The following is a 57671-nucleotide window of genomic DNA, read 5'->3' as shown; positions in this document are numbered from 1 at the left end:
TGATTCAATTTCCAAACAGCATAACAGTTGTTTTTTTTTACACAATGAGTGATATGATATCTTTATGAAAAATTACATATCATTACTCACTGTAAATATTCCTCACTTAGTACTTGCCGTTATACCACTGACATTCTTCCTAAAGTTAATGAAAAACTAAATAATTAGAACTCACTAACCCTCAATTAGCTTCTTAAAATTCTTTCTTTTTCCGATCAAAAGAGCGAATCGGCTCAATCATAATCGAACTCAGAGCGCTCATTTTATCTGTGGTTTTAAGTAACGGCATTGACTTAATGCAAGTTCATGATGAAACGAACCAGTTGCTAGCGCACGTTATGTCAATTTGACTTATGCTTAGTTGCTTTAAAGCTGTTGTATGAGGACAAAGCGGAGTTGAATGCGTTGTAGAAAAATACAATAGAGTGAAACAGACCTATGGTTGAATTGCTATGCCTTGTTTCAGGAAACTATCAATGATTACTGTAATACGTAGATTAAGCCGTGTTAGATAGTGAGCAACACTATTACCTAACCTACATTGTTATTCCGTAAATGTTTAAAACGATAAAAAACAACATTGGAACAGAATGTAAATCGGCCTTAGAAATTCGCTATATTGTCTTCCAAGTTTCAAAACTAAGACCATAAACCGCATGATCAACAACCCTGCCGTTTAGATTCTCAGCCCGAGTCAAAATACCTTCCAACTGAAAGCCAAGTCGCTCGCACACAGCTCGACTGGGAAGGTTGTCCACTGCCGCTGAAATTTGCACTTTTTGCATCTTGAGTTCTATGAAAGCGAACTCAATCAATTTTGCAACAGACTTGCTCACAATTCCCTTTCCTTGGTAATCATGGGCAAGCCAATAGCCTATTTCCACTGTCTGCAAATCATGGTTTATCTCATTGAATCCAATATTCCCAACCAGCTCATTTTGGTAAAACATGGCACAGACAAGAGACTTGCCATCCGCATAATCATGCAGAGATTTTTTGATGAACTTCAGGAAAAACGCCTCATCCCCAGCATGGGGCGGCCAAGCAAGCCACTGTCCCAAATAATCACGCTGCTTTGAAACAATATCAAAATACAAGGGCGCAAAACTTGGCTCAACCAAAGCCAGTTGTAAGTCGTCTTCAACGTCCAGTATAAACATACATCCCTCTCAAAAAATAACGACCTTTAAAATATTGATCTTATAAAACGAACTTTATTCATGCGCCAAGCAGAGGTAAATGTTTACGATCTTGATAAGTTAAAGCAAGCTCTAAACAATGCTTAATGCTTGCTTCGGGCAATGGCTCAGATAATGACAATACAATCGCTCTATTACCTTGAAACTCCAGCACATCGCCATACAGCTCTCGAAATGTATCCACTAATTTCGTTTGGCAATGAAAAAAGAGATAGAAATGATTCGGTGACTTAGGCTTCCAATCCATCCTAAATGGAGAACCTGTTTTGACACGATAACTTGGCTCCCCCCACTTAAGAGATTCTTCCACTTTCCCCAAAGCCAAATCAGTAACAATTTCAAAGACCAACTCTCTCACCTGATTCAATCGTACACGAACAATGTCAGGATACTCATCAAAACGACCTTTAACGTCCTTGACCATTAGATTTCCTCATGACATAAAATCGTGATACATATAACATCATTTAAGAGAATTCTTCACTAGGGTTAACCACTCCGCAAAAGATTCAACTTGCCAGTTATTATCTACTTTCAAACCACTGACATCATAAGACTTTCTAACACCACCAAACCAATTAAACCATTTGTTATCAGGTTCGAGTGCTAAAGGAACATCAAATTCCTTGATATAGAACTGAGTCCCATGAGGAAAATCAGACTCCTTTGGTAATTGATATTCAGTTTTCATTCTCACACCTAATAAGAACCTTATCTAGCAGCCTTTGAGCAACCTAGACTTGTCCTACAGAAATCTTATCCAATTGTGCCAAAAATGTTATCGCCATTTGGGCGGCAGGAGCACAAATTAATGGAAAGTCATCTTGCACCCAACGTATTTCTTCGATCTCTGAGTGCTTAGCAATAACACCTCTATATTGTGCGTAGAAGCACTGCATTTCAACCTTTTGATCTGAGCTGAAACCATGCGCCGCTGCGACAATGGTTGTAGCAGGTACAATAGAGTTTTCATCTAAAGACACTCCAAGCTCTTCCTGTATTTCTCGAATCAATGCCGCTTTAGCTGACTCTCCTTGGTCAATCTTTCCGCCAGGTATATAAAACTTATCCTTTCCCTTTGTTCTAACACATAGCACTTTGCCATTCTCTACATGTAACCAAGCGACACTTCTAATTAATTCCACTTTGATGATGCCTTATGTGAGGTTGTTGAAAAGAGTAACCCTTTGATGAATCTTATTATTAAGCATTTCAACATTTGAAAGCTCCCTTTCAAAGACATGGTATTCAAAATCCATCTTGATGTAACTTGAGATACACAATACAAGGTCAACTGATAGGTAGTAGCTTTGCCCAATTAAATGACTGTTAGATAAATTCTCGGTTGAAACGCCGAACCTTTGTTCGCATGTTCTTCATGGGTGATAAAGTATTCAATTGAATCATGCGACCTAAAGTCCATTGTTCATACCACGGCACCCCATACAAATCATGATCACTTAAAGATGCAATGAGTAAAAATACCTCACTAACCGTAGATTCAAACTCAACAAGTAAATCCTCATATTTCCAGTCACAATATTTCTGATGAAAGCTTTCGGCAAGCAAACCGAGTTGGTTCCATTTATAACCGGTTTCAGGGAAATCAACAGGCTGATTTTGAGACTTCAAACGATGCCATTTAAGTACAAGTTGCCCCCAACCGATCAAGTACGCCAGCGTATCACTCACACTTATGATACTCCCTTTTACATTTCCCTCTATCCCAAGTTTGCGTACTTCGTTTGCAGGAACTGCACGATAGTCTGACATAAGTTTTGGAAATATTGAGTTTATGGCTAACTCCAACTCATCTTTATTTCTTGGAATAGAAGACAAATTCAACCTCCATTTACATATCCCCTAAATAAACCACGAAGTACGCAGGAAAGTCCCTCGACTTGAGCTCCCTAGCTTAGTAGGCATCACAATTCTTAATAAAGCGCTTCTGAGTATGCTTTATCTAAGCCTTCCTTTGTTTTCTCTACCGAGTCGACAGAACTACCACCAAATACAGAGGCAAACTGTTTGGCTCCGATAGACTCTTTAGAATTATCCCAAAACTCAGGCTGCCAAAGTTTAGACCTTACTAAAGCCTTTCCACAGTGCATAAAACATTCTTTAACTTCAACATGCGTACAAAGCAATGCAGGCTTGTTATCAACTTGCATTTTATTAAGGATGATCGGGTCATTTGTCAGCGTAGCGGTTCCCTTAACACGCAGTGACTCTTTTTGATTTGGCGCGATAAATAATAATCCGATTTCTCCATTTCTAATAATATTTCGAAACCCCATAACCAATCGGTTACCAGGCCGATCAGGTATAAGTAAATTTCCATCGGCATCAATTTCAACAAAACCACAAGGGTCACCTTTTGGAGAAACATCTACATGACCATTAGCATCTATCGTTGAAACAAACAACAATGGTGATTTAGCAATAAACTCTTTCATAAAGTCATCTAGTTTTGAAGATATCTTGGCTTTAACATCCATAGGTGGGCCAATAATAGCTTCCAGATCTTCTTCTGATGAAACGATATAGTTTTTATTCATAGTTTTTCCCAATCATTCTAATCAAATTATATAGATAACCCTGCTTCCCATCAGCTCACCCTTCAAACAGATGACTTAATAGCTAGCTCCTTACATAGAAAGGCTAAGTTTTGATTTCAGCCATACATTTATATCTTGCACGACTTCTTTACGCTCACTTTCCCCATCAATATTATTCAACCCATGATTGAGCTCTTTGTATTTTCGATATTCTATATTGTGTTTCTCTGATTCTTTAAGGGCTAGGATCATTTCATCAACTTTTTGGGGAGATACAGATAGATCTCTGCCGCCTTGAATAATAAGCAAAGGTGTTTTCACTTTTTTAAGGACTTCAAGCTGGTCAATGGTTAACATTTGATACCACCAATCGTAGCCATGCCCACTTACAGCAAGCTCTGTTGGTTCACTATTTAGTATATAATCAGCAAAACCTCTAAACCCCTTAATACTCTCATCAACTTCAGCATCATTATTTACGGGGCCATTTTTAATACTATGTATAACGTCATCAATAAAGTAACGTCCTCCTCCGTTAAAAGAAATCGTCGTATTTATATAGTGACCCCTCGCCGTAACTAGGTTAGCAATAACAGCCCCTTCACTACCACCAAGCACAATAACATTAGAGTAATTATTATTTTTCAGCACAGTATCCATAACGGCATCAACGTCGGCTACACGCTGCTCTGGGCTATCATTTTGAAGATATTTAACAGGGCAATCAGGTCGTTCAGCATTGGAGCTGTAACTCAATTGCTTATCTATACCGTATTTCTCAATGAGAAGAACATCGGCTGTCGGCCAAATATTCATATAATCAGCGAATATTGATTCTATTTTCTGCACACTATTGCAATCAGACCCTTGAAGAATCAGCAGTAATGTATCGCTTGGCGATTGATTTGACTGACTAAGAAGATAATAGATTATATTAGAGCTATCTCCCCTACTTACAGTATGAGTAGTTAAATTTCTGGCATTCAATGTAAACGTAGAGAAGAGTAAAACTAAGGATATAGCGATAAATTTCATTTTTTTTCCAATGTAGTACTAAGTACGATAAATCCGTTTGACGAGTTCACAGCTTAGTCAACCTATGGGGATATTTTGGCAAAACTTATCACCGTAAGGCCAACCCTGCATGGTTATTAGTTAACTTTGCTTGCTAATGGCTAACTTAATGCCAAAACCAATAAACAAGCTACCAGCCAACTTGCTGAGTACATTAGCGATGAGCTTGTTATGTTTTATTTTCAAACTAAGAGATGATGAAGACCAGGCTAAAATATGACACCAAACCATCCCATTAATATTAAAAACCAGACCTAAAAATATAAATGCTAGAGCCTTATTTGGTGTATCATATGAAATAAATTGTGGTACAAACGCAAGAAAAAACAAAGCCACTTTTGGGTTTAGGGCATTAGTTAAAAAACCTTGATAGAATATTTTTAATAAAGAGATCTTTTTTTGATTTATAGGTTTCTCAGCACTATTACTGCCTTTATTAAGTAACATTGAAAAACCAATATAAAAGAGATATACACAACCAATTACCTTTATTATTGTAAAGGCCATTGCAGATGTCGCTAAAATTGCAGACAAACCAAAAGCGGCAGCCAAAATATGGACCATGGTACCTGCACCTATCCCTAAAGCAGCAGATGAACCTGCTCGAAAGCCCTGACTGGCACTTCGCCCTATGATATATAAAGAGTCAGGACCAGGTATTAAATTCAACGCAATTCCTGACACAACAAATAACCAAAAATCATTGACACCAAACATGATTTACCACCATACATATCCAATAAAAAACCAGTACTTCATTAGGGAATATGTAAAGAATTATCGACACTGAAAAATATCAACTTAATCAACAATCTTAATCCCTTGCATTTGTGAAATAGTAATATGTTTACTCAATTCTAAAGAAAATACAGAATACTCTGTATTCGCATCGATAAAATAATAAGTCAGAAAATCAGCAATTCGATATCACTTGTAACTCACACTAAAGTTTAAGCGGCGATAGTCCATTAACTTTAATATTTTAAATGCCATCATAACGATTCATGCGAAAACATATATTTGAAATTCCTACCTCACTTTTTTAGCAAACCTCTGCTTATACTTTTGCTAAATCTATCCATTGACCTTGTGTTAGCTCACCTAAGTATTGTGGATTGAGTTTGAATACAGAGTTCGGCGTACCTGCGGCTGCCCAAATCTCTGTATATTGGTAGAGATCTTTATCTAGAAGAGTTGTCAGTTTCTCATTATGCGCAACAGGAGGAACACCACCAATAGCGTAACCTACTTTATCTCGTACAAACGCAGCATCCGCTTTTTCTAATGCAATCCCTGTTGCCTGTTTGACCTTATCGCTACAAACCATATTCGTGCCTGATGCGACAACCAAAACAGGCTCGCCCGTTTCGCCATGTTTAAATATTAATGATTTAGCGATCTGTGAAACAGAACAACCAACAGCCTCAGCTGCATCTTTTGCAGTTCGAGTTGAACTTGGCATTTGCTGAACAACAAAATCCTGTCCATGCTGAGACAAAACAGCTTGTACTTTTAATGATGAAGCTTTCAATTCCATTGACATATTTCCTCCAAAGTCTAATCAGTAACGACGTATTAAGGGGTGTGAACAATGAGCGATTTTTACTTAAAATATTGTGCCATATACACAAAATTCCTCCTAGAATGAAAAAGGCTAAAACAGTAAAAAACTGCGCCCATAACTAACAGTATCATCCACTTTATCAGTAAACTCAAAAAGCTCAATACACCTCGCGCCGCTGAAAGACTTCCCCCATAATTTTCCTAAATAGATGCTTTTTTATCATGAACAATGATTAGCAACTTGGCTTAATAAACAAAAAACCACTTCTCTATTTCTAAGGAAGTGGTTTGAGTTTACTTGTGTATCTACCAGCTTATTATTTCAGTGAATCTAAATACGCGCGCCAGCCTTTTAGGCGGGTAATGTCTTGCGCACCTTCAACACCATATGGCTCACAGATAAAGCCTGCCACTTGGCTTCCGTCGGCGAGTATTACTTTACCGATTCCAAGAGGCGCAGGAATACCAGCAACAAAACTACCGAAGTGTTGCGCAGGCACAGACCAAACTTCCACTTCGATGGCATCCCCCTTGTCCTTATCAAGAACCAAACCTGGGCGAAGCGGTGGACCACCAGCCAGTGCATACATGCGATACGTAGAAGCCGTGGTTGTTGTGGTTTTCAGGTGAGCGCCACGTTCAGTCAGCTGCCAATTAAGCGGTTGACCCGCTAAGTGAGCGCCACAAACCATCACATCAATAAATTGATTATTCCCCACAGGAGACGTGGTACTTGGGGCTGCCATCACTTCCAAAGCGCCTTTTTTCAGAGGAAGAACCTGTTGGATGCGGTTGGCAATCGACATCAACATACGATCGCTAAAGGTTGGCCCCACAAGTGTGATACCAAACGGCATATCGTTATCTGTCATCACGGTTGGAACCGCAATCGACGCCAAGTCAATTAAGTTCATGAAATTAGTGTAGTAACCTAACTCACTGTTTCGCTTAATTGGCTCTGCCAACATTTCTGCAATAGTAAAATGTCGACCTGCTGTGGGCGTTAATAAACAATCGACGTTGGCCATTTGCTGCATACACGTTTGTTGCAAATCACGAATGCGGTATTGCGCCTGAAACAAAGCCGTTGCTGGCGGTTTGCCACCAGGTGCGATGATTTCTCGTACCACAGGAAAAATCGCTTCTGGATTATCGTCAATCAAGGGTTGAGCAGCAATGTAACGTTCAGACACCCAAGGACCTTCGTACAACAATTTAGCAATTTCATCAAAGGGCGCATAATCAATTTCTTGAAACGAAAAACCCTGATCCTTTAATAACGCCAATGTCTCCAAATACGCTTTTTCATAACTTTCATCACCAAAAAATTGCAACTGGTGAGCTGGAATCACCCCAACCGTTAACTCACCGGTACGCAAGCCATAGTGACGAGCTTGATTATCAAATGGGTTCGCTCGACTGTAGCCATCGCGCGCATCAAAGCCTTCCGCCGCCGCCAAGGCAGTATTGGCATCGTCTGTGTTGTAGGCAAAAATAGTGATGCAATCTAGACTACGGCAGGCTGGCACTAACCCAGTTGCCGATAGCAAACCAATACTCGGTTTCACGCCTACCAAATTATTGAAGCAAGCCGGAACACGTCCAGAACCGGCCGTGTCTGTCCCTAAGCTGAAGCTGGCTAAGCCAAGCGCTACCGCCACCGCCGACCCCGAACTAGAACCACCACTGATGTAGTCGTAATTAAACGAGTTATGACAAGCACCATAAGGCGAACGTGTACCATTTAGACCGGTCGCAAATTGATCTAAATTGGTTTTACCAACGGGAATGGCCCCCGCATCAATTAACTGCTGAACCACCTGAGCCGAGACTTCTGGCTTATAAGCAAAGGCATCACAACCTGCTGTCGTTGGAATACCCGCAAGATCAATATTGTCTTTAATCGCAAATGGAATCCCCCACAGAGGGTGAGTCTCCATGTCTTTGTCTTTCAAGGCGTCTAACCAAACGGCTTGTTCCGCTTCTGTTAATAGGTGAATCCAAATATTATGATCTTTATAATCCGCCGCCCGTTCACGAATGTCCGCCATGACACTTTCTGGTGTGCTAGTCCCTGACAGATAAGCGCTGCGCAGTGCAGCGAACCCCATATCTAAACCGTTTTGTGCTTCTAGTTGCATGCCCATAACTTCTTCCTCAATCCTCTGTGCTAATCTTCAAGAACAACAATTGCCTGCCCTGCATTAACGCGGCTACCGTCTTTTAGTAACAAATCCGATACCACGCCTGCGGCGGGAGCATAGATAGGAATTTCCATCTTCATGGATTCCAAAATGAGCAATAACTGCCCCGCTTGCACTTGGTCGCCTTCTTTCACTTGGGTTTGCCAAACACTGCCAGACACTGGGCTATCCACCACGGTAGCGTCTTCGCTCCAAGTGATGTCGGTTACGACCGCCTCCGCTTCGTCGGTATCGAAATGGAATTGACCATTGGCATGCCAGCGGGCTAGCTCGGCCTCAAAAGCGTGATTGCGCACTTGTTTAAATTCATCAATGCTGGTTTGGTTTTCAGCAATAAAGCTCTGGTAGTCAGCCAAAGAAAAGGTGCTCTCTTCAATGCGAATACTATAGTTATCGTGGGGGAAGTCTTTACGGATTTGATCCAGCTCTTCGTGACTCACTTCATAGAAACGAATCTGATCAAAGAAGCGCAACAACCAGGGCTTGGTAAACGCGCTTGTTTGACGATAGCGATTCCACATTTGCAGTGTTCGACCAACAAACTGATAACCGCCAGGGCCTTCCATGCCGTACACACAAAGATAAGAGCCCCCAATACCGACAGAGTTCTCTGCTGTCCATGTACGAGCAGGGTTGTACTTAGTTGTCACCAAACGGTGCCTAGGGTCGACTGGGGTCGCAACGGGTGCACCAAGGTACACATCCCCCAAGCCCATCACCAAATAACTGGCACTGAACAGTATGTCTTTCACATCATTAATGCTGTCTAAACCATTAATACGACGGATAAACTCTAGGTTACTTGGACACCAAGGGGCATTAGAACGCACTGATTGCGCGTATTTGTCGATGGCTTCTTGGCAAGCCTTATCATCCCAAGACAATGGCAAATATACCGTTCTAGATGGCACGGTCAGTTCATCAAGCTGACTGCTCAAGGCTTGCTCAGCCGATTCCAAATGATCTAATAAATCGGTGTAGCTCAATTGCTGGCTGTCATAGTGAATTTGCAAAGAGCGAATACCCGGCGTCAGTTCGCGCATGCCTTTTAATGGATTTTTCTCTAACCATTGCATTAAGGCATGAGCGCGGAAACGTAAGCGGATATCTAACATTTGCTCGCCATATTCCACCAGCAAGAAATGATCGCCCGCGGCACGATAAACAATTTCATCGCCAAAACGCTCGGCTGGTAAGGTTTTCAAAATCGGCGTCTTCTCTTCACAAGAAAACTCACAAGTTGGAACAGCTTGTTCAAATGCCGTTAGATTAGCCAAGCCTTTATTTTGCGCCGCTTCTAACGCCACGGCGTCTTCCAAGGTCACAGGAATAAAACGGATTTTATCGCCCGCTCTCAATTGCCCTAGCTTCCATAAATCGGCCGTAATGACAGTGGCAGGACACACAAAACCACCAAGAGATGGGCCATCTGGCCCCAAAATAACCGGCATATCCCCAGTGAAATCCACACTACCAAAGGCGTAAGCGTTATCGTGAATATTTGACGGATGCAAACCGGCCTCACCACCATCGTTACGCGCCCATTTGGGTTTAGGCCCAATTAAACGAACACCCGTTCGACTGGAGTTATAATGAATTTCCCACTCTGTACCAAAAAACATATCAATGTCTTCTGGGGTAAAAAAATCAGGAGAACCATGTGGGCCGTAAATCACGCGTAGTTCTACCGTGTGATCCATCTGCGCGAAAAGTACCTTAGGGACTGGCTTAGAAGACAAACCGCTTAATTGAGTCGCGTCTGCCTCAAGCACATGCAAGACATCACCCGTTTGAATCGCTCGACCATTGTGACCACCAAACTGCCCCAAGGTGAAGGTGGATTTCGAGCCCAAATAATCAGGACAATCGAAACCACCCGCCACGGCTAAATACGCTCGTGCGCCCTGCTCTTTGATTCGCCCCAAGGTCAATGTTTCGCCTGCTTGTATGGTGACCACAGTATTTTGCTCGATGGCTTGCCCATCAATTTTCGCATCAATCACGGCGCCACAAACCACAAGACAGGTTTCAAAGCTGAATTTTAAGCTGGGGCCTTGCAGAGTAATTTCCATAGCCGCCGCCGAATCCGGATTATTAAGCAAGCGATTCGCTAAGCGGAAATGGTAATTATCGAATGGGCCAGAAGGCGGTACGCCAACATTCCAATGATGTTGACGACCAGGAAAATCTTGCAGAGTGGTTTGAGTGCCGCCACTTAACACATCAATGCGCTTCGGTTGATAGACAAACGAATTGAGGTAACGAGTGCTCACTTCTCCGCGCAGCAACAGAGGATCAACAACCAAGTGCTTGAGATAATCTAAATTGGTTTCTGTGCCATATAAAACGCAATTTTCCAGTGTTGTTTTGAGTTTAGCAAAGGCCGCATCGCGATCTTCTTGATGGACGATGACTTTGGCGAGCATAGGATCAAAGTAAGGCGAGACGTCAATGCCCGTTTCGATCCAAGAGTCGATACGAACAGCGGCATTTTTTTCCTCTTCTGGCCAAGCCACCTGACTCAATAAGCCAGCACAAGGCTGAAAATCTTTATAAGGATCTTCCGCATACAAACGCACTTGTACCGCATGTCCATGAGCTTTAAGCGAAGCACGTTTCTCTTCTAGTGCAAGGTCTTCGCCAGCAGCCAGACGAATCATCCATTCTACAAGGTCCACGGCGTAGACCATTTCCGTCACGCCGTGCTCAACCTGCAAACGGGTATTGACTTCAAGGAAATAGAATTTATCTGTGTCCATATCATAGATAAATTCGACCGTTCCAGCGTTACGATACTGAACCGATGACAATAATAATTCTGCGGTTCGATGCAGCTGCTTACGTACCTCATCCGTCAGGTTTGGCGCGGGACATTCTTCAACCACTTTTTGGTTACGGCGTTGACTAGAGCAATCACGCTCTCCTAGTGCCAATGCCCCACCTTTACCATCGGCAAAGATCTGTACTTCAATGTGACGGGCGCGAGCAATGAACTTCTCTAAAAAAACACCATCGTCAGCAAAGTTGTTGGCGCCTAAACGGCGCACGGAATCAAAGCTTTCTCGTAAGTCTTTTTCGTTATGACATAAGTGCATACCAATACCGCCACCACCGGCGGTACTTTTTAACATCACAGGATAGCCAACCCCATCGGCGGTTTGGCAGGCTGTCTCTAAATCGGTCAGTAGTTCAGAACCAGGAGAAAGCGGCACATTGGCTTTTTCGGCTAATTCACGCGCTCTGTGCTTGAGGCCAAACTCAATCATTTGTTCAGCCGTAGGTCCAATAAAAGCGATACCTTCTTCTTCACAGCGACGCACAAAAGTCGAGTTTTCACTCAAAAAACCATAGCCGGGGTGGATCGCCTGAGCACCACACTGCTTGGCAATATTGAGGATTTTATCCATATCCAGATAGGTTTCAGTGGCGTTGCCTTCGCCTAAGGAGAAAGCTTCATCTGCACGCTTAACATGCAAGCTTTTGGCATCCGACTCAGCGTATACCGCAACAGAGGCAATATTCATTTTATTGAGCGTTCGAATGATTCGTGTCGCGATGGCGCCACGGTTGGCAATTAATACCTTGTTAAACATGGTTCAACCTTGGCCGGGCCGTCCCGGAGCGAGATAAACAACAGTGGTCGTCCACTGCGTTAAAATGAGACTAATTACTTGTTTAAAAAAACCTTATAAGACGACTCAGTTAGGCGTTCCAAACCAGCATATCGACAGGCGTCGGGTTGTAGCCGTTGCAAGGGTTGTTTAATTGAGGACAATTCGAAATCAATACGATGATGTCCATTTTTGCCACCATCTCAACGTATTTACCAGGCGCTGAAATACCATCTTCAAAGGTCAAGCCACCCGCTTCAGTCACCGGTACATTCATAAAGAAGTTGATGTTGTGACTAATATCGCGCTTGGACAAACCAAACTCTGGGTTTTCGGCAATCGCAAGCATCCAGCTGTCTCGACAAGCATGCATGCAACGTTTTTCTAAGTCGTAACGCACCGTATTACTTTCCGTCGCACAGGCGCCGCCCAAGGTATCGTGGCGACCACAAGTATCAGCGACAATCTCAATCATCACATTGTTCTCGTTAGAACGAAGCTCTGATCCAGCCGTCAAATACACCTTGCCTTGCTCACGAATGGTATCCGTTACGCTGTATCGCTCAGCCGGATCATTGGCATTGTAGAACAAGGTATCTGCGGCTTGGTTGCCTTCAAGGTCGACTAGTCGAAATGTACTGCCCGCTTTCACTACGCCAATAAAGTAATCACCTGCATCAATATGGTAAGTCGTGTTCGCGCTTTCTGGGGTTAATTGGCTCTCTTTAATCATGATTAGGCCTCCGCGCCAAAGTAGTAAAGTGCATTATTAGCAAAGCCTCGCTGATTTTCTGGGCGCGACATTTTGCAAAGGTCGTCGTCTGCTACAGGTTCAGCTTTTTCCAGCAGAATGGAGATCGGTTTTTTCGGGTATTGGCTTGCTGTGCTTAATGGGTGTGGGCAGGTATGCAGCATCACTAAGGTGTCCATTTCAAAACGCAAAGTAATACTAGAGCCTGCCGGACTGTTGCCTTTGACCAATGACATAACACCTTCACTGTCTGTGCTAACTCGACTAAACAAGTTTAAATTCGCAGCAATATCGGCTTTGGTTAGACCGTATTTGGCCATTTCCACCAACATGGCATCGTGACCATTTTGCATCCAATCATTGCGATCATTTTGATAGTCACGTTTCCCCCACTTTGACTCGATGTGTGAAGCATGGCTATTACCATTGACCGTCTCGTGCCAGCCAACGGTGTCTTCAATGATGGAAGCAAATATGCGCCCCATATCGGAATACAAACAATGACCTTTGGTGAGTTTAAAAGTGTGTTGACCTTTTAGCGTATCGGGTGCGTTGTAACGCTCCAAAAGGTTTTCTGGGTTATAAAACACCATGCCGACATTGGCATCGCCTTCAATATCCGTCAGGGTCATTTGCATTCCGCGACGTACGCGCAATGACCAATGACTGGCGGCTGGAATGATGGTTTCATATTTATTCATACTGATTGCTCCTGCGTTTTCTCTCCCTGATTTAGAGGGCGAATACGTTGATCTATTTCTTCAAAAAGTGGCTCAGGCATATGACCAACAGGTAAGTCATAGGTAATAGAGGCGCCATAAGCATTTGGGGAATGCGGGTCGTGACGAAGTTTGTCGAACACCCATAAACGAGTTCCTAGATAGAAACCTTCTTTTAAGTCATGCGTGACCATGAATATGGTCAATTTATGCTTGCGCCATAGGTCCAACACCAAGGAATGCATATCGGCACGAATACCGGGGTCCAGTGCGCCAAAAGGTTCATCCAGCAGCAAAATTCGTGGTTTGCAAATGACCGCTTGGGCAATGGCAAGACGCTGCTTCATACCACCCGATAATTCGTGTGGATAGCGATGCAAAGCATGACCTAGTCCCACTTGTTCTAGCATGTCTGTCGCTTCTTGCTTGGCCGCTTTTTTCTCTTTGCCAAACAAATAGCCAGTGATGGAGGATTTTTGAAAGCCTTTCGCCGCGATCACGTTTTCCAACACCGTCATATGGGGAAAGACGGAGTATTGCTGAAAAACAATGCCACGGTCTGAACCCGGCTCATTAGGGATTGGCTTGCCATCCAGCAACAACTCACCTTCTGTGGCGGTTTCAATGCCTAAAATCATTTTTAAAAAAGTACTTTTGCCACAACCCGAGGCGCCAACCAGCGTAATAAACTCGCCTTCTTCAACATTGACATTAACCCGTTCAAGAATGACATCTTGACCGTAGCGTTTGCCGATGTTTTTGGCTTGGATCATGGTTTCTTTTGATGCTGTCTTGCTCATGATTTTGCCTCCAAACTCCAAGGAAAGAGTCGACGGTTTAATTTACTGAGCAAGAAATCCACCAAGAAGGCTAGGAAAGTAATCCATGCCACATAAGGCAAAATCACATCCATAGACAAATAGCGACGTACCAAGAAAATTCGATAACCTAGGCCATCAGTCGAGGCAATGGCTTCGGCTGCGATTAAAAATAACCAGCCAGAACCCAAAGACAGGCGAACAGCATCAATTAGCTTGGGCATAATTTGCGGCAACACCACACGGATCAAAATCTGAATGGTGCTGGCTCCCAAAGTTTGCGCTTTCACCAATTGCTCACTCGGAATTTCCTGTGTTCGACGTTGGATATCACGGGCAATAAAGGGAGTGATGCCGATGGCTATCAAGGTGATTTTTGACACCTCCCCAAGCCCAACGACGATAAAGAGAATTGGCAGTAGCGCCAAAGGGGGAACCAGTGAAATAACCGTAAGCAGTGGAGAGAATCCTGCCGCAAAAAGTGGTAAAGACCCCGTTAGTACGCCAATGAATAAGCCGATAAAACCAGCGATCAGAACGCCTAACCCCAAACGGGTCAAACTGCTCATGGTGTCCTGCCAGAATAGGAGTTCACCTGTACGTCGACTGGGTTCAAACGCCATGCGGTACATGGACTCCCCCATTTGACTGAACGCAGGCAAGAGTTTGTCGTTTGGGTTGATGGCTAAACGTGCGTCAGAGCTCACCATATAAACCAAAATGAGCAAGGCAAATGGCAACAGACCAAGCAAGATGGTATTGGATCGATTGGGCTTATAATTAATTAATTTTTTCATGCTTTTATCCCATGACGCTCTGAGTACTATCGCTAGTAAACAGAGCGTTTACTTTGGATGGTTACAGTTGGCCGTCAGCAGCCATTTGCATGTAAGTTGGGTCAAAGCGAAGTTTTATGTAATCAGGGTTACCGTAGACACCGGCAGGCGTTTCAATACCAATGGCCCCGGCATCTGGCGCACCATCACCTAATAAACCGTGGTCAAAAGAAAATTCCGCCACGTTTTGCATCGTCGAAATAAGCTCTTCGCTATTGGTTAACGCCAAAGCCGATTCAGGTGTGTAAAACATTTTCGTGCTAGCTAGCTGGGCATCGTAACCTTCTAAATCAGTTTCAGACGCTTCTGCCATGGCGGTGCGAGCATCAATTGCAGCTTGATCATTACCATTCATCAAGTCCATGACTTCATACCAAGCACCCACTAAGGCTTTGCCCAAGTTAGGATTGGCTTTCAAAGTATCGGTATTCACAATCAAGGTATCGATGATTTCGCCTGGAATTTGTGAAGAGTCAAATACCTTGTTTGAGTTAGGCATAGAAGTGATTTCACTTAATAAAGGATTCCAAGTAACCACTGAAGTCACATCTTTTGTCCCATAGATAGAGACCATGTCAGCATCAGATGTATTGATAATATTAACGTCAGCTTCTGAAAGGCCCACCGTGTCCAATGCGCGAGCTAATAAGTAATGGGATACGCTTAGCTCAACCAAATTGACGTTTTGCCCCTTGATATCCGCTAGATTCGTTTTATTTTTCAAAACAACAGCATCATTACCGTTGGAGAAGTCACCTACGATTAACGCGGTACTATCCACACCACCAGCGGCTGGAATCGTTAGCGCATCCATATTAGTCATAGAACAGGCATCAAACTGGCCAGCGGTGTATTGGTTAATGGATTCAACGTAATCGTTGATTTGCACTACATCGATATCAATACCGTATTTATCACCCCATTTCTTCACTATGCCTTCTTGTGCGGCATAGGCCCAAGGCATCCAACCCACATAAATGGACCAACAAACCTTAAATTTATCGGCGGCAAATGTGTTTGCGGACAAAAGGAGCGTAAACAGAAGAACGGTTACTTTTTTTGCGGAGAGTTTCATAGAAGTTACCTTTTCAGTTTGTTTAATTACACATGGAGTACCCTTGGCAATATCGCCATGCGGTCTCCCGGGCTTTTGTCCCGCCGTGTAACCTTGAAACTGTCAAGGTCGAAAGCTCTCGGACCAGACACTTCGATAAAAATCGAAATCGGAACCCTAGCTCTCTATTGGTAATCTAAATTGTGATGTTCGACTTTCCAAGGGTACGAACATCCTGATAAAAGCAGATAACATGCCAACCAATGTAAACAATTGTTTTATAATGAAAACTATAAATCCTTAACACTTGACTCATACAATTTGAATATGAAATGTGAACCAATTAAGACCATATAAATAAAAACGCACCATAGAAAAGCATACATAATACTGTTAGTAACCTTGCATTTTTCTATTACGTTCGTAAGGCAAACCGTTAACATACATTGTTTTCTTATTTATAAGGCAATAGTGTCTCAAGAGGATAGTCTAGATGGTAATATCTTCTATCAAGTTTTCTCAAATACTTTACATAAATCGGATTTTTTATGTATAGAATCAATGATTTTGCATACAAAAACTTACAAAGATAGATACTTTGCTGTATATCTAAGTAATGAATTATGACGTTGGTAAGTAAGAATCGATGAAAGATAATATAACCGTCTCTATTTCCTCAATTCATGGAACCAAACATTTCAGTTTTGGGAAAAGGACTCGCCATACATTTAAGCTCATCAGCTATATCATTTTTTTAGGGGTACTGCTGACAGCCGGTATTATTTATTATCTGGTAACCGATGCGGAATTTTCGAAAAAAAAATTACTCGAATTAGAAACAAAATCATCTACTCTTACAAAAGAAATTGACTCTCTAACGGCATTAAAAACAAGCTTAGAACAAGATTTGGCTGATCGAGAAGAACGCATGCTAGTAGTCTCAGACCGTTTAGACGACTTAGAAAAGCTACTTGGCATGGACGATCAAAACAGCGCCGAACTGCTCACTCGTTTAGACACAGCGACCATTAACTCTTCCGTTAGAGTCGCTATGTTGACGCATATTCCAAGTGGTGCGCCGGTCATTAATGCAAGAATTTCATCAGGCTATGGAAAACGAAAACACCCAGTTCTGGGTATTATTAAGTTTCATCGTGGACAGGATTTCGCTGTTAACACTGGCACTCCAATTTATGCACCCGCTGATGGAACAATCGAAGTGATTCGCCCAGCCAAGAAAGGCTCTGGGAATTTTCTTCGCATTATGCATGCATATGGATTTACGAGCTCTTACTCTCATTTAAGTAAGTTTGCAGTGGAAAAAGGCGATTTTGTTAAAAAAGGAGATTTGATCGCTTATTCGGGTAATAGTGGCTTAACGTCTGGACCACATCTTCACTACGAAGTGAGATTCGTAGGACGTTCATTAGATCCCAAACCATTTATGGATTGGAATGTCGATAACTTTGATACAATTTTCAAACGTGTAAGAGGTATAGCATGGGAATCTTTGGTGGGCAAAATAGAGTTAAGAGTCAGTCAACAACTACAACCCTCGTCGCAGAAGGCTGCGTTATTAACGGGCACATTAAAGTAGAAAATCGATTACAAGTTGACGGTCACGTGGAAGGGCATATTGAAGCAAAAGACCAGCTAAAAATTAGTGAATCAGGCAGCGTCTTAGGTGAAATAACCACCGAACGCCTAATCATTAATGGCTCTTATGAAGGTACTTGTCATGCCACTTATATCGAAATTTTAAGTTGTGGTCGCGTTTGTGGAACCATTTACACAGACAATTTAAGCATCGAATCCGGCGGTAAGTTTATGGGGGTGACTCACCCTTCGGAAAAACAACCCATCAAATTAGATTCTCATGACGAGCTAAATAGTCTTGAAACTTTAGATAGCGACGCCCCCGATAACTTAGATGGTTTAACAACTCTCGAAGAGTTGGATGGCAAAGTGACTTCGATTAATAATGAGCCAAACCAATACAAAGTATAGCTACTGCTTTTAGCTAATAACTAATGGGTCCTTCAAGTATATTGTCTGAAGCTTATTGCAGATGGAATAACGAAAAATAGTGGCTAAAATGAAACCGGTATTTAGAGTATCACCACCTTATTACGGCCGCTTTTCTTCGCTTCATAAAGTGCAATATCCGCTCTCTTAATCATCGTCTCTATGGTGTCTCCTTGCTTAAAGGAAGTTAACCCAAAGCTAGCGGTTCTATGATCAATCGCTTCAAAGTCATGCTGCGAAATTTTAAGCCTAATTTTTTCAACTATTAATGTAACATCTTCAATACTTGATTCAGGAAAGACAATGATAAACTCTTCACCACCGTAACGACCTACATAATCGCTTTTTCTTAAACTGTCTTTTAAAACATTAGAAAACTCTATAAGAACACTGTCGCCACGCTGATGACCATACTTATCATTGACACTTTTAAAGTGATCAATATCTAGTATAGAAAGGCAAAAACCTCTTTTTAAGTAACTTTGTTTATCAATCTCTGAACGAATAATTTCTTCTAATTTTCTTCTATTAAATAGAGCCGTTAGATTATCTGTGAGTGCAAGTCTATTAAGTTCTTTATTTTTTTCTTCAATATCTTTCTGAGCTTGCCTCAATAAAGTGTTTGCTTTAGTGATTTTTCGATTCCAATACAGCATAAGCGTTAGGAAGACAAAGACCCCTAGCACCACCTGCCAAACAATTTTATAGTCAACATCTTGCTCATACTTTATAGGGATCCATCTTGTAAAGATCTTCCTGTGACGCTCATTGGTTATACTATTAACAACTTTTTGTAAAACGCCAAGCAATGTAACATCATCTTTTCTAACAGCAATAGAAAGTTCTAAGTTTTCAGATATTTTACCTGCTATTTTTAACTCACCAAAGTATTTACTTTGAAACTCATAACCAATACTCGCTAAAGTATCAATATAAGCAAAAAGTTCTCCACTTTTTACTTTATCTAAACCATCATAAATATCATCAACTTCGATTAATTTTAAAGAAGGATATTTTTCACGTAATATTTTGACGAAAGCATCACCTCTTATTATTCCAACTTTTTCTCCTTCTAAATCCAAAGCCTGATTAATAAAAGGCACATTAACTCTTGTGGCAACGACCAAAGGGACGTCTAAGTAATGGTCAGTAAAATTTAAGAAAGCCTTCCTTTCAGGAGTTTCCATACTTAAAGCTAGCATGTCGCACTTTTTCTGTTTAATGAATTCTACTGATTCATTCCATGTACGGGTTTTAACCAATTCAAACTTGGCAGAGAGCATTTGTTCAAAGAGATGGTAGTAATCAGAACTCATACCAACATGTTCACCGTCTTCATTTAAACCTTCAAAGGGAAGACCGCTTGGGTTGATACAATATTTAATAGTATGGGTATTAATATAGGCTTTTTCGACATCATTCAGATCAATATGTCCGCCTGGATATTCTTTGATAGAGCCTATCCATTTATCACTAAGCGCTTCCATTTCACGCTTTGATATAGAACTAAGAGACTTCTGCAAAATAGAACTTAGAATACTTTTTTCAGGTTGCACTCCAAACCGTAAATCTTCTCTTTTAGTATTTGGAAGGCTAAGCTCGCTTGCCAGTTTTATGTTGTTATAAAGATTCTTTTTTATTAAATGATTTATGTTAGGTAAATTTTGCATCAAAGCATCAATTTTCCCAAAGACTAGATCTTTTGTTAGCTCGTCATAACTATCATAATAAATTAAATCCATTGTCCCTAGATCTTCAAGTTCCTTAATATAAAACACATCTTTCAGCACACCAACCCTTTTCTTAGCTAAACTCTTTAACCCTTCGTATTCACCAAAGTCGTCTTTAACAAAGATCATAATTGGAATATTGTAATAAGGACTGGTAAATACCGTGAAAGGCTCTCTATATTTCTTATAAGAAATACTACTTATCACATCAAGTTCTTTATTTTTAAATAAATTATAAATACTCGTCCATTTATCAATATGCTTTTCAAACGTCAACCCGGATTTCTTAGCAATTATATTGAGCAAATCATGCTCATAACCAACGACTTCGCCTTCGACGTAATAAGAAAAAGGCGTAAAGTCAGGCATCACCCCAACAGTAACCACAGGATTATTTTTAATAAACCTCTTTTCTTCTTCTGTAAATATCAAAGGCTTTGCTGTAGATGCTACTGAGCATAGCAACAGGAAAGGCAACAACATGAATAACTTCTTCATTTCTATCTCAGTATAAACTTTAAAGTATGGCCTGTATAAACCGGTGAACTTACTTTAAATAAAACCGTTGATTAGTTTTAGTGTATTTTTGTTATTAAGCAGGCGAAAAAGCCTTAAGTAATTCAGTATTCGTTGGGTATGTTTCTAACCAGTCAATCAATTTCTGAGCAGCATCAACAGGTTTAAGGTGTGTAAGTGATCGACGTATGGCACGTACTTTCTCTAGATCTTTTGCATCAATAAGCAATTCTTCTCGGCGAGTACTGCTCTTTGCTATGTCTAAGGCTGGAAAAATTCGATGTCTCGCAGCCTCTCTGGATAGCACAATTTCCATGTTGCCCGTGCCTTTGAATTCTTCAAAAATTACTTGATCCATTTTGCTGCCAGTATCCACCAAAATAGTCGCTAATATGGTTAATGAACCACCATTTTCTATCTTTCTCGCTGAACCAAACAACTTACGAGGTATTTCTAGCGCTCTCGTATCAAGTCCTCCGGACAAGGTTCGACCACTGCTCTTTCTATCAGCATTATGTACTCTTGAAAGCCTTGTCAGAGAATCGATCACAATCATCACGTCTTGGCCTTCACCAGCCTGCTTACGAGCTATTTCAAGGAGCTTATCGGCCACACGCACATGTTGTGCATAATTTTCATCAGAAGACGAAGCATGCACTTCAGCCGATACACTACGTTTAAAATCTGTTACTTCTTCCGGTCGCTCATCAATTAATAACGCATACAACTTTATCTCTGGATAAGCCATCGCAACAGCCTGACAAATATGCTTTAACATGGTGGTTTTACCAGATCCAGGCGGTGCCACAATCAAACCCCGTTGGCCCATACCAACGGGGCAGATCAAATCCATAGCCCGAACTGTTTTCTGCGACGATCCCGATGATAAAGAAAGACATGGGGAAGGATGAACAACCACACCATTTAGAAAGCGCTTTTCAGGATCATTCTCAGCAGCCCCTTTAGACTCCTCATCTACTGGTTTCATATCGGAAGGCCGTTTGCCTTTTAAACTCAGTATTTTTCTCGTCATAATCTGGTTAAAACCTTGGGGGATGTGTTTCATTGAGTGATAAGACTGCTTTATCACAGCCTTTAGGTAAGGATATTTTACTGCTATCAAAATGAAATTTTGGCTATACTGACAGCTTATTTGTCATATTTAAAACAATAAAAGCTCATATTGAGTCCGATATTGGATATTAGACTTACGACAGGGGATAAGTTTGCTCCGCTTAGATTTACAAAAACTTTTTTTGCTGCTCACCATTGCTGCGGTGCTTCTTACCTTTGGTAATAGCTACTATGTAACCTATCAAGCTCAAAAGCAATTACTGATTGATTCGACTCTTGAAGCCAATCGTGTTTATGCAGAAAAACTCGCCGAAACTACCAACAATTTTTTGCAAAATGCCCAGCAACAATTAGCTTTCAGTGCCAAAGTGCTTGCTACGAATATAAATAATGAAGCACTGCTAGAATTCGAGACAGAAAGACTCTACGAACAATCTAGCTTCTTTAACTCCGTGTCTATTATTGATTCAACAGCCACAATTACGGCGATTTTTCCACGAAATATTCCTGTAAAAGGATTGGTTCTGCCACCAGATAATAGGCAGTCTTTCAACACTAGAAAACCTCTAGTGTCCAATCCAATAATAGCGCCATCAGGTAGTTACTTAGTCAGTATCTCCCACCCTATTTTTGCTAAAGAGGGTCAATACCTTGGCTTTATTACCGGTACCATCTATCTGAACCAAGATAACATCTTCTCCTCCTTGCTCGGACAACATTCCTATAATAACTGATCATACACTTATGTCGTTGATCAAAATAAAGAACTTATTTATCACCTTGATAAAAAACGAATTGGTGAACACATTAACGGAAACAGCGTAATCGATACCGTCATTTCAGGTAAGTCAGGAAGTGCTCGGGTAGTGAATTCCCTAGGAATCCCAATGCTCGCTGGGTTTGCCTATGTAGATAAGTCTGGGTGGGGAATAATAGCGCAACGGCCTATTGAAAAAATTATGGATGAGCTTGATGTCCAACTCACCAATGTGGTTTTAGAAAGCTTACCGTTATTAGTATTAATACTAGCGGCCATTTTAATTGCCAGTCGGTACATTACGGCACCTTTAAAAGCCTTAGCGAGCCAAGCAAATAGCATGCATCAACATGATGCAGAACATAGCATTCTAGCAATTAAGTCATGGTACTTCGAAGTTCAAGAGCTTAAGCGCGCTATTTTAAGTGGTCTGGGTGTACTGAATAACAAAATCAACCAGCTCAATATTGACACCAATACGGACCCATTAACGGGTTTATACAATCGTCGAAGTTTAGAGCAGATCTTAGAGGAATGGTGGAATATAAAGAAAAGCTTTGCGGTTATTGCCTTAGATATCGACTACTTCAAAATTATCAATGATATGCACGGCCATGATGTAGGAGACGAAGTTCTAAAAGAGCTGAGTAATATCATGCAAAACAACAGCGGGAAAAACTCAATCATCTTTCGTATTGGTGGAGAAGAGTTTTTAATTCTACTGCCATTAACCAAACTATCAACAGCCCATCGCTTCGCTGATAATTTACGTTCAACCATTGCACAAAATGAAATGCCAGTAGTCGATCATATCACCGTATCCTTAGGCATCTCATACTGGGATAGCAACAGTAACGATACGATAAAAATGGCTATAAAAAAAGCGGATATCGCCTTATATCAAGCGAAAAGTCAGGGTCGAAACTGTTCTATTGTACATCGTTAGCGATCTTTTCTTTTTAAGATTCGCCCTCTTGGTTCATCGCCTTCATAAAGCACAATATCGGAATGTAAAAACTCGGCGGCTTCAGCCGAGCCCTCAACTTTAACCGCACTACGTTCTAACATTTCGGTTTCAAACTCATTGAGTACACTGGATCGAATTCCTGCCTCCCGCCACTGAGATTTTGACCAACAGCCTTTAGCAATTTCACGTGCCAAAGACAAGGCATCCAGCAAAGCTTGATTTGCACCTTGGCCTTTAAATGGACTCATAGGATGAGCAGCATCACCAATCAAGGTAACTTTCTCACTTTTATTCAACAAATCTGCTGTCAGCAGTTCTCGGTCATATACCGGATAGCCAGAGACCAAATTTGCTTTAGTGGCTGCTAAAATCTGAGGAATAGGATCGTGCCATTGTGTTCTACGGCAAGCCTCCTCTTTCAAAGCCTGAGGACCTTTGGCACTTAACACTTTGGCGTCCTCTTCAGACATAGGAAAACTAAGCTGCCACATGACTGAATCTGCATCATATGGCATGATGTAAATACGTTCATTGCCATTTGCCGTTTGAAAAACCGTTGCTGAATCCAACAACTCACTTTCAACGCCAATATCCACTAAAGGACAAATTCCCAAAATAACAATACAGCCTAAGTAACGCAAAGGAGTAGTTTCTTCACCAATTAGCAAACGTCGAACCGCACTACGAATACCGTCCGCGCCCACAACCAAGTCGGCTCTGGCTGGCTTTATATCACCATCGGCCAAAAAGTTAAGCTCAACATCGTTTCCCTCATGGAAATCCACTAATTGATGCCCCCATTTAACTTGATCACTTCCGCCCAACTGCTCTAATAAAGCTTTGCGTAATGACTGACGCGCAATATGGATATTGGTTCGTTTAGGAGAGGTTTTGGTATCGGCCTGTAACCATTTTCTCATTCCCCACTCGCCCACGACTTTTCCCTCTGGGGTATGAACTAGATGTCTCGTGGAAACCACGCCATTGTCCAACGAGCAAATACCAAATCCCGCGATCGCTTTACTCGCTTGTTGTAAAGTCAGGCCATAGCCTTGAGAACGAGCATCAAAAGCGGTATCTCGTTCATACAAGGTGAATGGAATACCGCGATGACGACAAGCCACAGCCAATGCCACACCACCGATGCCACCACCTATGATGGCCACATGAGGGTATTTTTCCGTATCAGGCTCAGGAAAGTGAGCGGCTTTGATTAAGCCTGATCCAAGACAATTCGCACAGGATTCTAGATGACCTTTAGGACGAACAGGCGCAGGTCCTTCACCCTTTAGCTTTTCATACTCGCTCAATTCTTTTAAATAGAGCAAACGTACTTTTTTGCGCAACCTACGGCTTCTTTTTCCTCGCCCATGACATTCTGGACAGGCTGTCCAACTGCTCTTTGCATTTTCCAATTTATTTACTTCTTCTTTATGTAAACCAATTATGAGTTTTCTTTTTGATGGGAATATAACCGCTATACCCTAATAATTCTGGGGTGAATAGTACAATTATGATGAACCTTATTACCATTGACATAATAACTTAATGCGAAAAAATTAAGATTCTTTTCGATTAGGCGGACATCATAGGTAGGCTTGAAGCCTTAAAGCACTATGATGTCAAAGTCCATAAGTCGTTTAAGTAAACAAGTACTGCTACACTATTTTCAACACAATTCATTATAGAGGTTTTTCAAAGGTATTAATTTAATAACCAAAAGGGGAAAAAAATGAACAATAGTTTCGACACCCAACATCAAATCACGGTTAACGGCGAGCCATTTCATATTCATTCCTTAGAAGGGCTCGGCGACAGAGCCAAAAGACTGCCCTTTTCTTTGAAAGTATTACTCGAAAACCTTCTTCGCAACGAAGATGGCGTAAATATCAAAGAACAAGATATTGAAGCTTTATTAAATTGGGATCCCCAAGCCAAACCTACCGCAGAAGTTGCTTTTACCCCCGCACGCGTTGTCATGCAAGATTTTACTGGCGTTCCAGCTATTGTGGATTTAGCCGCCATGCGTGATGCCATGGAGAAGCTAGGTGGTGATCCAGCTAAAATAAACCCTCTATCACCAGCCGAACTGGTTATTGACCACTCAGTACAGGTGGATGGTTACGGTAATAGCAAGGCATTCGACTTGAACACCAAGTTGGAATATGAAAGAAACAAAGAAAGGTATGAATTTTTGCGCTGGGGGCAAACCGCCTTTAACAACCTTAAAGTCGTACCACCCGCTACCGGTATCGTGCACCAAGTCAACTTAGAATACCTAGCCCGCGTGGTATTTAATGAAGACAAAGACGGCAAAAAATTTGCTTACCCAGATACATTAGTCGGAACCGACTCACACACCACCATGATAAACGGCTTAGGAATTCTAGGCTGGGGGGTTGGCGGTATTGAAGCCGAAGCCGCTATGCTTGGCCAGCCCATTAGCTTACTGATTCCTCAAGTTATTGGCGTAAAATTAAACGGTCGCCTACCAGAAGGCACAACCGCCACAGATTTAGTACTCACCATCACTGAAATGCTGCGCAAACATGGCGTAGTGGGTAAGTTTGTCGAATTTTATGGTGATGGCCTTGCTGACTTACCCCTTGCCGATCGGGCAACCATTGCCAACATGGCCCCAGAGTATGGTGCAACCTGTGGCATCTTTCCAATAGATGACGAAACCATTAACTATCTGCGTTTAACCAATCGCGACGAGACACAACTTAAGCTGATTGAAGATTATGCCAAACACCAAGGACTTTGGCGTAATGATGGCGATGAAGCCAATTATACTGATGCCCTTGAACTGGATCTTGGCACCGTTGTACCAAGCCTTGCTGGCCCTAAACGTCCTCAGGACAGAATTGCTCTTGATAAAGCAGGTGATGTAATTCGCCAGCATCTAAAAGGCTTTCAAGATGAACGCCTAGCTCGTGAAGAAAAAACAAGCGAAGAACATACGCGCATTGAAGGTGAAGGCCCCGTCACCACGCCTGATGAATCCGTTGATGAAGCTCCCATAAAAGGCGCGGCCATCGTTCATTATAAAGACCAAGAATTTGAATTAAATGATGGCGCTTGTGTTATCGCAGCCATTACCAGTTGTACCAATACCTCAAACCCAAGCGTTATTTTAGCGGCAGGTTTGGTGGCTAAAAAAGCCAAAGAATTAGGCATCAATGTTAAACCTTGGGTAAAAACATCATTAGCACCAGGTTCTAAAGTCGTAACCGATTATTTAGAAAAAGCAGGGCTAATGGATGATCTAGAAAGCCTAGGTTTTAACCTAGTTGGCTATGGCTGTACCACTTGTATCGGTAACTCTGGTCCCTTAGCCACTGAAATATCTGACGCTATTCAAAAAAACAAACTTATTGTTAGCTCGGTTTTATCCGGCAACCGAAACTTTGAAGGGCGAATTCACCAAGATGTGAAAATGAATTTCCTTGCATCACCACCACTGGTTGTCGCCTATGCCCTTGCTGGTCGTACCGATATTGATGTTTACAAAGAACCTCTTGCGAAAGACGCTAGCGGTAAAGAAATTTACCTCAAAGACATTTGGCCAAGTGTGAAAGAAGTGAGCGACCTCGTTAAGGAAATTGTCACCAAAGAAATGTTCGCCAAAAGCTATTCTAATGTGTACGAAGGCGATAAACATTGGCAACAAATTAAAATACCGGATGGTAAACTTTACGATTGGAACGACTCATCAACCTACATCAAAAAAGCGACCTTTTTTGATGGTATGACCATCGATCCTCCAGGCATCCCAACGATTGAAGGCGCTCGCTGTTTAGCTAAGCTGGGTGATTCTGTCACCACCGACCATATTTCCCCAGCAGGTTCTATTAAAGCGGACTCACCCGCCGGTTTGTACTTGCAAGACCATGGCGTTGAAAAAGCACAGTTCAACTCATACGGCTCTCGCCGAGGCAATCATGAAGTCATGGTGCGCGGTACTTTCGCCAACGTAAGATTGAAAAACTTACTAGCACCTGGCACAGAAGGCGGTGTTACTCGCACTCAACCTGATGATAATTTAGCCAGCATTTATGATGCTTCCGTAACGTATCATGAAAAAGATACGCCGCTTATTATTTTAGCGGGAAAAGAGTACGGCACCGGCTCATCGCGAGATTGGGCCGCTAAAGGCTCATTGTTACTAGGCGTTAAGGCTGTCATTGCAGAAAGTTATGAACGAATCCATCGCTCTAATCTGATTGGCATGGGGGTTTTACCATTGCAATTTAAACAAGGTGAAAGCTATGAATCGCTCGGACTAACAGGACAAGAGCAATTTGATATTTCAGGTTTGGTAGACAAAGCGGATGATGTCACCGTTGTGGCTACCAATAGCGAAGGTAATCAAATCACATTCAGTGCAGATATTCGAATTGATACACCAAAAGAATGGGATTACTACAAGCATGGCGGTATTTTGCAGTACGTACTGCGAGATATGCTTGGCTAATCATCAAGCTTCTACGCAGTGATAAATACATCAGCCTAGCTCACCAATGAGCTAGGCTGTCTTACTCATTTCCCCTATCAAAGCCTGTATAATCATACTTTCCCACAAACCTTAATAACTCTTTAAACAAACAATATTTTGTATTATTGGTATAAAATGCCTTGATTAGCTAGAACTAGATATCTTAGGTCTATTATTCTAACTACCTTCTAGGGGATATTTGTGAGCAAATGCCCATAGTATTACTACACAGGAATTTTATGAATAAAGCCCACATGCACCAGACTCATTAGCTTGATAAGTGGTTTAATGATGAGTTGGGCACTCCCCACAACAAACAACCAAGTTCCACTTTCAACCAGCGAATCATTTAAAAAAAAGAAACTGCCTATTAAAAACCAAACAGCAATCAAAAGATCATTAAGTGCACCAAGCGCTTCATATCGACGCTGAATAACGATGTGCCTACTACCAATATCTATGTCTAATTCTCGGCCATTCACCTTAATCACTCTTACTCCCATTAATATTTAAAGACTGTTCTAGTAAAACCGTAACCAACCCATTTGTATTTGACAAGCATCCTACCAGACTAAGCACCTAAATACGCTTTTAAACCTTATTCCAAGGCTTTTTTAGGTTTTCTCAGTAAAGCGCATTGTTATTTCATATCCATTGACACAAGAGCCATCCCATTTAAAAAAGAAAAGGCTTACGGCAAAATAGCAGCAAGCCTATTTCATTACTCCTCACTATTTTAAAGCTAAAATATAAAACAAGCAGGCCATTATAGAACTGACAAATCGAATATGATTCCACCGAGTCCAATGGGTTAAGTAATACTGCCATATTTCAGGCTGTTGCTTTAATGCACAGATTTTTAACCTATTATTTAGTGGGACATTAAAAACAATTGTAGTAACCAGCATTCCCAGTAAATAAATGGCACTGGCCATGTTTACCCATTTTGATTCGACCACGGATTCATTAACAAAAAAGATCAATAGCAAAGCCAATAAACAAGACCCAAAAAATAACGGCATAAAAGCAGATTTCAATATCACTTTATTGATACCGTTCATACTAGCTATGCCTGAACTATCCGGCAGTGTTTTTAAAGCGGACATTACAAATGCAGAAAAGGCAAAATAAACACCAGCCATCAATCCAGTACTCATAACAGCGGCCAACAGAGCCAGTTCAACTATTAAATTAACCATTAGACACCCTACACTATCGCTTCATTAATCCCTTGAGTTCCAAGCTCCAGTATTTTTAGCTTTAACAGCGTACTCTTGAAAAGAAGTTGGCAGACGTCCTAATACCGCTTCAACACCATTAGTAACATGACTGTTGCGGCCATCCAATACGACCGTGAATAACTCCTTCATCAACCATAAAACCTCTTGTGGCATATTTTGCTGCCTTAATACTTGCAAAAAGTGGTCTACAGAAATAGAAGTAAAATTAATCGCTTTTCCAGTCACCTGAGATAGGATTTCGACACAATCACGAAAGGTTAATAATTCCGGACCTGTTACTTCAAAAATTTGATTTTTTAAATGTGGCTTTGTCAAACAAGCAACAGCAACCTCGGCTATATCATCTACATCTACAAATGGCTCTAGAACATCGCCAGCCGGTAAAGCGACATGACCATTCAGAATACCCTCAATCAGAAATCCCTCACTAAAGTTCTGAGCAAACCAACTGGCACGCACCACATTCCAGCTAAGCCCACTATTAATCAATAACTGCTCTGCACTCTGCGCCCCTTCTTCACCACGGCCAGATAAAAGCACAATATGACTTATACGAGCCAGCTTAGCTTGGCGTATAAATTCTGCGATAGCCTGCTGAGCATCGGGAACAGCTAAATCAGGCTGAAAGCAAACATAAGCGGATTGACAACCTTGCATGACTTCTAACCAGCCAGCAGGATTTTGCCAATCAAAACTTGGCACTGAAGAAAGTGAAACAGCACGGGTCACGTACCCCGCTTCTGTTATTAATGTATTAACTCTACGACCAGTTTTACCGTTCTTACCAACAATTAAGCATGTATGTAAATTCATCGGGACACTCCTATATCAAATTGAATTTTCACTTGTACTCCCATTTACACAGCCAGTATGATGGTAAATTATTAGACACTTAATGATGATTTATCTTTATTTTTTGATTATTCATCTATTTTTTATAAAGTCATATTTTCTAACGAGACATAAAAAATGGACATGACACGGCAATTTCCAGTAACCAATGACCCGCTTGGGGAAACTTTGCACCAACTGCGACTCCACGGCAGCCTTTACTGCCGCTCAGAGTTAAGCGGTGACTGGTCAATCGAAATGCCTAAACTGCCGGGAAAAATGATGTTTCATATCATCACTGCAGGCCAATGTTGGCTTCAATTAGAAAATCAATCACCAAAACTATTAAAACAAGGGGCGCTCGTATTAGTTACGCAAGGACAGGGCCATATCATTAGTAGTGATCTAGAGCAAACTCCAATCCCGCTTTTTAACACTGGAATTCAGCAAATAAGTGAGCGATATGAAGTACTTAAAATTATTGGGGAAGGAGAAAAAACGGAACTTACTTGCGGCGTTATGGGCTTTGATCAAATTGTCGGACAACAACTCATTAAACAACTGCCATCCATACTATTACTCGACCAACTTGAGAAAACGAGCCAAACCTGGCTAAACAGTACGCTAGAATTTATCTCAGCTGAAGCTAGACAATTGAAACCAGGTGGAGAAACAATCATTACCAATTTAGCTGATATTTTGATCATTCAGCTAATTAGACACTGGATGGAACAGTCTCCAAAAGCCAGTCAGGGCTGGTTGGGCGCACTAAAAGACAAGCGTGTGGGTATTGCTTTACATGCCATTCACCAACAACCAGGAAAAAATTGGACCGTCGATTCTCTAGCACGAGAATGCAACATGTCGCGCTCCGGTTTTTCAGCTCGCTTCTCTCTCTTAGTGGGTTGCAGTGTCAAAAGTTACTTAACCAAATGGCGTATGAACCTCGCCTATCAGCGACTAAAACACAACAACGTACCATTAATAGAACTAGCCGAAGAGTTAGGTTATAACTCAGAGGCCGCCTTCTCTCGTGCATTTAAACGAGTAAAAGGCTTTTCACCAACCCAGCACAACACCATAACCACTCACTAGCAAAATTGTACTAACGGCTACCTAAATTTGGTCAATTTTTTTTACCATGTTAACACTCACCGTTTCATAGCCCATTTCGGCGTAAAGGTTCTGCGCAGCATTATTTTGAGCAAATACATGTAGACCGATATTAACGATATTATTCGCCGCTGCAAAATCCTCAATTTCCTTTAAAGCAAGTTTTGCATAACCCTGTCGACGATGTTCTGCCTTAATTTCTAAATCGTAAATAAATACCGTACTAGTGGTATCACTATTCTCTAACGACAGCCATATCATCCCAACGGTCTCGTTCACCTCAGGCACTTTCATTTCGAAAAAATAATTGTTATCTGTGTCTATTCCACGGGGTAGTAATCTCTCTGTATCACGCCTAGCCCGAGTTAATGATCCTTTTTTCTGCCAGCGACCAGATTCTACATTTTCTCTAGCATACTGAACGATCAGCTCTTCAATGTAAGAGGCAAAAAAAAGTTTTGACATAGGCACCAAGAAAGACATAACAACTCCATTAAATAGAAGGCAGAGGGAATCCTGCTCTGATGGTTTAAGTATGCAGCAACCCTTCTCAGCAAAACAATAGGGATCAGACATCCCATTCGTCATTTGATTATTGTTTGCACATCAAGGTAAAACTAAAAAATAGCGCTATTCAATGATTAACCCTCCCATTTGAAAATGTCCATTTCTATCAAATGGCATTAGACAGCGCCATACAAGGCTTCATTAAAACCATTTTACGTCTTAAGAGGGGTTCTCCTTCTGTCCTAATTTCATCATCAAAGACAACCCACAATGTATTAATTAACAGACTTTATATACAGCACCGCTCACTCCGATCTGCAATGTCACGCCTTTTATTAGCAAAAAAGCATTAGCTAGACGTTTCCATAAAAAGGCTCAAAAAATTCAATAACGCTCTCAGAAAATTTCGTAATTGAAGCAATCACCTAAACAAACAATGATTCGTAGGGATCAAAAATAACAATAGTTTGGAGTTTCAATATGAGTGAATTTTTCAATAACGTGCCGTTTATCAAATACGAAGGCGCGGATTCAACTAACCCGTTCGCTTTTAAACATTACGATGCAAACAAAATGCTAATGGGCAAAACCATGGCGGAGCATTTAAGAATGGCGGCCTGTTATTGGCACAACTTCTGCTGGCAAGGCAGTGATGTGTTTGGCGCCAATACCTTTGATCGACCTTGGACCAAGCCAACGAATGAAATGGAAGCCGCAAAGATGAAAGCCGACGCGGCGTTTGAATTTTTTACCAAGTTAGGCATTTCTTACTACAGCTTCCACGATGTAGATATCAGCCCAGAAGGTAACTCACTTAAAGAGTACATCAACAATTTTGCACAAATGGTCGACGTGCTACAGGCAAAACAAGAAGCCACCGGTATGAAATTGTTATGGGGCACGGCCAATGCCTTTTCGAATCCAAGATACATGTCTGGTGCAGCCTCCAACCCTAACCCTGAAATCTTCACTTATGCGGCAACTCAGGTATTCCACGCAATGAATGCCACCAAAACGCTGAAAGGGGAAAACTACGTTTTATGGGGTGGCCGAGAAGGTTATGAAACACTATTGAACACCGACTTAAAACGCGAACGAGCGCAACTTGGTCGCTTTATGCAAATGGTGGTTGAGCACAAACATAAAATTGGTTTTGGTGGCACTTTACTTATCGAACCCAAACCCGCAGAGCCAACCAAACACCAATACGATTACGATACCGCAACCGTGTATGGCTTCTTAAAAGAGTTTGGGCTTGAAAATGAAATCAAGGTCAACATTGAAGCCAACCACGCGACCTTGGCGGGACACAGCTTCCACCATGAAATCGCAACCGCCTGCTCTTTGGGCATCCTCGGCTCTGTTGATGCCAACCAAGGTGATGCACAGCTAGGCTGGGATACGGATCAATTCCCTACGAGCGTGGAAGAATATAGCCTCGTGACTTATGAGATCCTAAAATCGGGTGGTTTTAAAACCGGCGGCTACATGTTTGATACCAAACTTCGCCGTCAATCAATGGATCTGGAAGACTTGTTCCATGGTCACATTGGCGCGATGGATACTTTGGCTTTGTCACTAGAGCGCGCGGTGAAAATGATTGAAGATGAGAAGTTAGCGAACTTTGTTGATCAGCGTTATGCAAAATGGAACGACACTCTGGGTGCCGACATTTTGTCAGGTAAACACACGCTACAAGATCTTGCCGAATACGCAGAGAAAAACAACCTTGATCCTAAGCCCGTATCTGGTCGCCAAGAAATGCTAGAAAATATGGTAAACAGCTATATTTTTAAATAAGTCTCTTTTTAAAAAGAGCTAAAAAAAACACAGGCCAACATAAGCTGGCCTGTGTTTTTAATGAGCGAATTAGGTGATATTAAGGAAGGTGCGAATAAGTCTACTAAGACCCACAGGGCATGGCCTAAAAGCCTGTATTCTTTGTTGAGCACCTCGAAAATAGAACCACTATTCACATTCGCTACTCGCCTCGAATAACAGGCTTTTATCCACATGCTGAGACAAGAGGACTTGTTCGCACCTTCCTTAAGAAAAGATCACGCCTTTCTTCAAAAGGAAACAACCGTAACCTCTTGCTTCCCCCGTCACAACGAAAGCATAAGCTTGTTTAGCGGCTTCGTAAAAAGCAAAGCGTTCTAACGACCCCATTTCCGCGTTATCACTATCCGCTTCTTTCAATACCGCCGCGAATTCTTGTTGAACCTCAGGCATAACAGACACCTCTTCACCCACCACCTGCATACGAGTCACAGGCTGATCAACAAAAGTATCTAATGGTAAAACGGATAATATGGCTTGCGCCGCTTGAGTAACATTCACACCGTCTAAACGAATCACTGGTTTTCCAGCCGCAACCGATGCCGCTGGAAAATTACGATCGACCAGAACAATATCATCACCGTGGCCCATTGTACGCAGCACATTGAGCAATTCACCATTTAGCAACGGATCTATATTTTTAAGCATGTCTATTCCCTAATCTTCAATGATCTACTTTTGTTGAACGATCGCGGCTTTGTGCTGCAAGCGGCTTTGCTTCTGGTCAATGATGACGGCCAAAATGATGACCACACCTTTGATAACCATTTGCCAAAACTCACTCACGCCCATCATCACCAAACCATCCGCCAAGATACCGATAACAAATGCACCAATGAGCGTCCCCATGATGGTTCCTCGGCCACCAGCCAAAGACGTGCCACCTAATACCACAGCAGCAATAGCATTCATCTCGAACGCAACACCGGTTGCTGGGTGACTAGCCACCAATTGCGAAGACACCACAATGCCGGCAAGCGCAGCACATAGACCAGAAATGGTATAAACCCACACTTTAACGCTACGAACTTTCACACCAGACAATTCAGCAGAATGTTCATTGTCACCAATCGCAAAAACATGACGGCCAAACTGCGTTCTTTTTGCGATGTAGGCAATCACACCGGCAAGGATAAACATCATCCAAATGGCGTAAGGCAAACCTAATAATTTTGCTGATCCAATTAGCTCAAATCCAGTATTGCCAAGCTGCTCATTACCCGATAAACCAGTAAAGGTTTCACCACCAGACAGCAACATGGCCGCACCACGCACGATATACATGGTGCCCAAGGTACAAATGAATGGTGCCACGTTATAACGGGTGATTAAGATGCCATTGACCGCACCAATCAAACCACCAATCACCAAAACCATTGGCACGATCAACCAAACGCTTGGAAAAATAGCGATACCAAACATAGGTAACACGATGCCTTTGGTAATTAACCAACCAGCCACCATGCCACAGAAGCCAAGAATCGCACCGATTGAAAGGTCGATACCCGCGGTGATAATCACGAAGGTAATACCAAGCGCGAGAAATGCGTTTATCGCGATGTGTTTCACCATGATGACAACACTACTTGCCGCCAAAAAGCCCGGTACCATGAAGGTAAAAAATGCCAGAATTAAAAACAACGCAATGAATGTGCGCATTTTTAACGCCAGTAACAACAAGCTTTCGCCGGAAAAAACAGACGATTGTTGAGATGCAGTATTTTGAGAAGTTTTCATATTAAAGTCCTTGCGCGCTTGCTGACACAAGTGCAGATTCTGTTGCTTCAGAACGAGCGATATTGGCGGTTAATTTGCCTCCGGACATCACCAGAATGCGATCAGAAACAGCCATAATTTCTTTTAAGTCAGAGGTCGAAAACAAGACGCCAATCCCCTGCTCAGACAGCTTAACCATCATTTTAAATACGTCGGCTTTGGCACCGATATCAATGCCTCGAGTTGGTTCATCCAATAACAAAATTTTCGGACTGGTTAATAAGGTTCTGCCAATCACGACTTTTTGTTGGTTACCACCACTCAATGCGCGTATTTCAATATCAGGAGAAGACACCTTGATAGACAAATCACCAATGGCGGTTTTAACCGCTTCGGTTTCTGCTTTTTGGTCGATGGAAAATCGATATTTGAGTCGACGCCAAAGGCTGGAAATCGTCATGTTATTGCTCACCGACGATACCGGAAAAATACCGTTCTTTTTACGGTCCTCTGGTACAAGACAAATGCCATAACGAATACGTTCACTGGTGTCCATTTGAGGTGTCACTTTATTTCCTGCGATCTCGACTTCACCCAAATAGTCTTGCATGCCAAGTAGACATTCCATGAGTTCCGTTCTGCCCGCGCCCATTAGCCCGTAGACACCAACAATCTCCCCAGACTTCACGTCCATTGACACGTCATCCACTAAGGTGAGGCCCATTTCATTGATCAACTTGATGTTTTTAACATCCAACACTGGCTCACCAAATTGACGGCCCGGTTTAAGAAAGTTAGAAACAGGATCGCTACCAAGCATTTCTCTGACAATCCACGGTACATCAATGTCTTTTACTTCAGCTTCTGATTGGAAGTTACCATCGCGTAAAATCGTAATATGATCACCAATCGCCATCAGTTCTTCTAAACGATGTGAAATGTAGATGATAGACACACCTTGCGCTGTCAGATCTCGAATGACCTTAAAAAGCAATTCCACTTCGGTTTTACTCAGCGCAGAAGTCGGTTCATCTAAAATCAGCACGTCGGCTTCGTCAGCCAGCGCTTTGGCAATTTCTATCAATTGCTGCTGACCCACCTTCAAGTTAGACAACAATTCAGTGGGCGAAATATCTTGGTCTAAACGCGCCATGAGTTCAGCGGTAATTCTGTGCTGCTCTGCCGTATCTAGAGGCATCAGACCGCGCTGCTTTTCACGACCCAAGAAAATATTCTCTGCTACTGTGAGGTTGCCAAACAGGTTCAACTCTTGGTGAACCATGCCAACCCCTTTGGCTGCTGCATCACGCGTATTCTGAAACGACACAGCTTCATCGTTAAGATAAATGGTGCCTTTGCTTGGTTGTTGAACACCCGCCAAAATTTTCATTAGCGTTGATTTACCGGCGCCATTTTCACCGATAATGACATTCACTTTGCCGCGATAAACTCGGTAATCCACTTCATTTAGCGCAATCGTGCCAGGGTAAATCATGGAGATTTTTTCAGCGCGAATGACAACGTCTGCGTTCGCTTGACTCATCATTTGCCTCCAAAGCTAATCTGCATGGGCACAGCATCTTTGATGGTATTTTGGTCTACAGTAATCGCAGCAATCACTGTGGCTTTTTTACCTGCCCAACTTGGATCAGGTTTGCCAATAGATTCCATAGCGCGATTATTAAACTCTCGTGAAATTTGCGCGAAGCGGATTTGATTTTTGAAATCATCAAAGACAACGTATTTAGAGGCATCACGTATGGCATTGCCCTTGATAATACGACCCACTTGTAGATCAACCTTAGTATCACCAAGATTAATTGTGATGACGCCCTTCATTTTACCCAAATTAACATTTTCGATAGTGCCATCTAAACGCACAAAGAAACTTTGTTTATTAACAATTTGCTGAGCATCTAACTGGGATTTAATGCTTTCCCAAGGAGTGAATTCTTTAGTTGCTTCTGGAAAAACCTTTGGCTCCCAAAGCTGATCCGCTACTTCTGGCAAAGTAAAATCGGCAAAGCTAATCTTGGCATTAGGGTCTTTTGGAATAATCGGATTACCTTCCGCATCTAAGTCGGTAACAGTACAAGCCGATAGTAAGCTTAGGCACGCAATGAGCCCAATAAATTGAAAGAATTTTTTGTAAGACATAATGATACCTAAGGAGCCGGAGCCCTCAGAAAAGAGAGCCCCGAGTCATGGTCAGGTTGTTATTTTTTAAGGGCGAAATTGCTTAGGTATTTCGCATTAGAACTATCAATCAGTACGCAATCCATTAGCTGTTTTTCTGGCAATCCTGTAGAGCCAGTACGAATGTATTGATCGGCTTGTTCAGCAACACGTTGTGCTTGAGCATAAGCTGGCTGCATAACTGTAGCCTTAATGTTAGAACCTTTAAGAATAGAATCTCTTACGTAATCTAAACCGTCAAAACCAACAATAAAAACATCTTTACGACCTGCAGCTTGCAAAGCCGCTTCAGCACCCAAAGCCATTGAATCGTTACCTGTAATTACACCTTTGATATTTGGATTCGCTTGTAAGATGGACTCCATACGACTGAATGCTTCCGTTTGACTCCAGTTGGCAGACTGACGCGCTACCATTTTGAATTCAGGGAAGTTATCCAGAATGTCGTGAAAACCTTCACTGCGCACTTGCGCATTCGTGTCTGACTCTGGTCCTACTAGTTCAACGTACTCACCACCATCACCCATTAATTCAGCAAATTTTTCACCCGCTAACTGAGCACCTTGGAAGTTATTCGATACAATTTGAGTCACCGCAATACCGGTTTTATTAATTTCACGGTCATACAGAAAGGCCGGGATACCCGCTTTTTTCAAACGCTCAAGTGAACCAATACTTGCGTCCGCATCCGCATTATCCAGAATCACCGCTTTGGCTTGACGGGCAATCGCTGTTTCAATCAATTGGTTTTGTTTGTTCACATCACCATCATGAGAAGCGACCAAGGTGTCATAGCCCAATTCTTTTGCTTTCGCATCCGCACCTTCGGCACCAGCTTTGAAAAATGGGTTGTCATGAGATGGTGTAATGATGGCAATCAGACCGTTACTTGCCAAAACACTGGTACTAGCTAAGGTCAAAAATGTTGCAGCAAGGCAAGACTTTAAGAAGGTATTCTTTTTCATTGAAATTCTCCGGTATGCTTATTTTTATTAATATATGTTCAATAGCAAACGATTACGCAATCGTTTGCTATTTTTATATTAAGCATTGGGAACTTGTCAATTAATTCTTGACCGCTTAGAAAAAAAGCCTATTTTTCATGGAGTTACAACGAGCACACGCGTTTTTTTTGATGTAATTTAACTACAAACCATCAAGCAACTGAATTATAAGAAGTTTTCTTTCGAAATAACCGTTTAATCCTCCTAAAAAAACGATTTTTTCATTTAGTTACACAAAACTCTTCAAAAAACTGAAAGTAAAATACACAGAAAATAACAAGATGCGGGCTTATCCTAAAGAGGCAGCTACCGATGAACGAACAACCAAATTGGGTTCTAATATGATCATTTTTCCAACCTGACGTGGATTTTCAATTCTCTCGATCATTGTACTAATTGCCAATTGAGCCAATCTTTCTTTTGGTTGATTGATGGTAGTTAACGGAGGACTAAAATAGGCAGAATACATGCAATTGTCATAACCAATAACAGACAACTCTTGTGGAATCTTAACGCCCGACAGTTGCGCTTCACTCATTGCCCCCATCGCCATGGCATCATTCCCCACAAACACGGCGCTTGGTAACTGCTGGCAAGATAAAAGTTGGCGCATACCTAACTTTCCGCCTTCGAATTCGAAATCCGATTCAATTACCCAATCCTCTTTAACAACCAACCCGGCCTGCTCCATGGCATCAATAAAGCCTTCTAAACGCTGTTTCGCGGGTAATTTCTCTAATGGCCCACCAATATAAGCAATGCGTTTATGACCTTGCTCAACAAGATGTTGAATAGCCAAATGCGCCCCTTTTACAGAGTTGTCTTGTATGCGGTCCACGTAATCATCTGAGGGTCCCCAGTCCATAACCACCATGGGCAAATTGCGCTGGCCAATTAAAGAACTAAACAGCGAATCATCGTAGGCAGAACACATAACGAGAATGCCATCGACACGCTTTTGCGTCAGCATTCGAAGATAGGAATTGGTTTTTTCTAGCTCGCCGTCGGTATTACAAAGCACTAGGTTATAACCTTCTCGGTAACAACACTTTTCAACTTCGTTGACCAATTCAGCGAAAAAGGGATTCAAAGTAGTGGTAACTAACATGCCAAGGCTTTTGGTATTTTTAACCTTCAAGCTGCGCGCTACCGCACTGGGAGCATAATTAAGTTCTGCTGCTGCTTGCAGCACTCGCTCTTGTGTCGTTTTGGCTACAAAACGCGTTTTATTCAAAACATGTGATACGGTGGTTGTCGATACTCCAGCCCGTAACGCAACATCTTTGATTGTCGCTGACAAATTCACACTCCCCTTCAATGAGCCATTTTGACTAAGCCTATAATGTCCAAGTCTTCCAAATAAAGATAAATAGATCAAGAAGTTATCTACTTACTTAATTCGTAAAACACACATTAAAAGCCAAGCTCCATTTAAAGAAGTATACTGAACGAAACAATAAAAATGCATCAAGAGTTTTTCTAATACAGAAAATCACTCACATTTTTTTACTAAATGGCACTTAAGATTCTTTACCAAGACGAGATGAGACTCGATACTCACCCGGTGTCATGCCCAAGTTTTTACGTGATACTGTGTACATGTATTGCACGGATGGATAACCACAGGTTCGAGCAATTTCATCAAATGGCAAATCAGTTGATGTAATCAATTCACAAGCGCGATAAAACTTAGTCATGTGCAGTTGTTCGTGCATTGAACAGCCAATTTCATCGATAAAACGCGTTTCTAAATTGGTTCGAGAAATACCAATATAGTCGACAACTTGCGCCACTTTCACACCTCGACAAGCATTATGACGGATAAAGTGCATGGCTTGGATCACATAAGGATCATGCAAAGCGCGATAATCAGAGGACTGTCTTTCGGCCACACCGATGGGATCAACCACGACCAAAGAGTTGTCCACCGGATAACCCAGCAACATTCGATGCAGCATTTTGGCAGCTTCATAACCCATTTGCTTACTGCCCTGCTCCACAGAAGACAATGCGGTTCGATTTAAATAACGCGCCATGTTTTCATTATCGATTCCCACAATGGCAACTTGTTCTGGCACTAAGATATTCAAGTGATCACAAACTTGTAAAAGATGGCGTGCACGGGAATCCGTGACAGCAATGATACCTATGGGTTTAGGAAGGTTCGTTAGCCAAGTTTCCAACTCATGCTGAGCGGTTTCCCAAACTTCAGCGGAAGTACAATAACCTTGGTGAACGTGAGGTTCAAATCCATCTGAGCGAACTTGCTCCACAAAAGCATGTTCACGCTCACTTGCCCAACGACTGTAATCCGTGCTGGGCACGCCATAAAAAGCAAATTGTGGCAGCCCTTTACGCTTCAAATGTTGAAAGGCACAACGCACTAATGCTGCGTTATCTGTAGCGACATAAGGCAAACGAGGGTAATCACTTTTATGATGGTAAGAGCCACCAACAGCAACGGTTGGAATGTCTGTTGCTTTTAATATTTCTTCCACTTCTGGGTTATCAAAGTCAGCAATGATGCCGTCTCCATTCCAATGCTTTAGGGCATCAAGGCGAGAGCGAAAGTCATCTTCAAAATATACGTCCCAGTCACATTGGGCAGCCTGTAAATATTCGCCAATCCCTTCTATAACTTGTCGGTCATAAATCTTATTTGCATTAAACACCAAGTTGAGTCGGTAACGTTTTTCAAACATACAAAAGCGTCTCTAATTTTTATTGTTACTGTCTCGATAATACTCTCTGAAAGTCGATTAGTTCTAGAGAATGATAAAAATCAGAAAGGAAATAACAGAAATCGTAATGAGCAAAAAAGTATACATTTGAGCGATGTATTTAGACACCGCTCAAATAGATTAAAGCCCCTTTAGCCTTTGATATAACGTCTGAAAACACGCACGTTTCTTGGCGTATTTATCAGTATTTGATGGATTAGGCAGATAACGCTTAATTAGGGCAGGCTTAGCACACACTTCATGCAATGCATCTTGGCCTTGATGACCAATCGCAGCGAGACGCGCAGCACCTAAAGCGGGGCCTACCTCTCCTCCTTCACGATAATCCATTGGCACATCAAAGACATCGGCGAGCATTTGTAACCAATAAGCACTTTTTGCTCCGCCACCAATGACGTCAATACTGTCACTAATAGATTGCGCGGAACGAACGGCATCAAGCCCATCAAGCAAGGCAAACGCAACCCCTTCAAGTACAGCATTTACGAGCTCTGCCGCTGTCGTTTCATGTGTCATACCCCAGAATACACCTTTGGCATTTGGGTCATTATGGGGCGTTCTTTCTCCGCTTAAATAGGGTAAGAAAGTTAACTTGGTGTCACGAGTCACTCTATTTTCAGCGGCGAGTAAAGCCGTTTCTACCTTGTTAAACTGGGTCAGTTTAGTCACCCAATCAATACAACTGGCGGCACTCAACATCACCGACATAGTATGCCAAGTGTTTGGAATCGCATGACCAAAGCTGTGTAACGCCACAGCGGGATTCGCAGTAAAACCATTACTTACAGCAAAAATAACCCCAGAAGTACCAAGGGATAACATGGCTTGTTCAGGAGAAATAATTCCCATGCCAACCGCACCAGCCGCATTATCGCCTCCACCCGCTACAACGGGGACGATTGGCATGGACCAACGCTTGGCTATCGTTTCATCAATCTCACTGGTAATTTGGTTTCCTTCGTACACACTGGGCATTTGCTCAGCCGTCAATCCAGTAGCGGCCAGCATGGTATCACTCCATGAGCGTTGCTCCATGTTCAACCAAAGTGTGCCGGAAGCGTCCGATACATCCGTCGCGAAGTTTCCCGTCATACGAAAACGCAGATAATCTTTTGGCAGCAAGACTTTGTCTATTTGCTCAAACACGTCAGGCTCATGTTGCTTAACCCAAAGTAACTTAGGCGCGGTAAATCCAGGCATCACTAAGTTACCAGTTATAGCCTGAACTTCTGGACAACGTCTTTGTAACAACAAACATTCTTCATGAGAACGGCCGTCATTCCATAATATTGCAGGTCTTAATACTCGACCCTTTTTATCTAACAAGGTTGCTCCATGCATTTGGCCTGATAAACCAATCGCTTTGACCGAGCTTAAGTCATTCTCTGAAGCTAGTTGCATCATGGCTAAATCGGTCGCTTGCCACCAGTCTTCTGGATTCTGTTCAGACCAAAGATCAAATGGGCGAGAAACAGACAAAGGCGATGAGCAGCTTGCGACAACATGACCATCTTTTGCCATTAATATCACTTTGACACCGGAAGTGCCGAGGTCGATGCCTAAATACATAATGCGTTTTCCTTTATTTATCATTATTAAAACGGGCCATTACTGAGCTTTTTTGGTTTTGACATCCAACCAAACGGCGAGCAACAAAATCATCCCCTTCACAATCAATTGCCAGAAAGTCGGTACATCTAACATGCTCATGCCATTATCCAAACTCGCCATAATCAGCGCCCCCATGATGGCTCCAAACACAGCCCCAACGCCGCCTGCCAAGCTGGTGCCACCAATCACACAAGCTGCGATGGCATCCAATTCCGCCATATTCCCAGCCGCAGGTGAACCCGCACCGAGTCGAGACGTTAGGATCAAGGCGGCGACGGCGACCATCATGCCATTAAAACCAAACACCAACATTTTGGTTCGCTCTACGTTCACTCCAGACATACGTGTCGCCTCAATGTTACCGCCAATGGCATAAACACGACGGCCGAACGCAGTACGTTTCGCGACATAGGTCGCAATAAGAATGAGTCCCCCCATGATCAAAATAGGCGTCGGAATCCCTCGATAACTTTCCAGCGCATAAAGCAACAGCAACAAGACAGCCACAACAGCAAGGGCTTTAGCGTATTCAAACTTAGCAGTTTGATTTTCAACACCATGCTGCTTTCTTGCCTTACGTCGAGCATAAACCTTGGCCACTAAGCCCAGACACAGCAGCCCCACTACACTGATTCCCCAACCAGAAGGCACATAACTTTGTCCCACTATGGCTAATGAGCTAGAGGTTGGCGCTACGGTGGCACCGTTCGTTAATCCCACCAAGATTCCGCGAAATGCCAACATCCCAGCCAAAGTGACGATAAAAGACGGCACTCGTTGATAGGCTACCCACCAGCCATTGAATAAACCAAGCACCAAGCCAGCAACAACCGTTACCAGCACAGTTAACAAAAGGGGAAAATGAAACCAAACGTCTAAAATAGCGGCGATTCCACCGAGCAAGCCCATCATTGAGCCAACGGACAAATCGATTTCCGCACTGATAATGACAAACACCATACCAATGGCGAGCACCCCGACAATGGCGGTTTGGCGAATCAAGTTAGAGATATTTCTCGGTGAAATAAACGCGCCATCGGTTGCAATAGAAAAGAAGACAACAATCAGCAGCATGGCCGCCAACATCGCAAATAATTGTAATTGACTGGTTTTTATTGTTTTAAACATTCGCTACACCTTCTTTAATCGCGCAATTCATAATCATCTCCTGAGTTAAGCCTTGGTGATCAAATTGCCCTTTTAATCGCCCTTCATGCATCACTAACACCCGATCACTGATGCCTATCACTTCCGATAATTCAGACGACACCATAATGATGGAAACGCCTTTTTTGACGAGGGCAAACATTAGCTTGTAGATCTCATATTTTGCGCCCACATCAATGCCACGTGTTGGCTCATCAAGAATCAGAATTTTGGGATGGGTTAACAAACATTTGGCAATAATGGCTTTTTGTTGATTACCGCCACTGAGGTTTTTTATTGCCAAATCAGCAGACGCCGTTTTGACTTTGAGTTGTGCGATGTATTCATCAATATCGTTACTTTCTGTCTCTTCGTTGACGGCTCCAAACCAAGAAGCATATTTCCCCAATACAGATAAGGTAATATTGCGCCCCACACTCATAATGGGCACGATGCCATGTCGCTTTCGATCTTCTGGCACCATGGCAATACCCGCTTCTAGCGCCACCCGCTGAGAGCGGATATTCACGACGTTGCCTTCGAGTTCAACTTCGGCGTGATAGTCACCATCGTATGAGCCATACAAACATTGCATGAGTTCAGTGCGCCCAGAACCAATCAAGCCAGCAATGCCTAAAATCTCACCTTGGTGCAATTCAAAACTAACACCTTCCACTTGTGCTCGAGTCGCACCAGCCTGCTGCGCAGTGGCATGCTTAACCCGCAAAACCACCTCGCCAATATCGTGCTCTTCTCTTGGAAACAGCTCATCTAACTCTCGCCCAACCATCATACTTATGATGTCATTCTGTGTGAGATTTGCTGCGGCTTTGGTGCCGATATGCTCCCCATCACGAATGACAGTCACCCAATCGGATAAGGACAAGACTTCATCGAGTTTGTGAGAAATATAAATGCATGCGATACCTTGTTGCTTCAGCTCGCTGACAATATTTAAAAGAATGTCGATTTCTGTCGTCGTTAAAGAAGAAGTGGGCTCATCAAGAATGAGCAACTTGACGTTTTTGTTCAGTGCTTTAGCGATTTCAACCAACTGCTGCTGCCCTACCCCTAAATCTCGAATCGGTGTGTCTGGCAACACATCCAGCTTCACTCGAGCAAGCAACTCGGTGGTTCGGCGGTACATCTCTTCATCATTCAGTCGAGCAAATGAACCAATTTCATTGCCAAGAAAAATGTTTTCCATTACTGACAATTCTTTAACAAGCGCCAATTCTTGATGAATGATGACAATACCCAACGCCTCGGTATCTCGAATGGTCGCTGCTTTGACAAGATGACCTTCAAAGAAAATTTCCCCCTCATAAGAACCAAACGGCCAAACACCGCTCAATACCTTCATCAAGGTGGATTTCCCAGAGCCGTTTTCACCACAGATAGACAAGACTTCGCCACGGCCAAGCTGAATACTCACGCCATTCAAGGCTCGAACGCCTGAAAAGCTTTTTACAATGGAGCGCATATCCAATAATGTTTGCTTCATACTTACACCCTTATGAACAGCAAATGGCGCTCAAAAGAGCGCCATACATCAGGAAAACTAAGGATTGTAAACGTCGTTACGAGAATGGAAGCCGTCGGCAATAACGGTTGAATCTAGGTTGTCTTTGGTCACAGCAATGGGTGTGAGCAATACCGCATCAACGTCTTTTTTGCCGTTATTAACGTGGCCATTAACTTTAATTTTTTCACCACGAGCCAATTTCACCGCCATTTCCGCACTGGCTTTTGCCAATTTTGAAATGGGTTTGTACACCGTCATGGTTTGTGTGCCGGCCACAATACGACGCACTGCAGCTAAATCCGCATCCTGGCCAGAAATAACTACCTTGCCACTTAGACCTTGTGCTGCAAGCGCCTGAATCGCACCACCTGCGGTGGAATCATTAGAGGCGACTACCGCATCGATTTTATTGGCATTGGCCGTTAAACCATTTTCCATGATGTTCAACGCCGCTTCTGCAGACCAACCTCTTGCCCATTGATCCCCAACGATGTGAATTTTTTTCGAATCAATCGCAGGTTGTAGAACATTCATTTGGCCTTCGCGGAACATTTTTGCGTTGTTATCCGTTGGTGATCCGCCCATCAGGAAATAATTGCCTGTCGGCTTACGTTTCAATAACGCTGAGGCTTGCATTTCGCCGACACGAATGTTGTCAAACGACACATACAAATCAATATCCGCAAACTTGATTAAGCGATCGTAAGCCAACACCTTAATGCCTTCCGCTTTTGCTTCAGACAAAACATTGCCAAGCACTTCACCGTTTTCAGGCACAATAACCAGAACATCGACGCCACGAGAAATCATGTTTTCAATTTGAGAAATTTGCGTATTCGCATCACCATTAGCAGACTGGGTATACACCTTAGCCCCCATGGATTCTGCTGCTTCAGTGAATAAATCTCGGTCTTTTTGCCAGCGTTCTAGTCGTAAATCAGACATCAATAAACCAATTTTCTCACCTGCCGCCAACACGGGAAGAGAGGTTGCTACACAAACCGTTGCCAACAGACTCATGGAAATGATTTTTTTCATCTTTTCATTCCTTATTATTTTTATTAAGAGAGCGATCTCCTTACGGAGTGAGACGAATGTAAATCGGTCGTTTATTCAGCGGTATTATCTTTTTTTGTTTCGGTTTAGCGTTTTTACAAAAAAAGCCCTTTGGTGATAAAACCAAAGGGCTTTCAGTTGTCGACTAGTGTTATGACATTGAATGAAGAGTAACTAGATTTCTTCTTCAGGTTGATTAATAAAAATCAACACTAGAAACAACACAACTATAAAGCGGAACGCAGACGCTTGACCGTTCCAAATACTGGATTGCCACATTAGGAACCACTCAGCGCCAATTGTCATGAATCCACTGAACCACAGCAAAACGCCAAGCGATAAACCTAGATTAGATAGCGTTTTAGCCGCATTGAACTGTCTTTTATCCAGCTTTCTTTTTTGCCACATATTCCATGCGCCCAACGCACACAGAATGCCGACTAAAGCTTCGGTCAAGATAATCAACCAATAAAACCCATGATGAAAAATAGATCCATCAATGGCACGATATTTTAATTGATTTGATTCAAACGTCGTGTCCATGGTTAAAACATGCTGTACAAACGCAAAGTTTGAACCATAGTCGACCACATTATTAAATGCGACAAGTCCGGCAAACAATGCGACACAAGCAACTAAGACAGTTTTAATAATTCGTAAATGACTCATCATCCCAATCCTTTGAAGTTTTTAACATGTTGAATAGTCTTAACTTTATCTATATTCAACATTACAATAATATAAATACAGATAAAGAAATTACTTTTTCACCCCATTACAAGATTTCTTTCAATAGCACATTGATTAAACAACAATATTAAATAATCAAACGTGTCTTACATTGATATGAGTACCACTGCCAGTAAAAACTAGCCGTGCGGAAATAATACTTCCGATTAATATATGTATGCCGATCACCTATCGATGAATCACTATTTAGAACGTATCTGAAAACTACTTAGATCGCTCAGTTTACAAAAAACAACCTCCAACAACGTAAGGACAGCTCCCACCTGATGAATCCACTTAAGAAATATACTGGTTGGTTTGTACTTGGCACATTGGTTTTTTATTTATTGTCAGTTGCTCATTTGACCCCGGTGTTATTGCCTACCCTACTAGCGTGGGGAGCAAATATCACGATGTGGCACACCTTAGCACCAAGCGCAAAGAGACAAGTGTCTTGGCTAATGATTATTGGAGTCTCGACATTACTTTTTGCTGGTTCAAAAGGTACATGGATGACATGGCAGCAAGTTTTTGCAGTTAACTTACCAATGCTGGCGATGTTTGTGGCTGTCTCTTTTTTAGACCTAACCAGTTCGCCAGATGAAAAGCGTCCTTTACCAAAAGGCCTCAGTGCTGTATTTAACACTGCGCTCGGCGTGCAAGTATTAGGTGCAGTGATTAACCTGTCTGTGATTCTAGTCTTCGCAGATCGTATAAAAGGCGCAATAAAATTAACGACGGAACAGCAGTTTATACTGACTCGTAACTTTTCCGCGGCGGCTTGGTGGTCACCTTTCTTTGTGGCAACGGGCGTTGCGATTATTTATGCACCAGGAATGCAGTGGCAAAAAACCGTTATACCAGGTCTTGTCATGGGACTAGTCGCCATCATTTTTTCCACTGTAGAAGCATTTAGACGCACCAAAGGTGACTTTAACGGCTACCCAATTCGTAAAGAAAGCCTCTTCATTCCTATGATTCTGGCTTCTAGCGTTATATTTTTTCACTTCATTTGGCCTGATATCAGCATATTGGTGTTGATCTGTCTATTAGCACCAAGCGCCACCATACTATTGATGCGAACGCCATCCAGAAGGAAAAGCTTATCGCATTTTGTGAACCACAAACTCGCTCAAATCGGCAGTCAATTTGCTTTGTTCCTTGCCGCAGGAATATTTTCAAATGGCATTAGCGCGATTATTCTTAGTTACCCACAGCTCTTTAACTTGGATAGCTTTACCTTTAGCCCACTCCTCTTTTCCGTCGTTCTCGCAGCAATGATTATGGCTGGAATAATTGGTATTCATCCTGTGGTGAGTATCGCAATTGTTAGCCCTATGTTGTTGCCCCTTAACCCTGACCCAACTCAATTAGGCTTTTTGTTCCTAAGTGCTTGGGCTATCTCTGCAGGAAGTAGCGGATTAACAGGACTGGGACTATTAATGACCAGCCGCTATCAAATTCCCACCAAAACCATTATTGCTAATAGCGCTCACTACGCTATTTTCATGTGGCTACTTTGCTCGCTGGTAAATAATTTTTTCCTGTAAGTTAAATTATGCTTACAGTCCAATAACGGGCTTATATGCACCCTATATTAATTAACGAATAAGAATAGGAGATTATGTAAAAATGACATTTTTAGCATGAAATGTTTGGTGAAATGCGTGTTATAAGCCCTTTTCGATAAAAGGTAAACCTACAGCTTGAGGCTAATAACTAAATAGACTTGAAAAGGAATTACTTTGAAATGGTTGTAGGAGCTTTAGCTTTTTCTTAATTAAAAAGTGAACCAACGAGGTAATCTTGAATGATTGTGGGAGCCCTTTCTTCACTAAAAAGTGAACCAACGAGGTAATCTTGAATGCTTGTGGGAGCCCTTTCTTCACTAAAAAGTGAACCAACGACCTTTTAAATGGTTGCGGGAGCCGGATTCGAACCAACGACCTTCGGGTTATGAGCCCGACGAGCTACCAGACTGCTCCATCCCGCGACAACTAAGACTATTTAGAAAATAGGCTTCTAATGATATTAAGATAAAACTATGACCAATTTTTATGAATTGGTTGCTGGAGCCTTTTTCTTAACTAAAAAGTGAACCAACGACCTTTAAATAGGTTGCGGAAGCCATTTACAGAATTAAAAAGTGAACCAACGACGATTATATAAAATGGTTGCGGGAGCCGGATTCGAACCAACGACCTTCGGGTTATGAGCCCGACGAGCTACCAGACTGCTCCATCCCGCGCCATGCTAAATTATTGATATAATTTAGATTTTATCTTTTAGTGCTGAGGAAATTATGTGACTAAATTAATTTGTATGGTTTAACTAAAAAGTGAACCAACGACCTTTATATAAAATGGTTGCGGGAGCCGGATTCGAACCAACGACCTTCGGGTTATGAGCCCGACGAGCTACCAGACTGCTCCATCCCGCGACAAATTAATTCTTTCAAGAATCACTAACAATTTCGTTTGATTAGTCGATTGTGCTAGTACTTTTATTAACTAAAATAAGTGAACTAACAATCTTTAAAAGTTTGTGGGAGCCCTTTTCTTAATTAAAAAGTGAACCAACGACCTTTAAAATGGTTGCGGGAGCCGGATTCGAACCAACGACCTTCGGGTTATGAGCCCGACGAGCTACCAGACTGCTCCATCCCGCGACTAATCATCATTAACAACAAACATTCTACAATGTTTGATTGGTAAAGCTAATTTGCTCAACCCTTGCCAACGAGGTGCGTATTATAGGTAGATTAAATTGAGAGTCAAGTACTGCAAGAGAACTAGTTGAAATTAGTTGAAAAAAAATCTTTTCACCTCATTATCTATCCCTATGAAAAGAACCAATCTCTTTTAGAGAGCGTAAAGTAGAATACCCATCTTGTATCCTCCGCTACTTACTATTTGCTAACAGGTAGTAGCCAAAGGAGATGTTCGACCACTAGGTCAGGAGACTAAAATGTCCAATAGTATTGAAACCATTCTTAAAAAATCGGCTATTCCCAATGAGGCCGATGCCCTTCCCGGCAGAAGCTCACCTTTATCTATTTCAGGGGTACACGCCGTCAACAACGAAGCATTTGTCCGTTCCGAAAATCCTAATGAAGCCGAAGTCATTCTTGGAATGGGCTGCTTCTGGGGAGCTGAGCGTAAACTATGGAACACGCCAGGCGTTATCGTTACTTCTGTAGGTTATGCAGGAGGTTTTACCCCCAACCCTACATACGAAGAAGTTTGTTCTGGCCAAACAGGACACAGTGAAGTTGTTCAAGTCGTCTTTGATACTTCTAAGGTCTCGCTGGAGGATGTCCTTAAGGTGTTCTGGGAAAACCATGACCCAACCCAAGGCATGCGCCAAGGTAATGACATTGGCAGCCAGTATCGCTCTGTCATCTACACAACTAACGACAAAGATCTTGCTATTGCTGAAGCCAGTAAAGCCGCCTTCCAAAAAGAGTTACTTAATGCTGGCCACGGCATGATCACAACAGAAATCGAACCTCTCGATACCTATTACTTCGCTGAAGAGTATCACCAGCAGTATCTTCACAAGAACCCGAACGGTTACTGCGGACTAGCAGGCACAGGCGTGAGCTGCCCTATCGGCTTAGCCGTGTAGAGTTTTTAAGTAATTGGGATAATCTCTTTCTAAACTGAACAAGCTACAGATGCGAAAAGGCCGAATTGCAAAACAATTCGGCCTTTTAAATAACGTCTACTATGCAGTCAAATTAGCCATCAATATTGATGTTGTACTCTTGATCGTTGTAGATAACCTTAATAGTATCAGCCGTCGTTACACCATTGATTCCATTTGAGTCAAAATTGGAATCAGGACCAAAATTGGCAACCTCTTCACCACCAACTTCAACGTGACCATCTGTTACTTTAACATTATCGTTCAAGAACTTAGTAACAGCATCAACATCGGCATCCTTACTAGGGCTGTCATCCAAACCTGTCAACAAGTCAGTCAAATCCAAAGCGTCTTCTGCCGCATTAAAGTCAGTAATAGTATCAATATTTGAATTATCAGTGGCGTCATTCAATATAAAGATATCTTTACCTTCTCCTCCAGTTAGAGTGTCGGAAACTTGATCACTTCCACCAAACAAGATGTCATCGCCAGCACCACCAAGTAACGAATCCTCACCAGTACCTCCAGTAAGATAATCATCCCCAGTGCTACCCACGATAGCCGCTTCATCAGAAGCACCAACTTGGTCGTTATTAGCACCGTCTGTATTAATAGATGCAGTCAACTCGAATTCATCAAGCTGTGAATCAGTACGACTAACCACCGTTAGGTTGTCGATTGACGTAGCACCATTTTCAACCGAAACCGTATAAGTGCCATCATCATTTACATCAAGATCCACACCGCTCTGTTGCAATTTAGCGCCTTCTGGAACGCCATCAATAACAACACTAGACAGTGTTTCATCTGTTGCTAAATTTGAAACATTAACGGTTACAGAATAACCAGAAACACTACTTCTATCGAATACTGAAGCATCCCCAATTACAGTACCGTCAGAGAACTTGATATTTTCAAAGTTAGCTATGTTCCACTTCAGGCCATCTTTATTATTTAGATAATCTTGGTGAGAATAGTATTCAAGTAAAATGGAATCTGTACCTTCCCCACCATCAACCCATGCACTAGATGACACCTTACCACCAACGATCAAAATATCATCACCTGAACCAAGGTTGATCGATACCTGCTGCTCTATTTGATCCCCAATAGTTAGTCGATCATTACCATCACCCAACTGAATGTCGGCGTCATATCTAACATCATCACCAATCGAGACAACATCATCACCTGAGCCAGAATGGACAGTTGAATAATTGTTAACATCATTTTCGATGATCAGCTTGTTATCACCATCACCTAAGTTGATATGTGCACTATGATAACCATTACCCAAGTCGTAACCTACTTGGACACGATCATTCCCTCCACCAGTTTGTACAGTGCTATAAACGCTATCTTTAACAAAGATATCATCATCACCACTACCAGTTTTAATACCAGGGCCTGAATTACCACGATTTACGTCATCTCCAACATAAATTGAATTATCCCCATCTCCAGCATCAAGCCACTTATTTACATCATTATCGATAACAATTTGGTCATCACTTGAATCAAACTGCTGCCATTGATTGTAGTTATAGTCATGGTGAGTTGCACTATCTACGACATCGGATTTAGATCCGAATCCATCCCAATTAGCATTAATCTCAGTAATAGATACCGTAACGCTTGCAGACGCCGTAGCAGCTTTTACATCTAAAGTAGCCATCGCCGTATCTGTACCACCATTGCCATCTGAAACGGTATATTCAAAAGAAGCCGCACCGGTAAAACCAGATGCAGGCGTGAATATCACTTTTCCATCGGCATTTATGTATACATAACCGTTTTGGGCGTTTGACACCGACGTGATAACTAAAGAATCGCCTTCAGGATCCGTATCATTAGATGTTAAATCACTAGGCTCAATGACAAGCTGGCTATTCTCTTGTCCAGCTAACTCGTCATCTGCCGCTTCTGGCGCACCATTGATCACTATGGTGGCACTATCAGAGCCATCCACTGTATCGCTCGCACCCGGATCATTCGCTGTAGCGGTAGCGATTACTTCTAGCTCACCATTAAAGTCATCAGGCACAGACAGTATTAATCCTTTGACCGTCACAACGCCAGTATCGGGATCAACCTGAACTTTATTTGAGAAGCCACCACTGTCTAACGACACCTTCCAAGTAGTAACACCATTTTCTGTTGTTATCTTCTCTGCGCCAGATAATGAGATGCCTTCTGGAGTCGAAACCATTAACTCAGTAATGTTTTCAGAATTGTCTGTATCTGTCGGAGTAGCCGTAATATCAACCGTATAATTAGTTACCGCTGACTCATAAGAAACGCTGTGCAACAAATAGTCACTTGTATTTACTCGATCACCATAATCTGGGGTAGAGAATTCAATTGCCGATATAGATTTGCCCGCAGGTGCGTTTACCGTTATAGGAGCACCAATTCTGTCATACCCCCCCTCATCAGAATTACCATCCACCGTATATGTTTGAGAAGTCCCATCACTGTATTTCACAGTATAAACCGCCGTCTCGTCATTCTTATTTAGCCACGCTAATTCAAATGTTGCAGACGATGCTGGTTTATCAAGCTCTACTACCAATTTCTCTTGTTTGCCAATTTCTGAGTCAGCGCCGTTACTTGCCTTCCCAGTAACACCAAAACCAGTAGGGGAACCAGAATCCTTAATAGAAATATCGACAATGTTACTTGCAGAGTCATAAGCAGCAACGGTAAAACCAGCCGGATTCCCTATCGTATCTTCTGCTCCCTGTAACACATTGGACAAGTCGACACTATACAACGTCGTTGTCGTCGTCGGCTCCAATGTCAACTCAACGGTTGGTGCATCGGTAACAGCTGTTACATTGATAGTGGCCGTACCTGTAGCAGAAGCGGCTCCACTGCTATCAACGGCAGCGTATTCAAATGTAGCTGGAGAAGCCCCATTATTGTCACTCCAATCAGCGTCAGGTACAAAAGTCAAACTAGCCTTGCCATCTGTTGCAGAAATAACCGATCCTGCAGATGTAACTTCCACACCACTCACGAATAACGTACCGTGAGCAGGCAAACTCTGAATAACAAAACTATCCACAGTACCATCAGCATCAGATGCAGACAGTGTCACTTCAATACCTGTGCTGTCTTCATCGCCTTGGCCTTTCCCTGACGTCATACTAATTACAGGTACATCATTAACCGACTCGACAGTCACTTTGACTTCAGCGGTATCTACACCACCGTTGCCATCGGCAATTTCATAGCGGATAGTCGCTTCACCGTAAAAATTTTCTGCTGGCGTAAACTGTAATTTACCATCGACAATAGCAACCGTGCCTTCCTCTTCAGATACTGTTGCCTCTTTGATAGTCAAAGTATCGTCATCAACATCACTGTCGTTCGCCAACACATCAATGGTAACAACTGTGTCTTCATTTGTTGTCGATGTATCGCTATTTGCAACAGGGCCATCGTTCACAGCATCAACGGTTACAATCACTTCTGCTGTATCCTTAGCGCCATCACTGCCACTAACCTCATAGCTAATAGTGGCTTCACCATTAAAGTCTTCAGCCGGGGTAAATTGTAATTTGCCATCCACAATCGCAACCGTACCTTGTTCTGGTGATACAGTCGCTGCCGTAACCGTCAACTTATCATCACTTATACTGCTGTCATTACTTAATACATCAATTGTAATAGCGGCACTGTCTTCCGTTGTGCTAGCGGTATCATCTTCAGCATGAGGAGCAAATAAAGCTTCTTTAGAGTAAACAACACCATCAAAGGAGAATGACTCGAAGTCGATAAGGGTATTGGTGTCACCTTGATCATCAACAATAATCACATTGCCATTTTCATCTAAGGTAATAGATTGCATATCTGAAAGCGCAGATGAGAATACCGCTTTGTCATGACCAGCTCCGCCATCCACAGTAAGAGAATCTGAACTATCGTCTGCATCAACAGTTATTGTGTCGTTGCCGCTACCTAGTAACACAAAATCATCACCAGTTTCTGAGTTAACACTAGTCCAAGTACCATGCCAGTAATGAACAACATTAGAATCACCACTGACATTACCAGCCGTATCAGTCTGAGTAACTTTGAAGAACTCATTATCGTTGACTGCTACATCAGGTAGATCAGACACATCTAAAGACCAAGTGCCATCACTAGAAACCGTCGTGGTAACACTTGTCAATTCAGTGTATTCACCCGTCTGAGTATCATTACCATTTGTTGTAGAGCCTGCAATAATCCATAAAGTGACAACTGCACCGATTTCCCCAGTACCATGCAAGGTTACCTTCGAATAATCTGAGTTTTCAGAATCATCAGTCACACTTGTAATCACAGGAGGAGCGACAGAAATATCCGCCTCTGCAGCGGTCTTACTCACTTCATTTGATTTGTTACCCGCCGCATCCGACAAAGTTGCTGTCACTTCCGCACCTGGAGCCACTTCGATCGCAACACCATTACTGATGTCATCTGCGTCTAACGTGATCGTTGTTTGCACTCCATCAACACTGTAAGTTAGCTTATCGTTTACTTCAGAGCCTGTAACCGAAATAGTCGCCGTCACAGTACCGTCTTCACCAACCTCAGCAGCATTATAAATATTGTCGCCACCGGTACTTTCGAAAGAAATAGATGGCGTCGCAATAGAAAGATCTAGCTTCGCTTCAGCTGAGCCTTCTTCTGAGATATTACCAAACTGATCCGTTAACGTAGCGGTAACCTTGATCGTCTCACCATCTCCCGGATTTGCAAAAGAAGTAGACGCGAAACCGCTTGAAAGCATACTCGCGTTAACAACAATCTCAGATGTAGTAGAGCCATCTGTAACCGAAATGGTATCCCCCTCAACAGTGCCAGATGGCAACTTAATTCTTACATCAATATCACCGTCAAGCTCACGGCTACTAATAGTGCCATCAGGTCTTGGACGAGACCCTGTCATTATGCCTTCATAGTCTTCAGTAATAGTCACAATAGGGGCACTACCCGTATCACCAGCTAAAGTATCCACACTATGAGTAGAAGAACTGGTAGTAGTGACACTATTACCAGCAGTATCCGTAGACTCAACAGAGACATCGAACCCTGTGTCCGCTGCCAAATCTGAACCCGCAACATCCACAGACCAGGAGCCATCAGAATCGACACTTGTCGTGTATTCTTTGCCATTGATCATCATAGTGACAACATCATCTTCGCTAATGTCACCACCTGTGGCTTTACCTGAAACGGTAACAGTACCAGCAGCTTCACTAGCATTAATAACATCATCACTAGTAATTGGATCTATAGTTACAGAATTCACATTAACAGTAACGGTTGAAGTATCTGTACCACCTTTACCATCACTGATTGAGTAATTAATAGTAGCGGTTCCACTAAAGCCTTCCGCTGGCGTGAATACCAACTGATTATCAACAATAGCCACAGAACCTTGCGAAGAACTCGGTACAGAAGCCTCTGAAATAGTTAGAGAATCACCCTCAACATCACTGTCATTCGCTATCGCATCAATAGTAATAGAACTAGTTGCAGAAACACTTACAAAATCGGCTGTCGCTGTAGGCCCATCATTAGTTCCACTAAGAGTAATGGTAATGGTTTGTTTTGATGAACCACCATCTTCATCACTAACAAGAACATCTACTTTAATATCTTGCTTATCACCTTCCCCTAAAGAGTTATAGGCAGGATTTTTAGGATCAAATGACCAAGTCCCATCCTGTGTATTTAGGGCAAAACCAGCTGGCGTAGAACCCGTAACACTAAAAGATAATGTATCACTATCCACATCACTCGCATCAATGGAGCCAGTTAATAGGTCACCACCTTCCTCAGCAGCCTTACTAATGGATCCTTCCACTGTAGGAATATCATTGGAACCATTAATATTCACAACAAGCTCATAGTTTGTACCATCACTAGCAGTAACAGTAATTTTCTCCTGAACAGACTCACCGTTATTTAAATACTGTACTTTAGAGGTATCTAACTGGTACTCCCACGTACTACTCCCAGTTGTCGATGTGTCCGCAATAACAAAAACACCGAATGAACCGTTGATGGATCCAGCTGGGAAAGAAGGATTTTCGCCATTATCAATGTCGCTAATTTCAAGCGGCAAAGGAAGAGTAAGAGTTTCATCTTCACCAATAGTCAACGTATTTACAGTGTCGTCAGAAATGACTGAAACATCATCAACACCACCAACTTTAACGACAATTTCCTCACTGCTTCCATCGGTTGCATACACAGTAAATCTTTCGACAAGCTCATCTCCTTGAGCCAAAGTCTGTAATTTGTCGTTATCAACTTTGTAAGACCAGGTACCATCGGCTGAAATAGTTAGACTACCAACCGTGCCATCTGAAGACTCAACTCGACTAGGATCAAATGTAGGATTATCTTCTGAATCAACATCACTAATGGTTAATTTACCACCCGCAGAAATAACACCATCCGATAAACTCGTTTCATCATCCTCAAGCAAGTTAGCAGTCGTATCACCACTAATAACCGCTGCATCGTCTGTACCTGTGATGGTGATCACGATGTCTTGGGTCGTGCCATCATCGGCTGTCAGTGTGATCGTGTCTGTCACTTGGTCCGCTGGCTGGCCATCTTTCGCACCATCCAAGTCTTGAACCTTGCTTTGATCCAAGGTGTACGTCCACGCACCGTCTACCAGAGTCAGGCTACCGTAAGTACCTTGCACTGGGCTTGTGGTGTCGGCGAACGCTGGGCTGTCATCCGCATCCACATCGCTGATGCTGATCGTGCCTGTCGCCGTCACGGCCGCATCACCTTCGTTACCTTCGGT

General features: G+C 42.3%; 45 protein-coding genes, 4 tRNA genes and 1 riboswitch. Of the genes, 9 read left to right on the top strand and 40 right to left on the bottom strand.

The window, feature by feature from the left end:
• Positions 1-614: 614 nt before the first annotated feature.
• The 16 genes from C0J08_RS09260 to C0J08_RS09185 all read right to left on the bottom strand — a co-directional run bounded on the left by C0J08_RS09260 (position 615) and on the right by C0J08_RS09185 (position 16408).
• On the bottom strand, positions 615-1160 hold the full coding sequence (locus tag C0J08_RS09260; RefSeq protein WP_212655851.1) for a GNAT family N-acetyltransferase: 546 nt from the start codon (positions 1158-1160) through the stop codon (positions 615-617).
• 58 nt (positions 1161-1218) lie between these two features.
• Positions 1219-1623 carry a DUF1801 domain-containing protein gene (locus tag C0J08_RS09255; protein ID WP_212655850.1) on the bottom strand — a complete coding sequence of 135 codons (405 nt, stop codon included), beginning with the start codon at positions 1621-1623 and terminating at the stop codon, positions 1219-1221.
• Between the two features lie 39 nt (positions 1624-1662).
• On the bottom strand, positions 1663-1890 hold the full coding sequence (locus C0J08_RS09250; protein WP_212655849.1) for a hypothetical protein: 228 nt from the start codon (positions 1888-1890) through the stop codon (positions 1663-1665).
• Positions 1891-1933: 43 nt separating this feature from the next.
• On the bottom strand, positions 1934-2344 hold the full coding sequence (locus C0J08_RS09245) for an NUDIX hydrolase (RefSeq protein WP_212655848.1): 411 nt from the start codon (positions 2342-2344) through the stop codon (positions 1934-1936).
• 184 nt (positions 2345-2528) lie between these two features.
• Entirely contained in the window at positions 2529-3038 is a 510-nt protein-coding gene (locus tag C0J08_RS09240; protein ID WP_212655847.1) for a ClbS/DfsB family four-helix bundle protein, read from the bottom strand.
• A gap of 95 nt (positions 3039-3133) precedes the next feature.
• A complete protein-coding gene (locus C0J08_RS09235) occupies positions 3134-3757 on the bottom strand; it encodes an MSMEG_1061 family FMN-dependent PPOX-type flavoprotein (RefSeq protein WP_212655846.1) in 624 nt (207 codons plus the stop codon).
• A gap of 90 nt (positions 3758-3847) precedes the next feature.
• Positions 3848-4792, bottom strand: coding sequence for an alpha/beta hydrolase (locus tag C0J08_RS09230; protein WP_212655845.1), 945 nt, complete (start codon positions 4790-4792; stop codon positions 3848-3850).
• 120 nt (positions 4793-4912) lie between these two features.
• Complete coding sequence (locus tag C0J08_RS09225; protein WP_212655844.1) at positions 4913-5548, bottom strand: LysE family translocator; 636 nt, start codon at positions 5546-5548, stop codon at positions 4913-4915.
• Between the two features lie 340 nt (positions 5549-5888).
• On the bottom strand, positions 5889-6368 hold the full coding sequence (locus C0J08_RS09220) for a YbaK/EbsC family protein (protein ID WP_212655843.1): 480 nt from the start codon (positions 6366-6368) through the stop codon (positions 5889-5891).
• A gap of 343 nt (positions 6369-6711) precedes the next feature.
• Positions 6712-8541 carry an allophanate hydrolase gene (gene atzF / locus C0J08_RS09215; protein WP_212655842.1) on the bottom strand — a complete coding sequence of 610 codons (1830 nt, stop codon included), beginning with the start codon at positions 8539-8541 and terminating at the stop codon, positions 6712-6714.
• 23 nt (positions 8542-8564) lie between these two features.
• A complete protein-coding gene (gene uca / locus C0J08_RS09210) occupies positions 8565-12191 on the bottom strand; it encodes an urea carboxylase (RefSeq protein WP_212655841.1) in 3627 nt (1208 codons plus the stop codon).
• A gap of 109 nt (positions 12192-12300) precedes the next feature.
• On the bottom strand, positions 12301-12942 hold the full coding sequence (locus C0J08_RS09205) for an urea amidolyase associated protein UAAP2 (RefSeq protein ID WP_212655840.1): 642 nt from the start codon (positions 12940-12942) through the stop codon (positions 12301-12303).
• Between the two features lie 2 nt (positions 12943-12944).
• Complete coding sequence (locus C0J08_RS09200; RefSeq protein ID WP_212655839.1) at positions 12945-13661, bottom strand: urea amidolyase associated protein UAAP1; 717 nt, start codon at positions 13659-13661, stop codon at positions 12945-12947.
• Positions 13658-14479: an ABC transporter ATP-binding protein gene (locus C0J08_RS09195; protein WP_212655838.1), complete on the bottom strand. Its 822-nt coding sequence runs from the start codon at positions 14477-14479 to the stop codon at positions 13658-13660. Before C0J08_RS09195 ends, C0J08_RS09200 begins: the two co-directional genes overlap by 4 nt.
• Positions 14476-15294 carry an ABC transporter permease gene (locus C0J08_RS09190; protein ID WP_212655837.1) on the bottom strand — a complete coding sequence of 273 codons (819 nt, stop codon included), beginning with the start codon at positions 15292-15294 and terminating at the stop codon, positions 14476-14478. Before C0J08_RS09190 ends, C0J08_RS09195 begins: the two co-directional genes overlap by 4 nt.
• A gap of 61 nt (positions 15295-15355) precedes the next feature.
• Positions 15356-16408 carry a putative urea ABC transporter substrate-binding protein gene (locus tag C0J08_RS09185; RefSeq protein WP_212655836.1) on the bottom strand — a complete coding sequence of 351 codons (1053 nt, stop codon included), beginning with the start codon at positions 16406-16408 and terminating at the stop codon, positions 15356-15358.
• A 62-nt stretch (positions 16409-16470) separates the two neighbouring features.
• Positions 16471-16579: riboswitch (guanidine-I (ykkC/yxkD leader) on the bottom strand.
• 454 nt (positions 16580-17033) lie between these two features.
• On the opposite strand from C0J08_RS09185, the gene C0J08_RS09180 reads away from it, so the two are divergent.
• Together C0J08_RS09180 and C0J08_RS09175 are read left to right on the top strand one after the other, a co-directional pair.
• Positions 17034-17984: a peptidoglycan DD-metalloendopeptidase family protein gene (locus C0J08_RS09180; protein ID WP_212655835.1), complete on the top strand. Its 951-nt coding sequence runs from the start codon at positions 17034-17036 to the stop codon at positions 17982-17984.
• On the top strand, positions 17888-18394 hold the full coding sequence (locus C0J08_RS09175) for a bactofilin family protein (RefSeq protein WP_212655834.1): 507 nt from the start codon (positions 17888-17890) through the stop codon (positions 18392-18394). Before C0J08_RS09180 ends, C0J08_RS09175 begins: the two co-directional genes overlap by 97 nt.
• A gap of 101 nt (positions 18395-18495) precedes the next feature.
• On the opposite strand, the gene C0J08_RS09170 is transcribed toward C0J08_RS09175, so the two are convergent.
• Complete coding sequence (locus C0J08_RS09170) at positions 18496-20640, bottom strand: transporter substrate-binding domain-containing diguanylate cyclase (RefSeq protein ID WP_212655833.1); 2145 nt, start codon at positions 20638-20640, stop codon at positions 18496-18498.
• 94 nt (positions 20641-20734) lie between these two features.
• Positions 20735-21691 carry a transcription termination factor Rho gene (gene rho / locus C0J08_RS09165; RefSeq protein WP_212655832.1) on the bottom strand — a complete coding sequence of 319 codons (957 nt, stop codon included), beginning with the start codon at positions 21689-21691 and terminating at the stop codon, positions 20735-20737.
• 193 nt (positions 21692-21884) lie between these two features.
• Between rho and C0J08_RS09160 the strand changes: the two genes are divergently transcribed.
• Positions 21885-22466 (top strand): PDC sensor domain-containing protein, encoded by a 582-nt coding sequence (locus tag C0J08_RS09160; RefSeq protein ID WP_212655831.1) that lies wholly within the window; start codon positions 21885-21887, stop codon positions 22464-22466.
• A gap of 153 nt (positions 22467-22619) precedes the next feature.
• Positions 22620-23435: a GGDEF domain-containing protein gene (locus C0J08_RS09155; protein ID WP_212655830.1), complete on the top strand. Its 816-nt coding sequence runs from the start codon at positions 22620-22622 to the stop codon at positions 23433-23435.
• Here C0J08_RS09155 and C0J08_RS09150 read toward each other — a convergent pair.
• The gene (locus C0J08_RS09150) at positions 23432-24802 is read right to left on the bottom strand and encodes an FAD-dependent oxidoreductase (RefSeq protein WP_249344606.1); all 1371 of its coding nucleotides are present in this window, start codon (positions 24800-24802) and stop codon (positions 23432-23434) included. The genes C0J08_RS09155 and C0J08_RS09150 overlap by 4 nt on opposite strands.
• A 386-nt stretch (positions 24803-25188) precedes the next feature.
• On the opposite strand from C0J08_RS09150, the gene acnA reads away from it, so the two are divergent.
• Entirely contained in the window at positions 25189-27933 is a 2745-nt protein-coding gene (gene acnA, locus C0J08_RS09145; protein WP_212655828.1) for an aconitate hydratase AcnA, read from the top strand.
• A gap of 245 nt (positions 27934-28178) precedes the next feature.
• Here the strand turns inward: acnA and C0J08_RS09140 are convergent, their stop codons facing one another.
• The 3 genes from C0J08_RS09140 to C0J08_RS09130 all read right to left on the bottom strand — a co-directional run bounded on the left by C0J08_RS09140 (position 28179) and on the right by C0J08_RS09130 (position 30008).
• Positions 28179-28445 (bottom strand): YrhK family protein, encoded by a 267-nt coding sequence (locus tag C0J08_RS09140; RefSeq protein ID WP_249344604.1) that lies wholly within the window; start codon positions 28443-28445, stop codon positions 28179-28181.
• Positions 28446-28685: 240 nt separating this feature from the next.
• The gene (locus C0J08_RS09135; RefSeq protein ID WP_212655826.1) at positions 28686-29153 is read right to left on the bottom strand and encodes an anthrone oxygenase family protein; all 468 of its coding nucleotides are present in this window, start codon (positions 29151-29153) and stop codon (positions 28686-28688) included.
• 24 nt (positions 29154-29177) lie between these two features.
• A complete protein-coding gene (locus tag C0J08_RS09130; RefSeq protein WP_212655825.1) occupies positions 29178-30008 on the bottom strand; it encodes an NmrA family NAD(P)-binding protein in 831 nt (276 codons plus the stop codon).
• A 156-nt stretch (positions 30009-30164) separates the two neighbouring features.
• On the opposite strand from C0J08_RS09130, the gene C0J08_RS09125 reads away from it, so the two are divergent.
• Positions 30165-31121, top strand: a complete 957-nt coding sequence (locus tag C0J08_RS09125; RefSeq protein ID WP_212655824.1) for an AraC family transcriptional regulator — start codon at positions 30165-30167, stop codon at positions 31119-31121.
• A 21-nt stretch (positions 31122-31142) separates the two neighbouring features.
• On the opposite strand, the gene C0J08_RS09120 is transcribed toward C0J08_RS09125, so the two are convergent.
• Complete coding sequence (locus tag C0J08_RS09120) at positions 31143-31715, bottom strand: GNAT family N-acetyltransferase (protein ID WP_212655823.1); 573 nt, start codon at positions 31713-31715, stop codon at positions 31143-31145.
• A gap of 411 nt (positions 31716-32126) precedes the next feature.
• Between C0J08_RS09120 and xylA the strand changes: the two genes are divergently transcribed.
• The gene (gene xylA / locus C0J08_RS09115) at positions 32127-33446 is read left to right on the top strand and encodes a xylose isomerase (RefSeq protein WP_212655822.1); all 1320 of its coding nucleotides are present in this window, start codon (positions 32127-32129) and stop codon (positions 33444-33446) included.
• 246 nt (positions 33447-33692) lie between these two features.
• Here the strand turns inward: xylA and C0J08_RS09110 are convergent, their stop codons facing one another.
• From C0J08_RS09110 to C0J08_RS09055, 12 genes are all read right to left on the bottom strand, one after another.
• Positions 33693-34133, bottom strand: a complete 441-nt coding sequence (locus tag C0J08_RS09110) for an RbsD/FucU family protein (RefSeq protein ID WP_212655821.1) — start codon at positions 34131-34133, stop codon at positions 33693-33695.
• 24 nt (positions 34134-34157) lie between these two features.
• Positions 34158-35222, bottom strand: coding sequence for an ABC transporter permease (locus C0J08_RS09105; protein ID WP_012069577.1), 1065 nt, complete (start codon positions 35220-35222; stop codon positions 34158-34160).
• Position 35223: 1 nt separating this feature from the next.
• Positions 35224-36744, bottom strand: coding sequence for a sugar ABC transporter ATP-binding protein (locus C0J08_RS09100; RefSeq protein WP_212655820.1), 1521 nt, complete (start codon positions 36742-36744; stop codon positions 35224-35226).
• Positions 36744-37358 (bottom strand): DUF2291 family protein, encoded by a 615-nt coding sequence (locus C0J08_RS09095; RefSeq protein ID WP_212655819.1) that lies wholly within the window; start codon positions 37356-37358, stop codon positions 36744-36746. Before C0J08_RS09095 ends, C0J08_RS09100 begins: the two co-directional genes overlap by 1 nt.
• Positions 37359-37417: 59 nt before the next feature.
• Complete coding sequence (locus C0J08_RS09090; protein WP_212655818.1) at positions 37418-38362, bottom strand: D-ribose ABC transporter substrate-binding protein; 945 nt, start codon at positions 38360-38362, stop codon at positions 37418-37420.
• Between the two features lie 328 nt (positions 38363-38690).
• Positions 38691-39701 (bottom strand): substrate-binding domain-containing protein, encoded by a 1011-nt coding sequence (locus C0J08_RS09085; RefSeq protein WP_212655817.1) that lies wholly within the window; start codon positions 39699-39701, stop codon positions 38691-38693.
• Positions 39702-39921: 220 nt separating this feature from the next.
• Complete coding sequence (locus tag C0J08_RS09080) at positions 39922-41103, bottom strand: XylR family transcriptional regulator (protein ID WP_212655816.1); 1182 nt, start codon at positions 41101-41103, stop codon at positions 39922-39924.
• Between the two features lie 159 nt (positions 41104-41262).
• Positions 41263-42711 (bottom strand): xylulokinase, encoded by a 1449-nt coding sequence (xylB, locus tag C0J08_RS09075; protein WP_212655815.1) that lies wholly within the window; start codon positions 42709-42711, stop codon positions 41263-41265.
• A 39-nt stretch (positions 42712-42750) separates the two neighbouring features.
• Positions 42751-43881, bottom strand: a complete 1131-nt coding sequence (locus C0J08_RS09070) for a sugar ABC transporter permease (RefSeq protein ID WP_212655814.1) — start codon at positions 43879-43881, stop codon at positions 42751-42753.
• Entirely contained in the window at positions 43874-45403 is a 1530-nt protein-coding gene (locus tag C0J08_RS09065) for a xylose ABC transporter ATP-binding protein (protein WP_212655813.1), read from the bottom strand. The genes C0J08_RS09070 and C0J08_RS09065 overlap by 8 nt, the downstream gene beginning before the upstream one ends.
• A gap of 57 nt (positions 45404-45460) precedes the next feature.
• Entirely contained in the window at positions 45461-46462 is a 1002-nt protein-coding gene (xylF, locus tag C0J08_RS09060; protein WP_212655812.1) for a D-xylose ABC transporter substrate-binding protein, read from the bottom strand.
• A gap of 192 nt (positions 46463-46654) precedes the next feature.
• On the bottom strand, positions 46655-47149 hold the full coding sequence (locus C0J08_RS09055; RefSeq protein ID WP_212655811.1) for a DUF2165 family protein: 495 nt from the start codon (positions 47147-47149) through the stop codon (positions 46655-46657).
• 347 nt (positions 47150-47496) lie between these two features.
• Here C0J08_RS09055 and C0J08_RS09050 point away from each other — a divergent pair, with 347 nt between their 5' ends.
• On the top strand, positions 47497-48759 hold the full coding sequence (locus C0J08_RS09050; RefSeq protein ID WP_212655810.1) for a hypothetical protein: 1263 nt from the start codon (positions 47497-47499) through the stop codon (positions 48757-48759).
• 366 nt (positions 48760-49125) lie between these two features.
• On the opposite strand, the gene C0J08_RS09045 is transcribed toward C0J08_RS09050, so the two are convergent.
• From C0J08_RS09045 to C0J08_RS09030, 4 genes are all read right to left on the bottom strand, one after another.
• Positions 49126-49202, bottom strand: a tRNA-Met gene (locus C0J08_RS09045).
• Between the two features lie 178 nt (positions 49203-49380).
• Positions 49381-49457: transfer RNA gene (locus C0J08_RS09040), tRNA-Met, on the bottom strand.
• A 115-nt stretch (positions 49458-49572) separates the two neighbouring features.
• A tRNA-Met gene (locus C0J08_RS09035) sits at positions 49573-49649 on the bottom strand.
• Positions 49650-49800: 151 nt separating this feature from the next.
• Positions 49801-49877: transfer RNA gene (locus C0J08_RS09030), tRNA-Met, on the bottom strand.
• 299 nt (positions 49878-50176) lie between these two features.
• Here C0J08_RS09030 and msrA point away from each other — a divergent pair.
• A complete protein-coding gene (msrA, locus tag C0J08_RS09025; RefSeq protein ID WP_212655809.1) occupies positions 50177-50836 on the top strand; it encodes a peptide-methionine (S)-S-oxide reductase MsrA in 660 nt (219 codons plus the stop codon).
• A 112-nt stretch (positions 50837-50948) separates the two neighbouring features.
• On the opposite strand, the gene C0J08_RS09020 is transcribed toward msrA, so the two are convergent.
• Positions 50949-57644: a cadherin-like domain-containing protein gene (locus tag C0J08_RS09020; RefSeq protein WP_212655808.1), complete on the bottom strand. Its 6696-nt coding sequence runs from the start codon at positions 57642-57644 to the stop codon at positions 50949-50951.
• Between the last annotated feature and the right edge of the window lie 27 nt (positions 57645-57671).

It is taken from the genome of Marinomonas sp. CT5 (assembly GCF_018336975.1).
Lineage (GTDB): Bacteria > Pseudomonadota > Gammaproteobacteria > Pseudomonadales > Marinomonadaceae > Marinomonas.
This window is presented reverse-complemented; position numbering and strand designations above follow the sequence as displayed.

What these genes read in the sequence shown, in the direction of transcription:
- C0J08_RS09255 (WP_212655850.1), bottom strand. Translation starts at nt 1,623, where the DNA reads ATGGTCAAGGACGTTAAAGGTCGTTTTGATGAGTATCCTGACATTGTT.
- C0J08_RS09260 (WP_212655851.1), bottom strand. Translation starts at nt 1,160, where the DNA reads ATGTTTATACTGGACGTTGAAGACGACTTACAACTGGCTTTGGTTGAG.
- C0J08_RS09125 (WP_212655824.1), top strand. Translation starts at nt 30,165, where the DNA reads ATGGACATGACACGGCAATTTCCAGTAACCAATGACCCGCTTGGGGAA.
- msrA (WP_212655809.1), top strand. Translation starts at nt 50,177, where the DNA reads ATGTCCAATAGTATTGAAACCATTCTTAAAAAATCGGCTATTCCCAAT.
- xylA (WP_212655822.1), top strand. Translation starts at nt 32,127, where the DNA reads ATGAGTGAATTTTTCAATAACGTGCCGTTTATCAAATACGAAGGCGCG.
- C0J08_RS09100 (WP_212655820.1), bottom strand. Translation starts at nt 36,744, where the DNA reads ATGAGTCAAGCGAACGCAGACGTTGTCATTCGCGCTGAAAAAATCTCC.
- C0J08_RS09050 (WP_212655810.1), top strand. Translation starts at nt 47,497, where the DNA reads ATGAATCCACTTAAGAAATATACTGGTTGGTTTGTACTTGGCACATTG.
- C0J08_RS09205 (WP_212655840.1), bottom strand. Translation starts at nt 12,942, where the DNA reads ATGATTAAAGAGAGCCAATTAACCCCAGAAAGCGCGAACACGACTTAC.
- C0J08_RS09195 (WP_212655838.1), bottom strand. Translation starts at nt 14,479, where the DNA reads ATGAGCAAGACAGCATCAAAAGAAACCATGATCCAAGCCAAAAACATC.
- C0J08_RS09185 (WP_212655836.1), bottom strand. Translation starts at nt 16,408, where the DNA reads ATGAAACTCTCCGCAAAAAAAGTAACCGTTCTTCTGTTTACGCTCCTT.
- C0J08_RS09110 (WP_212655821.1), bottom strand. Translation starts at nt 34,133, where the DNA reads ATGCTTAAAAATATAGATCCGTTGCTAAATGGTGAATTGCTCAATGTG.
- C0J08_RS09080 (WP_212655816.1), bottom strand. Translation starts at nt 41,103, where the DNA reads ATGTTTGAAAAACGTTACCGACTCAACTTGGTGTTTAATGCAAATAAG.
- C0J08_RS09130 (WP_212655825.1), bottom strand. Translation starts at nt 30,008, where the DNA reads ATGAATTTACATACATGCTTAATTGTTGGTAAGAACGGTAAAACTGGT.
- C0J08_RS09105 (WP_012069577.1), bottom strand. Translation starts at nt 35,222, where the DNA reads ATGAAAACTTCTCAAAATACTGCATCTCAACAATCGTCTGTTTTTTCC.
- C0J08_RS09095 (WP_212655819.1), bottom strand. Translation starts at nt 37,358, where the DNA reads ATGTCTTACAAAAAATTCTTTCAATTTATTGGGCTCATTGCGTGCCTA.
- C0J08_RS09190 (WP_212655837.1), bottom strand. Translation starts at nt 15,294, where the DNA reads ATGAAAAAATTAATTAATTATAAGCCCAATCGATCCAATACCATCTTG.
- C0J08_RS09090 (WP_212655818.1), bottom strand. Translation starts at nt 38,362, where the DNA reads ATGAAAAAGAATACCTTCTTAAAGTCTTGCCTTGCTGCAACATTTTTG.
- C0J08_RS09135 (WP_212655826.1), bottom strand. Translation starts at nt 29,153, where the DNA reads ATGGTTAATTTAATAGTTGAACTGGCTCTGTTGGCCGCTGTTATGAGT.
- xylB (WP_212655815.1), bottom strand. Translation starts at nt 42,711, where the DNA reads ATGTATTTAGGCATCGACCTCGGCACTTCCGGTGTCAAAGTGATATTA.
- C0J08_RS09250 (WP_212655849.1), bottom strand. Translation starts at nt 1,890, where the DNA reads ATGAAAACTGAATATCAATTACCAAAGGAGTCTGATTTTCCTCATGGG.
- C0J08_RS09180 (WP_212655835.1), top strand. Translation starts at nt 17,034, where the DNA reads ATGAAAGATAATATAACCGTCTCTATTTCCTCAATTCATGGAACCAAA.
- xylF (WP_212655812.1), bottom strand. Translation starts at nt 46,462, where the DNA reads ATGAAAAAAATCATTTCCATGAGTCTGTTGGCAACGGTTTGTGTAGCA.
- uca (WP_212655841.1), bottom strand. Translation starts at nt 12,191, where the DNA reads ATGTTTAACAAGGTATTAATTGCCAACCGTGGCGCCATCGCGACACGA.
- C0J08_RS09170 (WP_212655833.1), bottom strand. Translation starts at nt 20,640, where the DNA reads ATGAAGAAGTTATTCATGTTGTTGCCTTTCCTGTTGCTATGCTCAGTA.
- C0J08_RS09175 (WP_212655834.1), top strand. Translation starts at nt 17,888, where the DNA reads ATGGGAATCTTTGGTGGGCAAAATAGAGTTAAGAGTCAGTCAACAACT.
- C0J08_RS09155 (WP_212655830.1), top strand. Translation starts at nt 22,620, where the DNA reads ATGCTCGCTGGGTTTGCCTATGTAGATAAGTCTGGGTGGGGAATAATA.
- atzF (WP_212655842.1), bottom strand. Translation starts at nt 8,541, where the DNA reads ATGGGCATGCAACTAGAAGCACAAAACGGTTTAGATATGGGGTTCGCT.
- C0J08_RS09225 (WP_212655844.1), bottom strand. Translation starts at nt 5,548, where the DNA reads ATGTTTGGTGTCAATGATTTTTGGTTATTTGTTGTGTCAGGAATTGCG.
- C0J08_RS09235 (WP_212655846.1), bottom strand. Translation starts at nt 3,757, where the DNA reads ATGAATAAAAACTATATCGTTTCATCAGAAGAAGATCTGGAAGCTATT.
- acnA (WP_212655828.1), top strand. Translation starts at nt 25,189, where the DNA reads ATGAACAATAGTTTCGACACCCAACATCAAATCACGGTTAACGGCGAG.
- C0J08_RS09065 (WP_212655813.1), bottom strand. Translation starts at nt 45,403, where the DNA reads ATGAAGCAAACATTATTGGATATGCGCTCCATTGTAAAAAGCTTTTCA.
- rho (WP_212655832.1), bottom strand. Translation starts at nt 21,691, where the DNA reads ATGACGAGAAAAATACTGAGTTTAAAAGGCAAACGGCCTTCCGATATG.
- C0J08_RS09120 (WP_212655823.1), bottom strand. Translation starts at nt 31,715, where the DNA reads ATGTCTGATCCCTATTGTTTTGCTGAGAAGGGTTGCTGCATACTTAAA.
- C0J08_RS09200 (WP_212655839.1), bottom strand. Translation starts at nt 13,661, where the DNA reads ATGAATAAATATGAAACCATCATTCCAGCCGCCAGTCATTGGTCATTG.
- C0J08_RS09055 (WP_212655811.1), bottom strand. Translation starts at nt 47,149, where the DNA reads ATGAGTCATTTACGAATTATTAAAACTGTCTTAGTTGCTTGTGTCGCA.
- C0J08_RS09220 (WP_212655843.1), bottom strand. Translation starts at nt 6,368, where the DNA reads ATGGAATTGAAAGCTTCATCATTAAAAGTACAAGCTGTTTTGTCTCAG.
- C0J08_RS09230 (WP_212655845.1), bottom strand. Translation starts at nt 4,792, where the DNA reads ATGAAATTTATCGCTATATCCTTAGTTTTACTCTTCTCTACGTTTACA.
- C0J08_RS09070 (WP_212655814.1), bottom strand. Translation starts at nt 43,881, where the DNA reads ATGTTTAAAACAATAAAAACCAGTCAATTACAATTATTTGCGATGTTG.